We start from the raw sequence: 54,582 nt of genomic DNA, 5'->3' as shown, positions 1-54,582 counted from the left end.
GGCCGGTGGCCTGAGGCTAACGTGACTGATCAATATAAATCCAGGAGAAGGTTGGCATGACCGACGTAAGCCCGCTTTTCAATGACCATGCGGTGTACAAGACCCTGCTGGAATCGACCAAGGCAATTCCGTGGAAGATCGATTGGGCCACGATGAAGTTCGCCTATATCGGTCCCCAGATCGAGGCGTTGCTGGGCTGGACCGCCGACAGTTGGGTAAGCGTGGAAGACTGGGCCATGCGCATGCACCCCGAAGACCGCGAATATGTCGTGAACTTTTGCGTCACCCAATCCCAGAGCGGCGTGGATCATGAGGCGGACTATCGGGCGCTGACCAAAGACAACGGCTATGTCTGGATACGCGATGTGGTGCACGTGGTGCGTAACGATGAAGGCGACGTCGAAGCGCTGATCGGCTTCATGTTCGACATCACCGAGCGCAAGAAAACCGAGGAACAGCTGCTGAGCCTGCAAAAAGAGCTGGAGGTTCTGTCGTTCAAGGACGGCCTGACGAACATTGCCAACCGGCGCCGCTTCGACAGCAGTTTCGAGTTGGAGTGGGAGCGTGCGCGCAACGAACGCAAGCCCTTGTCCTTGTTGTTGTTCGACGTCGATTTCTTCAAGCAGTACAACGATCTGTACGGCCACACCCAGGGTGACAAATGCCTGGTGGACATCGCCCAGACGCTGAGTCTGGCGCTGGAAGGCCCGCGCGATCTTCTGGCTCGCTACGGCGGCGAAGAGTTTGTGGTGCTGTTGCCCGAAGCCGATGCTGAGTCGGCCCGGAAAGTCGCCGAACGCTGCCAGCGATTGCTCCAGAAAAAGGCGATCCTGCACGCGCTGTCGCCGCATGACAGGCGCGTCACGGTAAGCATCGGAGCGGGCACAGTGGTGCCGGGTGACCGGACGGAGCGCTCCGGGTTCATCAAGGCGGTGGATCGGCAGCTCTATGCGGCCAAGAACAACGGGCGACACCGCATCGAGCATGTGCAGTTGTCCGAGAGCGAGCGCCCCTAGGTTATAGGCCGCCCTTGGAAAGCAGGTAGAACAACAACCTTGATCTATCTCAAAAGGCGAAAAAAACAGTCTTCTAGCATGATCTGAACGGTGCGCGTGGTCCCGGATGATGCACTGCGCGAAAGCGGGTTGCATAAATCGCGCCGGCAGGTCGGTTCAGGCGTCAATTTGAAAGCGAATTGTGCTGACGGAGATTGCTATGCGAGTCTGGTTTATTCCAATATTTTTCGCGGTGGCGCTAAGCGGCTGCGCGTCCACCGAATCGGTCAAGGCGTCCAAGGAAGAAGCGGTGCATCGAGTCTATGCGGCACCCTACGACTCGGTGTACGCCGCCACGCTAGCCGCCGCAAAGGCAAAGGAACTTGACCTGGTGGAAAGCGATCCGTCTGCCGGGCGCATCGTTGTCTCCCACGGCATCTCCTGGTGGAGCTGGGGCGAACGCATTGTGATATGGCTGCGTTCGCTGAACGAGTCGAACACGGATGTGGCCATTGTGAGCAAGCCCATCCTCGCGCCGTTCAACTATCCGCCGGACTGGACATCGAGTCTGTTCGAGCAGATCGCCGCCGAACTGAACGCTCCGGCCGCCCCGTAGGTTTGCGCAGCATCCAATCCTGGTCGGCGCGCCGCGGCCATGCAGGGTGCGCACGATCTCGCGCATGCCTTCAGCATCGGGACGAATGCACGATAATGCAACGATGCCAAGCACGTACCTACGATGGCAGCTCAACAACAAGCGCATATGACGACTCTCGACACGAACCAGATCGAAGACTGGCATGCCCATATTTATTTCGATGCGGCAAGCCGCGATGCCGCCTGGGCTTTCCGGCAGGAAATCGATCAACGTTTCGGCGCAGGCGTGCAGCTCGGCCGGTTTCATGAGCGCCCGGTCGGACCGCATCCGAAATGGTCGTATCAGATCGCGTTTACTGCCGACCGCTTTGCGGAATTGATCAGCTGGCTGTCGTTGAACCATGGCGCGCTCGACATATTCGTGCACCCCAATACGGGAAATTCCTTGCGTGATCATCGCGATTGCGCAATCTGGATCGGGCGATCTTACGAGTTGATCTTGTCTGCGCTCAATTGAATGATGACCCGCTACACCGTCGCTCCCCACGAAATAGAACTGGTGGCCGTGCGCGCCCAGGGCGCGGGTGGGCAAAATGTGAACAAGGTGTCGAGCGCCATTCATCTGCGCTTTGACATACGCGCTTCCGGGCTGCCGGACGAGCTCAAGGCGCGGCTGCTGGCGTTGCAGGATCGGCGGGTGACGCGCGAGGGCGTGATCATCATCAAGGCTCAGGAACACCGCACCCGGGAGCAGAACCGCGCCGCCGCCATAGAGCGTCTGGAGGCCTTGATCGCAAGTGTCGGCAAAACCCGCAAGGTGCGCGTGGCAACGCGCCCGACCCGATCGTCGCAGCGGCGCCGCCTCGAGAGCAAGGCGCAGCGCAGCGAGGTGAAGGCGGGGCGGGGCCGCGTGTCGGAATGAATGCGATGGCTGCCCTAGACGGCTTCCCGCTTTGCCGTGGACTTGCGGCGTCGTAATTCGATCACCTGTTCCGCGCCGACGGCGCGGGCGCGCAGTTGGCCGCAGCCGCCGTCCACGTCCTGTCCGGCGCTGTTCCTCACCTTGGTGAGCACGCCGCGGCGGTGCAGGGTGCGAACAATCTCGCGGATGCGCTCGGCATCGGGCCGCTGGTAGTCATCCCCCTCAAGACTATTGAAGGGGATGACGTTGAGCACGCCGAACTTGCCCTTGAGCAGGCGCACGACGCCGTCGAGTTCGTCGTCGCCGTCGTTGATGCCCTTGAGCAGCGTCCACTGGTACTGGATCGGGTAGTCGGTGCGGCGGGCGTAGTCTTCGCCCAGCGCTATCAGCTCTTCCGGCGCAATGCTGGGCGCGCGCGGCAGCAGGTGCGCGCGCAACTCGGCCTTGGTCGTGTGCAGCGACAATGCCAGCGCGGGTTTGACGCGCTGCTCCGGCAGGGCCTCGAACACACGCCGGTCGCCCACGGTGGAGAACACGAGATTCTTGTGGCCGATATTGCCCTCGGTGCCGAGCAGATCGATGGCTTCGAGCACGTTGTCCAGGTTGTGCGCCGGTTCGCCCATGCCCATGAAGACGACCTTCTTTACCGCGCGCAGGCGCCGAGCCAGCACCACCTGGGCGAGGATTTCCATGCTCGAGACCTGGCGGATCAGGCCGCTCTTGCCGGTCATGCAGAAACGGCAGCCGACCGCGCAGCCGACTTGGGTGGAGACGCACAGTCCGTCGCGCGGCAGCAGCACGCTTTCCACCATCTGCCCATCGGCGAGTTCGACGAGCAGCCGCGAGCCGTCGCTGCCAGCGTGTTCGGAACGGATGCGGGCCAGGCCGTCGAGCTCTGCCGTCAGAGCGGGCACGGCGTCGCGTAGCGCCAGCGGCAGGAAGTGCTCGGAACGTCGCCGCCGTGTGCCGCGGTCGAGCGCCTGCCCATCGAGCCAGACGCGCGCGACCCGGCCGCGATGGACGGGCAGGGCGCCCAGGGCGGCAAGGCGTTGGTCGAAGTCGGAATAGCGCATGGGGTGCGGATTTTACTGCGCCGCTCGAGCGTATCGGACAGATCGGCGGGCGTCGTTCAGGGATCGCCTCAAGCGCAACTCATCATATTTGCGCCAGACCGCCATCGACGAACAGCTCGGTGCCGTTGATATAGCTGGCGGAGTCGGAAGCCAGGAACGCGACGGCCTTGCCGACTTCTTCCGGTTCGCCCAAGCGACCCAATGGAACCTGGCCGGCCATGAAATCGTAGAAACCTTGGCGGGAATCGTCCGACACCAAGCCACCCAGGCCGGGCGTGCGGATCGGGCCGGGGCTGACGACGTTGACGCGGATGGCGCGGTCTTTCAGATCGAGCGCCCAGGAGCGGGCGAAATTGCGTACCGCGGCCTTGCTGGCGCTGTATACGCTGAAGCTGGCGGTGCCCCGGCTGCCGGCGGTGGAGCCGGAGAGCACGATCGAAGCGCCGTTGACCAGCAGCGGCAGGGCTTTTTGCACGGTGAACAGCACGCCGCGCACATTCGTGCCGAAGATACGGTCGAACTGTTCTTCGGTAATGGCGCCCAGGGGCAGCAGATCGCCGCCGCCGGCGTTGGTGAACAAGATGTCGAGCTTGCCGGCGCGCTTGGCAATCTGGGCGTAGACGGCGTCCAGATCTGTCAGCACGGAGGCGTCGGCACGGATGCCGCTGACGCTGCCACCGAGCGTTGCCACGGCAGCGTCGAGTTCAGCCTGGCGGCGGCCCGTAATGAATACCTGGGCGCCCTGCGCAGCCAGCTCCCGAGCGGTGGCCAGGCCTATGCCGGAGGTGCCGCCCGTGACCAGTGCGATCTTGCCGTTGAGTGGCTTTTCCATGATGTATTCCTTTGTCGATCAGTTCAGTTTGAGAAGGGAGCCGTGCCCGTTTACCGGCCGCCGTCTGGTTTTCAGCGGCCTGTCGTGCAAGGCATGGGTGAACTTTATCGATATCGGTTTTATAGAAAAATGGGGTAAAAAAGAAATGAATATCCATGTGTATGGATAATAAGCAGATTTTCTGGAGGTGCGGCAGGCGATGGATCAGCTATTGGCGATCAGGGGGTTCGCGCGCGTCGTGGAGGCGGGAAATTTCACGCGGGCGGCGGATTCGCTGGAGATGCCCAACACCAGCCTGAGCAAGCTGGTGCAGGATCTGGAGGCGCACCTGGGCGTGAGGCTGCTGCAGCGAACGACGCGCCGCGTTACCGTCACGCCGGAAGGGCAGGCGTATTACGAAAAGACGCTGCGCGTGCTGCGCGACCTGGAAGACATCGATACGTCTTTCAATGCGGCACGCAGTAAACCCAAGGGGCGCTTGCGCGTCGATGTCGGCGGATCGACGGCGCGCGATGTGTTGATCCCTGCGCTGCCGGATTTCATGGCGCGCTATCCCGACATCCGCATCGACCTGGGCGTGTCGGATCGATCCGTGGACCTGGTTGCCGACAATGTGGACTGCGTCATTCGCGGCGGGCGCCTGGAAAGCTCCTCGATGATCGGCCGCCATGTGGGAGACGCCAGCATGGTTACTTGCGCCTCGCCCGCTTACCTCAAGCGGCATGGCGTACCGGCCTATCCCGGCGAGATCAAGAATGGGCATAGACTGGTGGCCTATATCAGTACCCAGAATGGGCGCGCCGTGCCGCTACGCTTCATGGTTGACGGCGAAAGACTCGAGATCAGCGCGGAGCATCGCATCGGCATCAATGAAAGCAATAGCCATCTGGCTGCCGGCCTTGCCGGCCTGGGTATCATCCAGACCTTCGCCTATTGCACCCGACCGGCGTTGCTGGCGGGCGATCTGGTCGAAATTCTGAAGCCGTGGCGTCCGCCTTCTTATCCTTTCCATGTGATCTACCCGCACAATCGTCACGTGACCCACCGCTTGCGCGTTTTCATCGATTGGTTGGTTCAAGCGTTGCCGGGCCGCTTGGGCTGACGCGACCTGAATTCCCGGCGAGCCGTCAGTGCTGCGGCGTGTAACGCCGTGCCGGCGCCGGGTCTCTGAAGAAATCGGCGAGCGCGCTGGCTACGGCAAGCGGTTGCTCCTCTGCGAGAAAGTGGCCGCAGTGCGCGATCGTCCGGCCGAGCACGTCGGCGCAAGCGCCGCGCAACGGTGTCGCCATGTCGGGGATAGACCCCTGATCGGCGCCCAGCGCCAGCACGGGCATCGCCACGTGTCCCCGGTCTTTCAGCGCGCGGTTCTGCCGTGCGCTGACATGGGCGGCGCGGTAGTAAGCCAGGCCGGCGCGCAGGCCGCCGTCCTTCTTGAAAATGCGCAGGTACTCCTCCAGATCGGCGTCGGCGAACGCGTCGGGATTCGCAGTCTTGCGGCGCAGGAACCAATCGAGATACTCACGCTCCTTGCCGGCGATCAAGGTTTCCGGCAGGTCCGGCAGCACATGGAACGCGAAATGCCAGGTGCGCCATGCGCGCTCGGGGGCAATCGGCAGCGCATCGGGCAGCGTGACGCCGGGAATGCCGGCGTCCAGCAGTGCAAGCCGGCGGATTTCGTCGCCGAACAGCATGGCATAGGGGTAGGCGACCCAGGCGCCCACATCGTGCGCGGCCAGAAAATACCGGCTGACGCCGAGCTGCGCCAGCGCGTCATGAACGTGGTGCGCCAGAGTTTGCGTGTCGTAGCCGTCCAGCGGGCGATCGGAGTCTCCTTGTCCGGGAAGATCCAGCGCCACGATGCGATAGGACGCCGCAAGCAAGGACATGACCCTGCGCCAAGCGAACCAGCTTTGGGGAAAGCCCGCCAACAGAACCAGCGCATCGCCGTCGGGATTTCCACCCGCCACATAGTGCAGCCGCAGCCCGTTGACGGTTTCGAAGCGATGCTCGAATCCTTCCATCCCCGCGACGGGTCGGCTTGCCGGCGAGACGGCGATGCATGGGGCGCACGGATCCGGGAGGGGAGTCAGGGGCGTGGTCATGGTTGAAATTCCTCTAAGGCATGGCAAGGCGGGATGCCTCGCGCAAGGGAATCGCGCTTATTTGGAAATAAATATTTCCAAAATAATCGTGCGAAGTTCGGATCGGGATGCGGCAGCCCGGTGCTTTTAGTCCAGCAAGTGCAGGGCCTGGTCCGCCGCGGCCATCATGCGCGCCCGGGAACGTCCGGTTTTGCCCAGGATTCTGAAGCCCTGGATTACGCCCAGCAGGACGCCGGCGACGGCCGCCGGGTCCAGCGCCGCGGCGACCGAGCCGTCTGCCTGGCCGAGCTTGACCATGGCAAGCAGGGTGGTTTCGATCGTTTGCAGCGTCGCTACGACGCGCTGCGCGATCTCGGCGTCGAAGGTGCTCAGCTCGGTTGCACATCCGACGACAAGGCAACCGCGCCTGCCTTCGATGCCGTGCGCCGATTCCGCATAAAACCGCAGGACCGCGCGTATCTTGTCGCGCCCCGTCGGCTGCGCGTCGGTAAGACGCCGCAACGCGCTGTTGCGCATGTCGATATAGCGATCGAGCGCCGCGGCGAAGACCGCGCGTTTGTCGGCGAACGCTTTATAGATGCTGCCCGCTGAAAGACCCATTGCCGGCCCCAGATCGGCGAGCGCTGTTGCGTGATAGCCGCGTTCGCGGAAAATGCGCACCGCCCCGTCCAGCGCGGCATCCATGTCGAATTCGCGCGGGCGTCCCGGGGAGCGCGCCTGCCGGGTCGGCGAGTCGGGTCTGTTCATGCGATGCATTATAGGAAATAAAAATTTCCAAATAAAGCATATCGAGAAATCGCCCATGGGCTAGCGCGGCGCCCAGGCCTTGCAGGCGTCTTGATTCAGGTCAAGATCGGCCGCTCGATACGCGGATAGCGTAGGAAGCGAGGCGGTATTCGAGATCGCCTCTCACGGGTAACCGCTCGGAAAATGCGGCCTGACAATCGGGAGAACGACATGATGGGGTCAAACTACTTGAGTGATTTCGGCAACGGCATGATGAGCGGGGCCGGTATTTTGTTGCTGGTGGTGGGTCTGGCGACCGTGATCGCCCTGGCTGCCTTGCTGGCTCGGCGCGTGCCCAGGACGATATCCGCAAGGCGGGATCAGTGCAGGATGGCGTTGGAACTTCTCGACGAACGCTATGCGCGCGGCGAGATCGACGCGCGGGAATACAAGGCGCGGCTGACGGATCTGACGAGGTGAGCGGTCTGCCGCTCCCGCTCCCGCCGCGCAGCGGCAATCTCGGAACTGTCATCTAAAAGACAGCTCCGGTCGCGGCGGGCTCCTAGACTGGCGGGCAAGAAAACACAAAGCCGAGCCCAGGCAAGGAGACGACGATGCGGCCCGCCACGCCTTATCCGAACAAGGTCATGTCGATGCCAGACGCCCTGGCGCACCTGCGCTCGGGCATGCGGCTCATGCTGGGCGAATTCGTGGGCGCGGGCGAACCGGCCTGCGCCATCGAAGCGCTGCTGGCGAGCGACCTGCGCGACCTCACGCTGATCGCCAACACGCCGGGCCTGCGCGGCGGGTTTCTCAAGGCCAGGCTTTTTGCATCGGGCCAGATCGCGGAATTCATCGGCACGCATATCGGCACGACCGATGAATCGACGCAGGCCTATCTGGGCGAAACGGTGCGAATGGCCGAGTTCTTTCCCATGGGAACCTGGGCCGAGAAAGTGCGCGCGGGCGCAATGGGCCTGGGCGGCGTGCTCGTACCGGTCGGCATCGGCATACTCGATCAACCGGGCATGTTCCCCGCGCGCGGCGCGCCCAAAGAAAAACTCGTTCTGGACGGTCGCGAGTTCTTCATCGAACGGCCGCTGGCTGCCGATGTATCGATCATCAAGGGCTGGCGCGCCGATACCTTCGGCAACGTCGAGTTTCGCGGCACGGCATTGCAGAACCAGCGCGACCTGGCCATGGCGGGCCGTTACACCATTGTCGAAGTCAACGACATCGTCGAAGTCGGCGAAATCGCCCCGGAGCGCGTCGGCTGTCCGGGGGTGTTCGTCGATGCTGTCGTGCAGGGGTTGTCGCTCGACGAACAGCACGCGCTCTACAAAAAACACTGGGTCAGGCTCGGCCGCCTGCCGCAGGACTGCCTGGCCCCCGATCTGGCCGCAGCGTGAAGCATCCCAGGAGACCCGCATGTTCGCATCCGCATACCCGGAAAACCCCAAGCAGCGCATTGCCGCGCGTTGCGCGCAGGAACTGCGCGCCGGCGAGGTGGTCAACCTGGGCATCGGCATCCCGACGCTGACCGCCAACTACCTCGAACCCGATGCAGGCGTCATTTTTCATACCGAAAACGGCGCTTTCGGTTTCGGCGGCAGGCCGCCCGCGCATGCCATCGACAGCGATCTCACGAATGCGAGCTGCGAGCCGATCACGTTGCCGCCGGGCGCCGCCCTGATGGACCTGGCCACCTCGCTCGGCGCGATGCGCAACGGCTATATCGACGTGACCATACTCGGGGCGCTGCAGGTCGATGCCTTGGGAAACATTGCCAATTGGGCGTGCGAGCGCGAGGGCAAGTGGTGGCCCGGCATCGGCGGCGCGATGGATTTGTGCCACGGCACGAAAAAGGTCATTGCGGCACTGGCTCACGTCGACAAGCACGGCCGCTCCAAAATCATGCCGCGCTGCACGCTGCCGCTCACGGGACGCGGCTGCGTGAAGACGATCGTGACCGAGCATGCAGTGTTCGACGTGACCGAGGCGGGGCTGGTGCTGCGCGAAATTCTCTCTCGTGCGACACTGGACGAGGTCCGCGCAATGACGGGCGCGCCGTTCGAAGTCTTGCCGGCACTGCGCACGGTCTCGGCATGACGCGCCGTATCGGTCCGCAGAATCGACGAACAAGGACTCTTGCGATGAATGCACCCAGATCCGCCGAGTGGTTCTTCGATTTCGTCTCGCCCTTCGCGTATCTGCAGCTCGAGCAGTTCGGCGCCTTGCCTCCCGCACTCGACGTGACGCCGCGGCCCGTGGTGCTGGGTGCGCTTCTGGCCCACGCGGGCCAGAAGGGGCCGGCCGAGATCGCGGCCAAGCGCGTATTCACGTACCGGCACGTGCTGTTTCGCGCGCAGACGCTGGGCATCGCGCTGCGCATGCCGCCGGCGCATCCTTTCAACCCGATCAGGCCGCTGCGGCTGGCCATTGCCCTGGGCGGCTCGCTCGATGTGGTACGGCGGATTTTTCGCCATATATGGCGCGACGGCAACGATGTCGCCTCGCCCGAGGGATTCGCCGCGTTGTGCGACGCCATGGGCTACGCCGACGGCCCAAAGGGCGTAGAGGCGCAGTCTGTGAAAGATGCGCTGCGTCGCCATACCGAGCATGCCATCGAACTGGGCGTATTCGGCGTGCCGACGTTCAACCTCGGCGGCGAGCTCTTCTGGGGCGAAGACGCCACCGGCTTGTTCCTGCACTGCCTCGAATCGGGCGATTGGCTGGATGACCCCGAGGTGCGTCGCGTGAGCCGTCTGCCCGTGGGTGTGCAGCGTGCCTGACGTTGCGCCGGGAAAGCGGGCCATTCTCGATACCGAACCCGACGCCTCGCGTCCCGGCGTGAGCCGGGCCCGCCTCGCACATATCGCCGCGTGGTCGCTCGCGCTGCCCGAGGACGAGGCGGCGCGCGCCGCCGCCGGCATCGTCGAGCGTACCTATCCGCGCGGCGCCTGCATCTGCCCCAAGAACACCGTGCTCGAAAGCTGGACGGGCGTGGTGACCGGGCTCATCAAAGTCGGCACCGTCTCGCGCGAAGGGCGCAGCGTGACCTTCACGGGCGTGCCGGCGGGCGGCTGGTTCGGCGAGGGAACCGTGCTCAAGAACGAGGCGCGCCGTTACGACATCGTTGCGCTGCGCAGCACGCGCATGGCGTTCATGGATCGCCCGACTTTCATGTGGCTGGCGGAAAACAGCGTCGCCTTCAACGGCTTTCTCGTGCGCCAGTTGAACGAACGTCTCGGGCATTTCATGGCGCTGCTCGAATACGACCGCCTGCTGGACGCGACGCCCAGGCTTGCGCGCTGCATTGCTTCGCTCTTCAATCCCGTGCTGTATCCCGGCGCGGGCGACTACCTGGAAATCAATCAGGAAGAGCTGGGCCTGCTCTCGGGTATGACACGCCAGGTGGCGAATCAATCGTTGAAGGCACTGCAGAAAGACGGCGTGGTGCGGCTCGAGTACGGCGGTATTACCGTGATCGACCTGGATCGGTTGCGCAACTACGGCAATTGAAGGGCGGCACTGGACGATCGGCCGCTCAGGCCGCCCCTTTCAGCGCAGATCGGTTAGCGGAACACCACCGTCTTGCTGCCGTTGAGCAAAATGCGATGCTCGACATGCCAGCGCACGGCCCGCGACAGCACCAGCGATTCCACATCGCTGCCCACCCGCGTGAATTCCTGCGCCGTCATGCCGTGATCGACGCGTTCGATGTCCTGCTCGATGATCGGACCTTCGTCCAGGTCGGCCGTGACGTAGTGTGCGGTGGCGCCGATGATCTTCACGCCGCGGGCATGCGCCTGGTGATAGGGTCGGGCGCCTTTGAAGCTGGGCAGGAAGCTGTGGTGGATGTTGATGGCGCGTCCTTCGAGCGCGCGGCACATCGGGTCCGACAGGATCTGCATGTAGCGGGCCAGCACCACCAGGTCGATGCGTTCGCGTTCGACCAGCGCCAGCACCTGCTTTTCTTGTTCGAGCTTGGTGTCGGCGGCGACGGGCAGGTAGTGGAAGGGGATGCCGTAGGACGCCGCCAGGCCGGCGTAGTCTTCATGATTGGAGACGATGCTGGCGATCTCGGCATGCAGTTGGCCGCTGCTCACGCGAAACAGCAGGTCGTTCAGGCAGTGCCCCTGCTTGCTTACCATGATGAGCAGGCGCGGCTTGATGCGCGCGTCGTGGATGTGCCATTCCATGCCGTAGTCGGCAGCCAGGGCGCCGAGCCTGTCGCGCAGATCCTGCTGGGAGACCGAGGTGGGCAGGTCGAAGTGCACGCGCAGGAAGAACCGGCCGGTCTCGTCGTCGCCGAACTGCTGCGAGTCCAGGATGTTGCAGCCCAGCTCGAACAGCAGGCCGCTCACGCGGTAGACGATGCCCGTGCGGTCGGGGCAGGAGAGCGTCAGGATGAAGTCGTTGTGCTGCATGGCGTTCAGGCTTGCTTGGGAGTGAGGTCGAAGCCGCCGGCGTGAAAGACCAGCGGCGGCGCTTTGCTGTGGCCGCAGTGTTCCACTTCGCCGACCATGATGAAGTGGTCGCCTTCCGGGTAGCGGCTGCGGTTGCGGCATTCGAACCAGGCGGCGCTTTCTTCGGCCAGCATCAGCGTGCCGCCAGGCGCGCGCGCCAGATCGACACCGACGAAGCGCTGCGACGGCAGGCCGGTGGCGAAGTGGCGCGCCAGGGCGATCTGCCGGGCCGACAGCACGTGAATCACGTAGCGCTCGCACTGCTGCAGGGCGGGCAGCGACGAGGCGGACTGCGACAGGCTCCAGAGCACCAGCGGCGGGTTGAGCGAGACCGAATTGAAGGAGCTGACCGTCAGGCCCACCGGCGAACCGTCGGCGGCTTCGGCCGTGATGACCGTGACGCCGGTGGCGAAACGGCCGAGCGTGGCGCGGAACTGGGCCGCGTCGAAACTGGGTTGAGCGGGCATGAGGCGTCAGGGCGCGAGCCTGTCCATCCTCCAGCCTTGGCCGTCGGGCAGGTAGCGCAGGCGGTCGTGCAGACGGGAGGGTCGGCCCTGCCAGAATTCGAAGTAGTCGGGCACCAGACGATAGCCGCCCCAGTGCGGGGGGCGCGGCGGCTGGTCGCCGTAGCGGTCGCGGAATTCGCGCTCGCGGGCTTCCAGCGTTTCGCGCGTGGTGGGCCGGCTTTGCTCGGAGGCCCAGGCGCCGATGCGCGAACCGGGCGGGCGGCTGTGAAAATAGCGGTCGGACTCTTGCGCCGATACCCGCGCTATGCGGCCCTCGATGCGCACCTGGCGCTCTAGCGTCTGCCAGAAGAACAGCAGCGCCGCACGCGGATTGGCGGCCAGGTCTTCGCCTTTGCGCGATTCGTAATTGGTGAAGAACGTGAAGCCGTGTTCGTCGGCGCCCTTGATCAGCACGATGCGCGCCGACGGCCGGCCGTCGGCGCTGACGGTCGCCAGCGTCATGGCGTTGGGTTCGGGCACCTCGGCAGCCAAGGCCTGGTCGAACCAGCGCTGAAACTGCGCGAACGGGGAGGCAGCCGCTTCGGCTTCGAGCAGCACGCTTTTTTCGTAGCTTTGTCGCAGATCGGAAAGAGACATGGATGAGGCTTGCAAGGGCGCCATGGCCCCGATGTGGCGGGAGAGCCAGTTTACCGCTTGCGGCCTGCATCCCGCTGGCAATGCCTATTCTTCGGCCAGGGTCTCGCTCGCACGTTCGAGGCGGCAGGCGATGGTCTCCAGGCGCGCATCGTGGATGCCCGACGCGCGCAGGGCGCGCACGGTTTCCATGACATAGTCGGTGCAGGGGCCGTAGCAGCCGGCCGCGCGCCGCACGATGGTGATCAGTTCGTCGTCGGGCAGGGAGCGGATGTAGGCCGGGCTCTCCCGGTTCATGATGAACACCAGCGCTTTGACCGCGCCCTGCTCGGTCTCGCATTTGAGCCAGCGCGGCAAATAGGCGCCGGCGGACATCTCGCGTTCCCAGAGCTTGGGAAAGTAGGCGGGCACTTCGTCGCCGGCCAGCCGCAGCACCACGCCGCGGCAGGAGCCGCCGCGGTCCAGGCCGAACACCAGGCCGGGGCATTCCGGCGTGCCGCGGTTGACGCGCGACCACAGGCACAGGGCGCGGTGATGGCCGCGCAGCGTGGCCAGGCGTCGTTCCTGGTAGGAGAACTCGGGCCGCCAGATGAGCGAACCGTAGCCGTAGATCCAGACGTCTTCTCCGGGCTGCCAGTGACTGAGCGCGGCGTTCATGGCCGCCTGGCGTTCTTCGGGGGTCCAGGGTTTGAACGGGGGCAGGCGGGGCGAAGCGGAGGAGGGGGGCGAGCTCACGGCGGAACGGGGTAAATCAGGGGGGTGGCAGGTGGAAGCAACGCCTTCGGATTTTGTGCCTATCCGGGGCGTCTGTCGATGCGCCGCGGCAGGCCGGGACGTCGAATGTGTCGCGCCCGCAACGGCCGTGGGAAAATAGCGCCGCCATGAATGAAGAAATGTCTGTTTCCTGCGATATCGACGCCGATCGGCGCTTCGGCGGCCTGGCCCGTCTATACGGCCCCCGGGCGCCCGAGCGGCTGCGGGCCGCGCGGGTGGCCGTGGCCGGTCTGGGCGGGGTGGGGTCGTGGACGGCCGAGGCGCTGGCGCGCTGCGGCGTCGGCGCCCTGACGCTCGTCGATCTGGACCACATTGCCGAATCCAACGTCAACCGCCAGATCCATGCGCTTACGCCCACCCTGGGCCAGGCCAAGATCGAAGCCATGGCCGAGCGCATCCGCGGCATCAACCCCGATTGCGCCGTGACCCGGGTCGACGACTTCGTCGAGCCGGGCAACGTGGCCGAGGTGTTCGCGGGCGAGCTGGACGCCCTCATCGACTGCACCGACCAGGCAGCGGCCAAGATCGCCATGATCCTGTTTGCCCGCGAACGCGGGCTGCCCTTGGTGTTGTGCGGCGGGGCGGGCGGCAAGACGGATCCGCTGGCTCTGCGCGCCGGCGACCTGTCCGAAGCGGCGAACGACGCCCTGCTTGCCAAGCTGCGCAATACCTTGCGGCGCGAGCACGGCTTTGCGCGCGGCTCGGACAGGAACGGCAAGGCCTTGAAGCGCGTGCCCAAGATGGGCGTGCGGGCGCTGTGGTTCGACCAGCAGGCCATATTGCCGGACGCCTGGACGCAGGATGCCTCCGGGCTGCCGGGCGCCGCGCCGCAGGGGCTTTCCTGCGCGGGATACGGGTCAGTGGTGATGGTGACCGCGGCCATGGGCTTGGCCGCGGCCAACGAGGCATTGCGCCGGATACTGGGCTCGTAGCCGGCGGCTCGAGGCGTCGTCGGGTCCGTTACCAGCGCCGGCCGCCGTATCGGCGCCATTGCTCCTGCTGCTGGGGCGTCAGGGCATCCGAGATCTGCTTTTGCGCTTCAAGCCGGTTGCGCAGCATCTGCAGCCGGATATCCGACATCGCTTTGGCGGTCTTCATCTGCGCCTCGATATCGAGGGATTGCCGACCGAGGCTGTCGCGCTCCGCAAGCATCGCATCGTGCATCGCGGTCATCAGCGCCCATTGCTTCTTCTCGCTCGCGTCCCGGATCGTCTCGATTTTTTTGATCTGGGCTTCGCTCAGGTCGAGCGAGGCGAGCGCCCGGCTTCCGGGGCCGAAATACCCGCCCATCATCCACGGTCCCATTCCCCAGCCGCCGTAGGTCTCGTCGTCGTCCATCATCCACGGCCCCATGCCGTAGCCGCCGCCTCGGCCGCCCATCATGCCGGCGCCCATGTGGTAGCCCGGTCCGTAGGCTCCAGAAGAGGGCGTGCCGGCGTCATTGGCCGGCTGCGCCGGCGCCGTGGCCGACGCGAGCGCGAACATGGGAGCGGCAATCCAAGCCAGCAAGATTCGTTTGTTCATGATCTCTCCATTGCATACAAGACGAACGTCATCGCTTGTTCTGAAGAGACAGTAATTCCTGCGGCCTGACGGTTTTTGACCTACATCATGCGGGAGCCACTTTCGTCGCGGGTCCGGGGCCGCCGATCATGCTTGCGGCGCGAAAGCCTCGAAATGAAAATGATCGGCAGGGCGATTCTGGCGTTGCCACGCCTGGCCAAGAAAAGCCAGGAATCCCGAAGGGCCGCAGGCATAGGCGCGAACGTCCGGCGCCAGGCCGGCCAGAACGGTTTCCAGCGGGCGAGCGTTCGGGTCGGTGTTTTCGTCGTCGCAGTGCAGGCGGATTTTTTCCGACAGCGTCGGCGCCGACAGTTCGTCGAGAAACGCCGCCCTGGATCGGGTACGGGCGAAATAGTGCAGCTCGAACGAGACGCGGCGTGCCTGCAGGGTATAGGCCATGGCGAGCAGGGGCGTGACGCCCACGCCGCCCGCCAGCAGTACACAATGACCGTCCGTGTCGTTCAGGGGAAAGTCGTTGCGCGGCGGGCTGATCTTCAGGATGTCGCCTGCCTGCACGCGCTCATGCATGCAGCGCGATCCCCCGCGCCCCGAGATGTCTTTCAAGACCGCAATGCGATAACTGTCGCGTCGAGACGGGTCGCCGCATAGAGAGTAGTTGCGCCGCAGCCCGTTGGGCAGGTGCACGGTGATGTGGGCTCCCGCATCGTAGGCCGGCAGGGCGAGATCGTCCCGCGCAGGCAGCAGTTCGAAGGCTTCGATGCCTTCGGCTGCCGGCCAGCGGCGGGCAACCCGCATGTCCAGGGTTTTCATGCCTCGACGCCCACGAACACGTGGCCGTCCTCGATCTTGACGGGGTAGGTGGCGATGTCCTGGGTGATGGGCAGGCACAGGCCTTTGCCGGTGCGTATGTCGAAGCGGCCCTGGTGCAGCGGGCATTCGATCTCGTAGCCCATGAGAAAGCCGTTGCACAGACTGGCCGCGCCGTGCGTGCAGGTGCGGTCGGTGGCGAAGATTTCGCCTTCCACTTTGTAGAGCGCGATGGCGCGCATGCCGGCTTCGGCCGGCGTCACGTCGTCGTCGACCACATCGTCGTGGGCCAGGGTCTTGATCCATTGCATGATGGCGTTTCCTCAGATGGGGTAGATGAGCGAATTGGGGATGAGTTCGCTGTCGAAGATGCATAGCCGCGACTCGAACATCAGCCCCTGTTCGGTGTCGCGGATCACGTCGAGGTAGCGGCCGACGTTGAACACCGTCGACGGTTGGCCCGGCTTGGTGCGGAACACGGCGTAGTTCGCCTCGGCCTCGATGCGGCCGTCTCGCGCCGACAGGATGCGCGGCGCGCCGACCACGTGGCGCGGGTAGTAGGGGTCGTGGAAGATGGTCTCGGTGGTGCCGTAGATGCGGTCGCGGAGCATGCCGCGCGATTCGAACGAGAGCGTGGCCAGGGGATAGCCGCGCTCGTGGTTCTCGCGCGGCATGATCTTGTAGGTGCAGTCTTCCAGGAAGAAATCGGGCCATTTTTCCCACTCGGCCGAATCCAGCGCGGCGGCGTAGTCGGCGTACAGGCGAGTCACGCGCAGGTACAGGTCGAAATCCATGTTCAGGCCTCCATCACTTTGCGCCAGTATTCGTACATGCCGCGTATCAGGGTCTCGGTGACCATGTGGTCGGTGTTCTCGACCGTCTTGCCGCCCAGTTCGGCGACGGCGCGGTGCCAGGGCTTCTGCTCGAAGCCGCGCTGCGAGAACTCGATGACTTCGCCGTCGTCGGCGGACACGAAGCCGGCCGGGCCGAACAGATTGGCCTGGCGCAGGCGGCGCTGGGTCATTTCGGGGGTGTCTTCGGCGAAGCCGAAGTGCGTCCAGACGAAGTCGAAGGCGTCGTGGCCCACCGGCTGGATATGCCGGGTGGACAGCGAGTTGACCTGCTGCTGGATGATGACGCTGGGAAAGAGCGTCATCAGCACCGCCGTCGGTCCCTTCCACCAGGGCTCGGTGACGATGTCCAGAAAGCGCGGGTCGTGCAGCTGCATCTGGTCCTTGAAGCTGGTCACGCCGCTGGTGACGACGCCCTTGCCGCCCTGGCCGCGCGTCGAGATCATCGCGGCGTGGCGGTGGTGCGCGTCCATCTTCAGCTCGGACTTGTTGTCGGCGCGCCAGAGCCCGAAGGTGACGAACCAGGTGTGCAGCAGGCCCGGGTGGTAGGGGTCTTTGATGTTCTCCTGCATCAACTTCCAGTTGCCGGGGATGCGCTGGCGGCTGTAGCCGTGGATGACCAGCTCGCGGCCGTCGAAGACGCGGTCGAAGTAGTGCAGGATGTCCGGGCCCAGGTAGTCTTCCAGCGGTTCGACGCCATGGTCGAAGCAGGCGAAGACCACGCCGTTGCGCACCGACACCTTGAGCTGGGTGAGATTGTGCTCGTCCGTTTTGAAATCGGGCGGCATGCCGCCGTTGATCTTGCCGTCCTGCTTGACGCCGCGGCGAAAGGGCACGCCCATCAGGTTGCCCTTCAGGTCGTAGTTCCACTGGTGATAGGGGCAGACCAGCTCCGCGCGGTTGCCGTGAGGCTCGCGGCAGAACTGCATGCCGCGGTGCGCGCAGACGTTCTCGACGACGTTGATCCCGCCGTCGCTGTCGCGCGTCATGATGACCGAGCGTTCGCCCACCACAGTGCGTTTGAAATCGCCCGAGTTGGGGATCTCGGCCGTCAGGCCCACATAGCACCAGTGCGGGCCGTAGAAGATGCGTTCGAGTTCGCGCTGGTGCAGCGCCGCGCCGGTATAGGCGGCGAAGGGGATGCGGTTCGTGCCGCTTTCCGGCCAGACGGGCAGGATCGTGTCGGTCATGGTTGTCTCCATCTTGTCGTGGATATGCGGGCCGACCTTGGTGGGCGGTCCGCCTGCCTGCATGCATGGGCGAGGCGATGGCGGCATCATGGAACAAGCGCTAAATTAAATAAATAGAAATTCATAAATAAAAAATATCACCAATGTGAATATTGCGGAGGAGACGGAACGTGAATCTTCAAGACCTGGACTTGAACCTGCTGGTCGTCTTCGACGCGCTGCACCGGCATGGCAGGGTCTCTCTGGCGGCGCAGAGCCTGGGCATATCCCAGCCTGGCGTGAGCAATGCCCTGCGGCGCCTGCGCGGGCTGTTGGGCGACGAGTTGTTCCTGCGCACCTCGGGCGGCATGGTGCCCACGCCCTACGCGCAGTCGCTGGCCCAACCCATATCCGACGCGCTGGCCGCTCTGCATGCCACGCTCAATGCGCATGCCGCTTTCGATCCGCAGCGCAGCGAGCGCAATTTCGTCGTGGGCGTGAACGACGTGGGCCAGCTCTATTTTTTGCCGCGCCTCATGCGCCTGCTTGGCAGTGATGCGCCGGGCGTCACGGTGCGCGCCGAGCTGATGGGCAGCCTGGACGTGAAAGCGGAAATGGAGCGCGGCCGCATGGATCTGGCGCTGGGCTTTCTGCCCGAACTCAAGAGCGGCTTTTTCCAGCGCCGGCTGTTTCGCCAGCCCTATGTCTGCCTGTTCCGCAGTGATCATCCTCTGGCGCGCACGGGCGTGTCGCTCAAGCAATTCCAGGCGGCCGAACATGCGGCCGTGGTGTCGTCGGGCACGGGGCACGGCATCGTCGACGAGATCATCAATCGCCAGGGCCTGCGGCGCCGCGTCAAGATCACGGCGCCGCACTTCATGGCGCTGGCCCCGCTGCTGCAGGCGACCAGCATGATCGCGGTCGTGCCGCGGCGTTTTGCCGATCTGGTCTGCGAGCCCTACGGGCTGGCCACCGCGGCCTGCCCGGTGAAAATTCCGGAGTCGGTCATCAATGTGTTCTGGCATGCCCGCAGCCACCGCGAGGCGGCCAATCAGTGGCTGCGGCAGCGGGTCGTGGCGGAATTCGCCGATTAATGCCGCGCGGGCGCCGAGAGCAGCCCATCCCGCCCGGCTGTCGTCCCGAAAAAGAAGCGGGCAGACCCGGCCCGGCCCGGGGTCGTACACTACGTCGGCCGCCGCGTATCGTTCGCGGCGCGGTTCAATCGACCAGGAGACTCATCCATGCAAAGAAGACATGTGCTCGCACTCGCGCTGGCCGCCGCTACGGCGTGTTCGTTCAACGCCCAGGCCGCCGAATGGCCGACCGGCAAGCCGATCACCATCGTCGTGCCTTTCGCCCCGGGCGGCGCCAACGACCTGATCGCGCGCCTGTACGCCAAGGAAATCGGCCAGGAACTCAAGACCAACGTCATCGTCGAGAACCGCCCCGGCGCCGGCGCCGTGGTGGGCACCGCTTACGTGGCCCGCTCCAAGCCGGACGGCTATACCTACCTGGCTGCTTCCAACGGCACGGTCACCAACACGCTGATCCGTTCCGACCAGCCCTACAAGGACAGCGACATCGAACCCGTGGCCATGCTGGCCATCGTGCCCTCGATCATCGTCACCAATCCGTCCAATCCTGCCAACAACCTCAAAGAAGTCGTCGAAAACGCCAAGAAGTCGGGCCGCACGATCAACTTCTCGACGGCAGGCATGGGCAGCACGCCCGACTTCGTCGGCGCCATGGTCAAGCTGGAAACCGGCATGAAGATGGAAACCATCCCCTACAAGAGCGGCGCCGAGAACGTGGCCGCCGTCGTGGGCGGGCAGACCGACATGACCTCCGAGGCCAGCATGGTCACGCTGCCGCTGGTCAAGGCGGGCAAGCTCAAGGCCCTGGCCACCACCTGGGACCATCTCGATTCCGCGCCGGACATCAAGACCACGGCGGAACTGGGCTTCCCCAATATCCGCATCGGTCACTGGGAAGGTCTCTACGTGCGCGCCGGCACCCCGGCCGCCATCATGGACAAGATGAACGCCGCCGTGCTCAAGGCTTCGCAGTCGCCCACGATCCTGGATGCGCTCAAGGCCTATAGCGTCACGCCGGGCACCATGACCCGCCCCGTCTTCATCAAGTTCACGCAGGACGAGCGCGCCCGCCTGGGCAAGGTGGTCAAGGCCGCCAAGATGCAACCCGACTGAAGCGGGTTTGCGCAGCGGCCGGTCCGTGCGGGCCGGCCGCTTCAGCGCATCGGCGCCTGAACGGCCTCGAGCTCCTCATCGCTGGATGGCGAGCTTGAGGCCCAGGCCCAGGAAGACTGCGGCGAATCCGCCGCGCATCCACGTCAGGACGGCGGGCCGGGACAGCACCCGGTTGCGCAGGGTCGCGGCGCATACGCCGTAGACTGCGAATACGCCGAAAGTCATGGCCATGAAAGCGGCGGACTGTTCGAGCATGAGCCGCGCCGGGTGGACCTCGGTCTTGCCGATGAACTGCGGCAAAAAGGCCAGGAAGAAGATCGAAAGCTTGGGGTTGAATGCGTTCACCAGCGCGGCGTGCCGGATGATTTCCCACGCCGAGCGGGGTTCTGCGTCGGCCTGCACGTTCAGCGCGCCTCGGTCTTTCAATGCCATCCATGCCATGTAGAGCAGATAGGCGGCGCCGACATATCTGAGCGTCTGAAAGGCAATGCTGCTGGCGTGCAGCAGTGCGGCCAGCCCGGTGATCGCCGCCAGCATGTGGGGCAGGATACCCAGGGTGCAGCCCAAGGCTGCGACGAGGGACGCGCGCCGTCCGTGCGCCAGGCCTGTGGCCAGGGTTATCAGAACGCCCGCGCCCGGCGCGATGACGACGATCAGGGACGTGATCAGGAATTGAAGGCTCATGGCGGACACGGTTCCAAGAAGGGGAGCGGTCATCATCCCGCCGGACGTCAATGCCGTCTTGAACGAAATTGCAGGTTCGGGATTCAGGCCAGGGCCTTGGCGTAGGCGCCGGGCGCCATGCCGAAGCTGCGCACGAAAAGCCGTGTCATGTGGCTTTGATCGGCAAAGCCGCTTTGCAATGCGGCGTCGGACAGCGTGGCCCCCTTGCCGATGAGTTCGCGCGCGCGATGCAGACGGCGCTGCAGGATGTAGGCATGCGGCGTGAGACCCGTGGCACGCGCGAAGCCGCGCAGGAACTGGTAGCGGCCCAGGTCGGCGCTGCGCGCCAGGTCGGACAGCGTCAGAGGCGAGGAAGGGCAATCGTCGATCAGGGTGCGGGCCAGCGCGATCCCGTCGGGTATGGCGCCTGGCCGGTCGGCCTTGGGTTGCAGGAGCCGGCCGAGGACGAGTGCGAGCGCCTCTTCCAGCGCCAAGTCGTGCCGGTGTGCCGAGTCCGCGGTCATCAGCGGGAACAGGCGCCCGAACAGCGTCGCCAGCCGCCCGTCGCGGATCACGGGATGCCCGAACTCGACGGCGCGGGTCGCTCGCCCTTCGGAGATGTCCGCCACAGCCGAGGCGATGATGCTCGGATCGAGATAGAGCATGCGCCAGCCGCGGCCCCGCGCGCCCAGGGGGTCGCCATCGTGGCCTTAGCCGGGGTTGACGGTGATGATGTCGCCCGGGCCGGCTTCTACCGGCCCACGGCCGCTGGCCGATTTCTGTGCGCCGCGATGGATCAGGCCCACGCCGAACTGCTCGTGCGTATGCCGGCCGAAGGCGAAGGCCGTATCGGCCTCGATGGCTTCGACGCCGCGCATACGGCTGGGCAGGAGAGTGAGCTGATGGGCGCGCATGCGACGGGTTCCTCAGCGCGCTCCCGCCAGAAACTCGCGCAGTATCTGGCCTGTATGCGAGTTCCTGGCCTTCATCACGCTCTCCGGTGCGCCCTGCGCCACCAGACGGCCGCCGCCGTCGCCGCCCTCGGGTCCCATGTCGATAAGCCAGTCGGCTTCGGCGATGACGTCCAGGTTGTGCTCGATGACCACCACTGTGTTGCCCGCTTCCACCAGGCGGTGCAGCACGTGGATGAGCTTTTCCACGTCGGCCATGGACAGGCCCACGGTGGGCTCGTCCAGCACGTAGAGCGTGTGCGGCATGCGCGAGGCGCGGCCGGTCTTGAAGACGCCTTCGGTCATGCGGGCCTTGGCCAGCTCGGTGACCAGCTTGATGCGCTGCGCCTCGCCGCCCGACAGAGTAGGCGAGGGCTGGCCCAGCGTGAGATAGCCCAGCCCCACGTCCTGCATCAACTGCAGGGGGCGCTGGATCCTGGGGTGCGCCGAGAAATACGCGATGGCGTCGTCCACTTCCATGCCGAGCACGTCGCCTGCGCTCTTCTCGCGCAATTGCACGCCCAGCGTATCGCTGTTGAAGCGCGCGCCGTTGCAGCCGTCGCAAGGCACTTTCACGTCGGGCAGGAAGCTCATCTCGATGGTGCGCATGCCCTGGCCTTCGCACACGGGGCAGCGGCCTTCGCCGGTATTGAAGGAGAAGCGCGCCGCGGTCCAGCCGCGCATGCGGGCCTCGCGCGCATCGGCGTAGAGCTTGCGCACGTCGTCCCAGAATCCGACGTAGGTGGCGGGGCAGGAGCGCGGCGTCTTGCCGATGGGGGTCTGGTCGACTTCGAGCACGCGATCCAGTTGCTCCCAGCCCTCGATGGCCTCGCAGCCGCTCCAGACAGGCACCGGGCTGGAGGACCTGGGAGCCCCGTTCCGTTGCGCGACGGCGCGGGTGAGATTGTCCAGCAGGACCTCGCGCGCCAGGGTCGACTTGCCCGAGCCCGATACGCCGGTGACCACGGTAAGGCGGCCCACGGGAATGCCGGCGTTCACGCTGCGCAGATTGTGCAGGCGCGCGCCGCGCACCTGGATCATGGGCGTGTCTTTCTCGACGGCGCGGCGGCCGTTGAGCGGATGCTGCAGGGGCCGGGCCAGGTAGCGGCCGGTGATCGATTCGGGCGCGTTCATGATGTCTTGCGCCGAGCCCTGGGCCACCACGCGCCCGCCGCGCACGCCGGCGCCGGGGCCGATGTCGATGAGGTGCGAGGCGCGACGTATGGTGTCGTCGTCGTGCTCGACCACCACCAGCGTATTGCCGTTGCCCTCCAGGCGCCCCAGAGCGTCGAGCAGGATGCGGTTGTCGCGCGGGTGCAGGCCGATGGTGGGCTCGTCCAGCACGTAGCAGACGCCCTGCAGATTGGAACCGAGCTGCGCGGCCAGGCGGATGCGCTGCGCCTCGCCGCCGGACAGCGTAGGCGCGGCGCGGTCCAGCGCCAGATAGCCCAGGCCGACTTCCTGCATGAAGGTCAGGCGGCCGCGGATCTCGGCCAGGATGTCGCGCGCGATTTCGCCTTCGCGGCCGCGCGCCACCAGGCCGGTGAAGAAGGTGTGCGCGTCGCTCACGGGCAGCGACGCCAGTTCGGCGATGGAGCGGTCGCGCCACTTCACGGCCAGCGCAGTGGCGTTGAGCCGCAGGCCGTGGCAGGTGTTGCAGGTCTTGGCTTCGCCTTCGTACCAGGCGTTCCAGGCGGTTTCTTCGCCGGTCTGTTCCTCGTCGAAGCCTTGCAGCTGCAGGCCGGTGCCGAAGCAGGCCGCGCACCAGCCGTGCTTGGAGTTGTATGAGAACAGGCGCGGATCGGGCTCGGGGAAGCTCTTGCCGCACGTGGGGCAGGCGCGCTTGGTGGAGAAGTGCGTCTGCTGCAGATCGGATGCCAGCGACTGGTGCAGCTTGTCCACCGGCCACACTACCGACATCACGCCCTGGCCGTTCTCCAGGGCGCTCTTGACCGCGGCGCGCAGTTCGGCCTCGTTGGCCGGGTCCACCACCACGTCGGCCACGGGCAGCTCGATGGTGTGTTCTTTGTAGCGGTCCAGGCGCGGCCAGGGCGAGACGGGAATGAACTCGCCGTCGACGCGCAGATGCGTGTGGCCCTTGGACCCGGCCCACTTGGCCAGATCGGTGTAATAGCCCTTGCGCGCGGTGACCAGCGGCGCGAGCAGGCCGATGTGCACGCCCTTGTGCTCGCGCAGCAGGCGCGCCACGATCTGGTCGGCCGTCTGCGGTTCGACCGGCACGTGGTCGTCGGGGCAGTACTGCGTGCCCAGTTTCACGTACAGCAGGCGCAGGAAGTGATGGATCTCGGTCATGGTCGCCACGGTGGACTTGCGTCCGCCGCGGCTGGTGCGCTGCTCGATAGCCACTGTTGGCGGAATGCCGAAGATGGCGTCCACATCGGGCTTGCCGGCCGGCTGCACGATGGCGCGGGCGTAGGCGTTGAGCGATTCCAGATAGCGCCGCTGGCCTTCGTTGAAGAGGATGTCGAAGGCCAGGGTGGATTTGCCCGAGCCCGATACGCCGGTGATGACCGTGAACTTGTCGCGCGGGATTTCCACGCTGACGTTCTTGAGATTGTGCTCGCGGGCGTTGAGGATCTCGATGGCCTGGGCGTTGCTCTTGCGCTTGCGGCGCATGAGCGATTGCAGGGGCGTGCCCGCACCGGAGGTTTCTTCGCCGTAGGCGACGGCGGGCTCGGCGAGCGCGCGCGCCGCGGCGGGTTCGGCGGCCAGGGCTTCGGCCGGCAAAATCGCGCCTTCGTAGTCGCGCAAGGCCTGGCCCGTGTGCGAACGCGCGTTGTCCATGAGGTCTTGCGGCGTACCCACGCCCAACACCTCGCCGCCCGCGTCGCCGCCTTCCGGGCCCAGGTCGATGAGCCAGTCGGCCGCGCGGATCACGTCGAGGTTGTGCTCGATGACCAGCAGCGTGTGGCCGGCGGCGAGCAGCTTGCGGAAGGCGCGCATCAGGCGCGCCACGTCGTCGAAGTGCAGGCCGGTGGTGGGTTCGTCGAAGAGGAACAGGCTGCCCTTCTTGGCGACCTGGGCGCTGGAGATGCCGCTGCGCGCGGCCTCGGCCAGATGCCCGGCGAGCTTGAGGCGCTGCGCCTCGCCGCCCGACAGCGTGGGCACGGGCTGGCCCAGGCGCACGTATTCCAGGCCCACGTCGGCCAGCGGCGCCAGGCCGGTCTGCACGTCGCGCAGACCCTTGAAGAATTCGAGCGCCTCGCTCACCGTCATATCGAGCACCTGGTCGATCGAGGCGCTGCGGCCCAGGTGCTCGACGCGCACTTCGAGCACTTCGGGGCGGAAGCGCTTGCCGTCGCAATCGGGGCAGCGCAGGTAGACGTCGGACAGGAACTGCATCTCGACGTGCTCGAAGCCCGTGCCGCCGCAGGTGGGGCAGCGGCCGTCGCCGCTGTTGAAGCTGAAGGTGCCGGGCGTGTAGGCGCGCTCGCGCGCCAGCGGCGCCTGCGCGTAAAGCTTGCGGATGGCGTCGAAGGCGCCCACGTAGCTGGCCGGATTGGAGCGGGCCGTCTTGCCGATGGGCGTCTGGTCGACCATGACCACGTCGGCCAGCTGCTCGGCGCCGAGCAGCCTGTCGTATTCGCCGGGCGCCTCGGTGGGTTTGCCCTGGTACTTGAGCAGCGCCGGGTAGAGCACGTCCTGCACCAGCGTGGATTTGCCCGAACCCGACACGCCGGTGACGCATACCAGCCGGCCCAGGGGCAGCTCGACCGAGACGTTGCGCAGGTTGTGCGCGCGCGCGCCTTCGAGGATGAGGCGCGGCGTGTTGGTCGCGACCTGCATGGGGCGCGGGGCCTCGACGCGCTTGCGCCCGCCCAGGTAGTCGCCGGTGAGCGTGGGCGCAGTGCGCAGTTGCTCGGGGCCGCCATCGAACACGATATGGCCGCCGCGCTCGCCCGGGCCGGGGCCGATGTCGATGATGCGGTCGGCCGCCACCATGACCTGCGGATCGTGCTCGACCACCACCAGCGTGTTGCCGGCGTCGCGCAGGCGATGCATGACTTCGACCACGCGGTGCATGTCGCGCGGATGCAGGCCGATGGAGGGTTCGTCCAGCACGAAGAGGGTATTGACCAGCGAAGTGCCCAGCGCCGTTGTCAGGTTGATGCGCTGCACCTCGCCGCCCGACAGGGTGCGGCTTTGCCGATCGAGCGTGAGATAGCCCAGGCCCACGTCGCAGAGGAACTTCAGTCGCGCGCGCACCTCGGTGAGCAGCAGGTCGGAAGCCGCGTCGAGCGCGCCTTCGAAACGCAGGTCGTCGAAGAAGCGCTTCACCCGCTCGATCGGCAGCAGCATCATGTCGTGCACCGACAGGCCGGGCATGACGTCGAGCTGTTCGCGCGTCCATTGCGCGCCAGCGGGCATGAAGCGGCGGTAGCGGCCTTCGTCCCGCCCGCCGCCGGGCCGCCCCAAGTCCGCGGCGTGGGGGTAAACATCCTGCAACACGGCATCTGCATCGGCCTGGCTGCCCAGGCGCCACAGCAGCGCGTCCTGTTTGAGCCGCGCGCCTTTGCACACGGGGCAGGGCGTGTAGCTGCGGTACTTGGACAACAGCACGCGCACATGCATCTTGTAGGCCTTGGTCTCGAGCCAGTCGAAGAAGCGGTTCACGCCATACCACTGCGTTTTCCAGGCCTGGTTGCCGCCCTTCCAGTCGGGCGTGCCGCGCAGGACCCACGCGCGTTGCTCTTCGGTGAGTGCCTTCCAGGGCACCGACAGGGGGATGCCGGCCTTGGGCGCGTATTTTTCGAGCTCGGCCTGGCACTCTTTGAACGACGGCGTTTGCCAGGGCTTGATCGCGCCTTCGAGCAGCGTCTTGTTCTCGTCGGGGATGACCAGGCCCAGGTCGATGCCGATCACGCGGCCGAAGCCGCGGCAGGCGTCGCAGGCGCCCAGCGGCGAGTTGAAGGAGAAGCTGCTGGGCAGCGGATCGCTGTATTCGATGTCGCAGTCGGCGCAGTGCAGGCGGTCGCTGTATTTCCAGATGGCGGCGTTGTTGCCTTCGTCGTCCAGCGCATAAACCGACAGATGGCCCGCACCCATGCGCAGGGCGGTGTCCAGGGCCTCCATGACGCGTTCGCGCTCGGCGCCCGCGTAGCGGAAGCGGTCTTGCACCACATGCAGGATGCGCTGCATGTCGACGGCGGGGGCGGCAGCCTTGCCTTTGCTCTTGCCGGAGGATTTCTTCGCCGCCTTGCCGCCGTGCGATGCGGCCTCGGCACGCGGCGCTTCTTCGGCATGCACGCGCGTATAGCCCTGTTGATCGAGAAAACCGCGTACCTCGTCTTCGGTGTAGTTGGCCGGCACGCCCAGCGGGAAGGTGACGACCAGGCGCGGGTCGCCGGCGGCCTGTGCCCGTTGAGCCAGCGAATCGCGGATGGTGTCGGGCGTGTCGCGCCGCACGGGCCGGCCGCAGCCGCGGCAATGCAGGACGGCCCCGCGCGCATACAGCAGCTTGAGGTGGTCGTTGAGCTCGGTCATGGTGCCGACCGTGCTGCGCGAGCTGCGCACCGGATTGGTCTGGTCGATGGCGATGGCGGGCAGAATGCCCTCGATACGCTCGACCTGGGGCTTGTCCATGCGGTCGAGGAACTGGCGCGCGTAGGGCGAGAAGGTCTCGACGTAGCGGCGCTGGCCTTCGGCGTAGAGGGTGTCGAAGGCCAGCGAGCTCTTGCCCGAGCCGGAGACGCCGGTGACGACGACCAGTTCGCCGGTGGCGATGGTCAGGTCCAGGTTCTTGAGGTTGTTCTGGCGGGCGCCAACGATGCGGATTTCGGAGCTCATGGGAAGATCGTAACGGGTACGCGTATTTGGGTACGGGTCGGCGGTCGGATATCTGTATATATAAACAGTATCTCAGATTTATGACGGATGCCAGGAAGAAGGCCGGGTCGGGTATCGTGGCTGGGCGTGGAGCAAGGGGGTAAAAATTGAATAACAGTAAAAACCAGGAAGGAGGCAAACAATGCTCGCAACGATGATGAACGTGCCGCTGCTGCTGTCGTCGGTACTGCGGCACGCCGAAGCCTGCCATGGCGACGGCGAGATCGTGTCCGCGACCGTCGAGGGGGGGCTGCACCGCTACACCTATGCCGAGCTCGCCGCGCGCAGCCGCAAGCTTGCCAACGCGCTGTCGCGGCTGGGCCTCAAAGCCGGCGACCGGGTCGGCACCCTGGCGTGGAACGGCTACCGGCACCTGGAGCTCTATTTCGGCGTGGGAGGCTCCGGCCTGGTCTGCCACACGATCAATCCCCGTCTTTTCCGCGAACAAATCGCCTATATCGTCAAGCATGCCGGCGACAGCGTGCTGTGCTTCGACCTGCCTTTTCTGCCGCTGGTGGAGGCCATGGCCGCAGAGCTCAAGAGCCTGAAGGCCGTCGTGGCCATGACGGACGAAGCCCACATGCCCAGGTCGCAGGCGCTGCCCGGGCTGCTGTGCTACGAGACGCTGATCGCGGGGGAATCGGACGCTTTCGACTGGCCGGTCCTGGATGAGAACACGGCCTCGGGGCTTTGCTATACCTCGGGCACCACGGGCGAACCCAAGGGCGTGCTCTACAGCCATCGGTCCAGCGTGCTGCATGCCATGGCCATCGCGCTGCCCGATGTGTTCGACCTCTCCAGCAAAGCCGTGGTCTGTCCTATCGTGCCCATGTTCCACGTCAATGCCTGGGGCCTGCCGTTCAGCGTTCCGATGGTGGGCGCCAAGCTCGTGTTGCCCGGCCCGCATCTCGACGGCGCCAGTCTGCATACCCTGTTCGAGAGCGAGGGCGTCACGTTCACCGCCGGGGTGCCTACGGTATGGCTGGGGCTGCTCGACTGGATGGATGCCCACGCGTGCAAGTTTTCCGCGCTCAAGCGCGTGGCCATCGGCGGCTCGGCGGCACCGCCGGCCATGTTCAAGCGCTTTCATGCCCAGGGCGTCGATGTGCTGCATGCCTGGGGCATGACGGAGACGAGCCCGGTGGGGCTGGCGGCGACGCTGAAGGGCAAGCAGCAGGCGCTGCCGCCGGACGAGCAGCTTGGGCTGCTGTGCAAGCAGGGGCGCCCCGTGTTCGGCATGGAGTTTCGCATCGTCGACCATGAGGGCAAGGAAGTGCCGCACGACGGCAAGAGCTTCGGCGCGATGCTCGTGCGCGGGCCGTGGGTGGCGCAAGGCTACTTCAACGCGCCGGAGCATGCCGCTCATGCGGATTTCCCCGGCTGGTTCAATACCGACGACGTGGTCACGATGGACGCGGATGGTTTCGTCAAGATCGTCGATCGCACCAAGGACATGGTGAAGTCCGGCGGCGAATGGATTTCGTCGATCGAACTCGAGAACATCGCCATGGCTCATCCCGCCGTCAAGGAGGCGGCCATCGTGGCCCGCGCCGACGAGCGCTGGGGCGAGCGGCCGGTGCTGGTGGCGGTGTTGAAACCCGACGCGACTCTCACGCGCGAAGACATGCGCGCGCATTACGAGAGCCGGACCTCGAAGTGGTGCGTACCGGACGATCTCGTGATCGTCGACGAACTGCCGCACACGGCCACAGGAAAACTCTCGAAGAAGACCATCCGCCAATTGATCGAGACCGGGTCATGAACGCGGCGTCCGCATGCCGAGGCCGGCTATTTGCCGATCAAGTCTAATTTGGGCTAAAATCTTAGATTGCCCATTTTGCCGTTGGCGGCTGTTTTGCCTGCGGTTTGTTTCAACGCATCAACTCAAACCTCAAGTTTCAGGAGTCAGCCATGGCCGAACGTAAGCGCGTGCGCCGCAATACCCTGGAGCGCCGTTGCCTTGGCAAGGCGTTCAAGCGTCTTTTCGTGAAATCGCCCAAGGGCGTTTTCAAGATGCTGGAGAAGGTCAAGCGCGTGTAATCGCGGTTTGATCATCCCAACAAAAAGCCCCGCTGCTTGTCAGCGGGGCTTTTTGTTTGCGCCGCCATCAGGCGGTAGCCCGGTTTTAAAGTCTTTGGGCCAAACCGGCGGCATCGACTGGCGCCATAGCGATTCGAGCTGCGCCATGCGTTCGGCTTTTCGCCGGATCCCAACGAAAAGTTAGGCATTCCACCAGTGGTTGAGCCCTGTATAGACGCCGGCCGAGGCCAAGACGATCAGCACGATACCGGCGATGGCGACAATCAATCCCGACCAGAGCGCGGCTCCATCTCTCTCCATCATGCCCAGCGAGAAGAGCGAGATGGCCATGGCCGGGACCACATGACCCAGCGGAATGGGCAGTGTGATGATGATGGCGAGAATGAGGCACACGCATCCCACAGGAACTTTCGTCCACTCGGCCGCCATCCACCTGCGTCGCGGTCGAACAACCTTCTCGAGGCGGCGCAATACGAGCGCGACGCCGGCGAGCAAGCTCTTGACGGTGGCGGCTGCGATGGGACGTCGAGTCAGCCTTGCTGGCAGCCAAGCGTGATTTCTTCCCAGGACAACTTGCGCGGAGACCAGCGTCATGCAGGCGCCGAACGGCGCGGACAAGCCCGGAAGCGGAATGGGTAGCGCCATGGGTAAGGCCAGAAGCAAAAGAACGGCCCAGATCGAACGATCTTCCAGCAATTCAAGAACGTCCCCTACGGTCAGGTCTTGACCGATGACCGCGGTTGACCTCGCTTCCAGCAAAGTCGATAGCGGCGGCGTCTTCGGCGGCTCGGACTGTGGATTCATATGTTCCGATAAGCGTGTGCACGTTTGCGTCACGGGGCGCCATGTCCGGTTTGTCGGGTTTCGAGGTGGCGAGATGTCAGGCTATGGGCAGTGAACAGGTTATCGGTTGACCAGAATCAATCTACCGGAATTGAACGTCGTGTTTTTGCGCTGGAACTGATCCAATCCCGCGCGTTACTCATCGAGGTTCCCCGCTCAAGGGGTGACAGATGACGACAAACAGGAGCGGCCCGACATGGATCTCGTACCGATACCCCAGCGCCCGATCGTGCAGGACGACCTGCAGCGGGAAGACTCGACCCGGGCCACCCAGGGCACCGGCGGCGGCGAGGCGATCGACGAAGGGTGGGTCATCGTCGATCTTTTCGCGCCCGAATCGACGCAGCGCGGCGATGAGCTCAGCGTCGACGACTTCGACCTCATGAGATCGCCCGACAGCCTCCAGGGCGCCCTCACCAACGCCCGACTGTCCGAGTCGGACAGCGATCTCGACGACTTCGAGAAAATCGATTCGAACATCGAAGACGACTGGGTCGATGCCGGGGGCGGCACACAGGAGCCTGCCCCCTTGCGGGTGAAAATCCAGGCGGAAGACAAAGCCCTCACCGATGCGCTGCGCCTGTGCGCGATCCGCGATCTGGATTCGAACCCCAGGAGCTTTCTCGCGCTGGTCGCGGAAAAAACCAACCCGGAGCGCAATTGGTTCAGCTTTCGCAACCTGCTGTCGATCATCGGCGACCTTTTCAGCGGCAAGAAACCCGAGCTCGTGCTCAACCGCAACTGCGTCCATTGTGCCGTGGCGCTGGAGGCGACCCTGTCGCAGTTCGATCCCGAAGGGGCAGCACGCAAATGGACGGTCGAAGGCAAAACCTCGTCGTCGCGGGTGTTCCAGGTCGCGGAGCGCGAACGAGGCGAATTCGTTTCCCTGGCCGATCAATACGAGGCCAGGCTTTTGAACGCGGGCGACGATTTTCTGCGCGACCTGAAAGAGGCCATACCCGAAGGCAAGCGCGGGTGCATCAGCCTGCCCGTCAAGGGGTATGGCTTTTCGCACGCCATGAATGTGGTCCATGCGACAGGCGGCCTTTATCTGGTGTGCGGACAGCAGGGGCTGGTCTACGATCTCGGCAATGCCGAAGACCTCGACAAGGTGCGCGAGCGCTACCTGATCGATGGGGGCGACGATGTCAACGGGCAAAACCGCATCGTGTGCCAGACCGGCAACGCCCCGAGCAATATGCACCTGCTGCCCAAGCTCGATCTGGACGACTGGGAGTTGGTCTAGCGGCACCGGCGCCGCGTTGACAGATAAACTGTCACGCACCACCCAATTCGCCTTATCGCCATGTCATCCTCCTCGAGCCGTTCATCCGCGCCGGTCGTCGTCTGGTTCCGGGACGATCAGCGCCTGACCGACAACCCTGCACTCGAGCACGCCGTCGGCACGGGACATCCCCTTGTGTGCGTGTATGTTCACGATCCGCAGCCGCGGACGACCCGCCCGCCGGGGGCCGCCGTGCGCTGGTGGCTGCACGAATCGCTGCGCGAACTCGACGCGGCGCTGACCGCAATGGGCGGCGGATTGGTCCTGTTGCAGGGACCCGAGCAGCAGGCGATCGAAGCGTTCGCCGCGTCCATCGGCGCGGCCGCGGTGTGCTGGAATCGCCGCTATTCGCCGGCGCAGCGCGAGACCGATGCGGCCATCAAGGCGGCGTTGAAAGACCGTGGGATCGCGGTTCCGACCTTCAACGGGCACCTGCTGCGCGAGCCCTGGACGGTCGCCACGCGCGAGGGGCAGCCGTTTCAAGTGTTCGGCGCCTACTGGCGCGCCGCGCGGCGCGACTATTCGCCCGAGCCGCCCAGACCCGCCCCCGAACATATCGACTTCTTCCCGCTTCCCGACGCCGCAAGGGCGCTCGCGACCGATCTGCCCGCGCTGGCGCTTCAGCCTCGCACGCCCGACTGGGCCGGCGGGCTGCGCGCAAGCTGGCAATGCGGCGAGCAAGCGGGGCTGCGCCGGTTGCAGGCGTTTCTGTCGCAAACGCTGGCCGGTTACGCGGGCGGACGGGACATGCCGGCACAGCGCGCGACCAGCCGGCTGTCGCCGTATTTGCGCTTCGGCAATCTTTCGGTGCGGCAGGTGTGGTACGCGGCGCTGTCGGCGGCCCAGGCGGGGCGCGGCGACCCGAGCGCGGCCCGCATTGCGGGCGCCGATCTGGACAAATTTCTCGACGAGCTGGGCTGGCGCGAATTCTCGTATTACCTGCTCTATCACTTTGCGCCGCTGCATCAGGTCAACTTCAAACGGCAGTTCGATGCGATGCCGTGGCGCGCCGATCCCCAGGCGCTCGATGCCTGGCGGCGCGGCCGCACCGGCTACCCGCTGGTCGACGCGGGCATGCGCGAGCTATGGCATACCGGCTGGATGCACAATCGGGTACGAATGGCGGCGGCGTCGTTTCTGATCAAGCATCTGCTCATCGACTGGCGCGTGGGCGAGGCCTGGTTCTGGGACACGCTGGTGGACGCGGACGAGGCCAGCAATCCGGCGAGCTGGCAATGGGTTGCCGGCAGCGGCGCGGATGCGGCGCCGTATTTTCGTATCTTCAATCCGGTGCTGCAGGGCCAGAAGTTCGATCCGCAGGGCGATTATGTGCGGCGCTGGGTGCCCGAGCTCGCGCGCCTGCCCGATGCGGCGATACACGCCCCTTGGCTCGCGCGGCCAGCGCAGCTCGCGGCCGCGTCGTTTCAGCCGGGCAACGACTATCCGCTGCCGGTGGTGGATCACCAGGACGCGCGCGCACGCGCGCTTGCCGCCATGGATGGCCTGCGCGGGCGTGCCGCGGCCGTGTGAGTCCGGTCGCGCCTAGGTTCGGTCGATTCGTTGCTGCGCGGCGCGGCGGGCGGCGATCGCCGCGCCCTGCTCGCCCAGGTCCCACCACAGGCCGGCCATGATGCCCAGCGACTCGCGCATCACCGGCGCCAGCACGTGCTCGTTCGGCGCGTGCTGATTGCAGGCAGGATAGGAGTGCGGCAGCCAGAGTGTCGGCAGGCCGAGCGTATCGGCAAAGACGTCGTTGGGCACGGTGCCGCCCAGGTTGGGCAGTAGCGCCGGCTTCTTGCCTGTCGTGGCGCGCATGGAATCGAGCGCCCATTGCACCCAGGGGTCTTCGAGATCGAGGCGCGTGGCGGGCGTGCCGCGCGAGACCTTGACCTTCACTTCGGTGAAGCCGTGCTCCGCGAAGTGGCGGTCCAGGTGGGCCTGCATGTTCTCCCAATCGGTGCCGACGACGAAGCGCAATTGGCACACTGCCTTCGCGGTGGGCGGGATGGCGTTGACGGGCGCGTCGGGGTTGCCGGATTTCATCGCCAGCACTTCGAGCGTGTTCCAGCCGATCACGCGTTCGGTCGGCGTGAGCCCCGGTTCGCCCCAGTGCGGGTCGATGTCGGGCGAGCTCTCGTCGCGGCCCAGTTCGATGTCGGAAAGCGCTTCGCGCACGGCGGCGGAAATCGGCGGCGGACGCAGGCCCTCGACCGCGATGCGCCCGTTGCGATCGACGAGACTGGCGATGGCGTGCGCCAGCACGATCGCCGGGTTGCTCAGCACGCCGCCCCAATTGCCCGAATGATGCCCGCCTTCGCGCAGATTCAGCGTCAGCTCGAACGGGATGGCGCCGCGCGAGCCGAGAAACAGCGTGGGGCGCTCCGCCGAGACGCGCGGCCCGTCAGAGGCGATGAACACGTCGGCCGAGAGAGCTTCTTTGTGCGCGGCGCAGGTCTCGTCCAGGCCCGGCGAGCCGATCTCCTCGCCGGTCTCGAAGATCACCTTCACGTTGTAGCCGAGCTTGCCGCCGCGCGCCTTCAGCACCGCCGCCAGCGCCGCGAAATTGACCGAGTGCTGGCCTTTGTTGTCCGCCGACCCGCGGCCGTACCAGCGTTCGCCGTCGACGACCATCTCCCAGGGCTTGAGCCCTGCGCGCCATTGTTCGTCGTAGCCGCGCACGACGTCGCCGTGGCCATAGGTCAGCACCGTCGGCAGGTCGTCGGACTCGTGGCGTTCGGCGATAAGAAAGGGGGGGCCGCCCGCAGCCGGGTTGTCGACAATACGCGCCGCGAAACCCAGGCGCGCGAGCGCGTCGCTGACTTCTTCCGTGAGGTAGGCGGCCAGGGCAGGATTCGGCCCGTTCTGGCTCTCGGTATGAAAGGCGACGCGGCGGCTCAGGTCCGTGTAGAACTCGCCCGAATCGAAGGCATCAAATGCGAGCGCAATGGCGCGTTCGCGCGGGGTCGAGGGTTCTTTCACGAGGGCTCCGGTGAGGGGTGGTGGGTTGTTCGACGGGTTCGCGCAGATCGCGGGCCGCGCGGGGCGCCGCCTGCAGGCAGTCTGGCTGCGCCCGGGCGGCGATTTACTATAGCCGGTATCCCCGGCACGAGAGGCTCGGCCTACAAACAGCTTTCATTTCGGTCTTTATTTTGCGGGATCTGATGCCTGTCGAGCGATATTTGCCGATAATTCGAGGAGAAATCCGTCATTCGGTGGCGGCGAATGTGGGAATCCGCCAGAGCAGATCAATGTCAATTGATTCCGAGGGTGGGATAAACATATGGACCAACCGGTTTGCCGCCCGTCCAACGAAGCAGAACGCCTGCTGCGCCTGCATGCATTGGAAATTCTCGACACCGATCCGGAGCCCATCTTCGATGCGCTGGCACGCACCGCGTTGCAGGTCTGCCAGACACCGATCGCGTTGATCACGTTGGTCGATGCCGATCGGCAATGGTTCAAATCGAATATCGGCCTGGACCGCGTACGGGAGATCCCCCGCAATATCGGATTTTGTTCTCATACGATTCTGCAGCGGGATCTGATGGAGATCGCCGACACGCAGCAGGATGCGCGTTTCCTCGACGATCCGCTGGTGACCGGCGCACCCCATGTCCGTTTTTATGCGGGTGCGCCCATTGTGATGTCCGGCGGAGAAACCATCGGCTCGCTCTGCGTCATCGGGCAGGATCCGAAAATTCTCTGTCCCATTCAGCGCGCCACGCTGTTCAACCTGGCGGCCGTGGCCGCCACGACGCTGGAGATGCGTCAGCGCGCGCTCGAGATGGACCGCCTCAATGCCGAGTCGCTTGCGCATGTGCAGGAAATCCAAAACAAGAATGCGCTGTATCACGCCATCGTCGAAGATCAAAGCGATCTGATTTCGCTGGCCAAGCCAAGCGGGGAGCTGACTTTCGTCAATCGGGCCTATGCCGAACATTTCGGCCTTAAGCCGCACGAGATGATCGGCCGCAATCTGCTCGAGTACGTCGCCGCCGAGGACCGCGAGGCGGTGGCCGCGCACCTGCGGGATGTCTGCCGCCGACCCGGCATCGGCTACAGCGAAAACCTGATGCACTCCTCTTCCGGCGTCGAGCACCGGGTTGCCTGGACGAATCTGGCCATCGGCGACGAACACGGCAAAGTCATCACGCTGCATTCGGTCGGTCGCGACATTACCGAACGCAAGCGCGCCGAAATCGCGCTCCAGGCCAGCCGGGAGCATTTTCGGGCGGTCTACGAGTCGACGCCGGCGATGTTGCATTCGATCGACGCGACAGGCCGCCTTCTGTTCGTCAGCGATGTCTGGCTCAAGAAAATGGGCTATGCGCGGGATGAGGTGATCGGCCGATTCTCGAGCAGCTTTCTCACGCCGTCGTCGAGGGAATACGCGATGTCGGTCGTGTTGCCGGCCTTCTTCGAGAGCGGTCGCTGCGATGCCGTCAAATATCAGATGGTGCGCAAGGACGGCAGCATCATGGATGTGCAGTTATCGGCCGTGCTCGAGCGGGACGAGCACGGTCAGCCGCTGCATTCGCTGGCCGTGCTCCAGGACGTGACCGAAGAGAACATGATTTCGGCGACTTTGCAGGCCAATGAAGAACGTCTGGCGCTGGCGACCAGCGTCAACCAGATCGGCATCTGGGAAATCGATCTGCAATCCGGGCGTCTGACCTGGAACGACACCATGTTCAAGATTTTTGGGGGGTCGCGCAGCGATTTTCGCGGCATTTTGGCGGACTGGGAGGACAAGCTGCATCCGCAGGATCGGGAGCCCATGAAACGGATTCTGCGGAATGCCATCGCCAAGCAGGAGCCGATCGATTGCGATTTTCGGATCGTCCGCGAAAGCGGCGAGATCCGTCATATCAATTCCCGGGCGATCGTGATCGCCGATGCGCAGAAGCGGCCGGTGCGCGTGCTGGGCACCAATTACGATATATCGGAACGCAAGGAAATCGAGCAGGCTTTGGCGAAAAGCGAGCGGCGCCTGCGTTTGATCGCCAACAAGCTGCCTGTGCTGATCTCGCACATGGATACCCAGTTCCGCTATACATTCATCAACAACAAATATCGGCAATGGTTCGGTTTCGAAGACTCCGACGTGATCGGCAAGACCGTTGTCGAGGTATTCGGCCCGTCCTTGTTCGCCCAGATCGAGCATCATCTTCTCAAGGCATTGTCCGGCGGCGACGTGTCGTATGAGCTTGCCGCCACGATTATGGGTTCTCCGCGGAATCTTTCGGTGCACCATATTCCCGACCGCAACAACGACGGCGTCACGTTCGGCTTGTTCACCATGGTCCTGGACGTGACTGAACAGAAGCAGGCGCAAGCGCAATTGGAGGATAGCGAACGTCAACTGCGTGCGGTGACCGACAATCTTCCGGTGCTTATCGCTTACGTCGATACGCAAGAACGCCTGCGCTTCGTCAATCGAACATTCGAAGACTGGCTGGACCTGGGCCGGCAGCAGGCGATCGGAAAGCCGCTACCAGAAGTGATCGGCCCGCAGCCCTATGAAGAGCTGCGGTTGCCGCTGCAGCGCGCGCTGCGCGGCGAACGCATCGATTTCGACATCGAGTCGAAGATCAACGGAGTGCTGCGCCATCTGCACAACACCTACGTGCCCGACACGCGTGCCGACGGAACTACCCAAGGCATTTTCGCGCTCGGTACCGATGTCACCCTGCTGAAGCAGGTCGAACAAGAGATGCGCAATCTGGCCCGCGTCGACCCGCTCACCGGCCTGCCCAACCGCAGGCAATTCGACGAAAAGCTGGGCCAGGCGCTGGCGCGCAGCCGCGCCGCCGGGCACGAGCTGGCATTGATGTTCCTCGATATCGATCACTTCAAATCCATCAATGATGCCTACGGGCACGGCACCGGCGACCTGGTTCTGTGCGAGTTCGCCAAGCGCATCCGCGCCGGCGTGCGCGCTTCGGATACCGTTGCCCGTCTTGCCGGCGACGAATTCGTGATCATCGTGGAGGATTGCCTCGCGCCCGATGACGTCGAGATCATGGCCAAGAAGCTGATCGAGCAGGTGCGCGCTCCGATGGATGCCGACGGCATCAATATCCGGATGTCCACCAGCGTGGGTATCGCGCTCCATCAGACGGGAAATATTGCACCGTCCGATCTGCTCGCGCATGCCGATCGTGCCTTGTATCGGGCCAAGGCGGCGGGGCGAAACGGGTTCGCAACGTACCGCGGCGTCGAGTTCGACGGCGTGTGAGTTCTTCGGGTGGGTTGGCGTTACGCAATGTGCCGGGCAGTCGCGTCGATGCTCAGGCCGTCGCCCGCGCTTTGTGCCGCAGCACGACATGCATGGCTTTCTGCGACGCCACGGATTCGGCGCATTCGTATCCCAGCGCCCGCAGGTCCAGCCCTTCGAAAAGCGATTCTCCCCTGCCGAGCAACACCGGCGAGATGGCAATGTGCAGTTCGTCGATGAGGCCTTCGCGCAGATACTGCCGGATCGTGCCTGGTCCGCCGCCGATCCGCACGTCCATGCCTGCGGCGGCTTCGCGCGCGCGGTCGAGCGCTTCGCGCATGCCGCCGGTGACGAAGTGTAACGTCGTGCCGCCGTTCATTTCGATAGCGGGGCGCGCATGATGGGTCAGGACGAAGACGGGAACGTGATACGGCGGATTGTCGCCCCACCAGCCTTGCCAGTTCATGTCCGGCCAGGCCCCGCGCACGGGGCCGAACATGTTCCTGCCAAGTATCCAGGCCCCGACATTCTGAAAACCGCGGGCCGCGAAATCATCGTCGACCCCGGTCGTGCCGCCGTCTTTGCCAAATAACGCGCGTTGAAAGGTGCGGGTAGGGACCAGCCATTGATGCAGTTCCGTAGCGCCGACGCCGAGCGGATTCTCGAGGCTCTGATCTGGGCCTGCTCCGTATCCGTCGAGTGAAATGGTGAAGCCGTTGACGCGAACGCGTGTCATGGTTGCCTCCGGTTTGGATGCCTACCGTAGCAGAGCGGCGCATGGATGGAAAAAGTCTTTCGTAAGCGAATTCGACCGCGATGACTAGGCCTGGCTGTCCGCCGCGACCTGCGCCAGCTTTTCGCGCAGCCAGACGCTGCCCGGATCCGCCTGGTTGCGCGGATGCCACGCGGTGAAGAACGAGAATCCGCGCGCCTCGAACGGCAGCTCGAACACATCCAGCACGTCGCGATAGCGCGCCACGAGCCGCGACGGCAGCGTCGAGACGTAATCCGTGCGCGCTAGCAGTTCGGGCACGAGCGTGAAGTGCTGGACCGAAAGGGCGACGCGGCGCGCGCGTCCGAGCGACTGCAGATGTTCGTCCATGAAGCCGAAGAAGCTGCCGCCGCTGGTCGAGACAAGCACGTGCCCGAGCGCGCAGTAGCTGTCCAGATCCATCGGTGCGAGCCCGCGCGGATGCCCTTTGCGCTGCACGAAGACGAAGCGCTCGTCGTAAAGCTTGCGCGCTTTTGCCCATGCCGGAACCATGCGCTCCGAGCCGATCAATAAATCGATCTCGCCGCGCTCGAAGCGATCGAGACTTGTCGACTGCTCCGCGGCAACGAAGGCGAGCTGCACGCCGGGCCCTGCATGTTCGGCCCAGGACTGCATGAGCTGAAAACCCAGCACGGCGATCGCCTGGTCACTGGCGGCAAGGGTGAAGCGGCGCGTGTCGGTGCGCGGATCGAAGGTCGGCTGCCGGCGCACGACGGCTTCGAGCTGCTTGAGCACGTCGCGCAGCGGCGACATCAGCGCCATGGCACGCGCGCTGCGGGTCATGCCGCGGCCGCTGGGCGACGGGATCAGGAGCGGATCGCCGAAGATCAGGCGCAAGCGCGCGAGCTGTGTCGATAGCGCCGGTTGTGTCAGGTGCAGCCGCTCGGCCGCGCGTGTCACGTTGGCTTCTTCCAGCAGCGCGTCGAGCGACACGAGCAGGTTCAGATCGATGCCTCTCATATCAATCATGTTGATACGTCCAATTCTATTAATTAATTTCAAGAATACGTTGGGCATCTCTACAGTTCAACCATCCGATGTCCCTTTTGGAGAAAGACAATGAAAGCCTGGATGCTCGACCAACCCGGTAAACCCCTGGCTCTGCGCGACGAGCCGACCCCGCAGCCGCGGCGCGGCGCCGTGCTGGTGAAAATGGAGGCTGTGCCGCTGCTGAGCTACACGCGCGCCTATATCGAAGGCAAGCTGCCGTATGCCTTTCCGCCCGGCCCCTTCTCGCCGGGGACGAACGGCGTCGGCCGCATCGAGGCCGTCGGGGAGGGCGTGTTCGGCCTGCGACCCGGGCAGCGGGTGGCGGTGCATCCCTACTGGATGGCCGACGAGGCGGTGGTCGAACCCGAGCAGATCCTGATCGGTCTGACCGGCATCAGCGCCGCCAGCGCGCCGATGCTGGCCGATTTCCCGCACGGCACGCTACGCGAGTTCGCGGAGTTTCCCGCCTCGACCGTGCTGGCGCTCGACGGTCTGGACGAGGTGCCGTCGGCGCGCCTGGCGGCGCTCGCCAAATTTTCGGTGCCGTTCGGCGGCTTGCGCCGCGGCCGGCTGGCGGCGGGAGAGACGGTGATCGTGAACGGCGCGACGGGCTACTTCGGCTCGGCTGCCGTGATGGCGGCGCTGGCGCTCGGGGCCCGCCGCGTCGTCGCGCTAGGTCGCCGCGCCGAGCCGCTCGCCAGGCTCGTCGAACTGGGCCGCGGCCGCGTCGCACCGGTCGTGCTGACGGGCGACGGCGCGCGCGATGTCGCCGCGATCCGGGCGGCGGCCGGCGGCGGCGCCGATCTGGCCTTCGACATGGTCGGTCAGGCACAGGAGCCGAATGCGACTCTCGCGGCGCTGCGCAGCCTGCGCCGCAACGGGCGGCTCGTGCTGATGGGCAGCATGAACGTCGACTTGCCGATTCCCTACGGCGAGATGCTGCTCAACAACTGGGAGCTGATCGGCAACTTCATGTATACGCGCGCCGATTACTTGGCGCTCGTCTCGCTGGCGGCGTCGGGGTTGTTGCCGCTCGATGCGGTCGAACTCTCGACCTACTCGTTCGCGGAACTCGAAGTGGCAATCGATCGCGCAGGGGCGGCCCAGGGGCTGCAGTGCACGGTCGCCAGCGCGCAAGGGGATCGGGCCTGGGGTTGAGCCGGGCGCCGCGCGGTGAGCGCGCTCAGGACCGCTCGAACGATTTGAGGAATTTTTCGATCCGGCGGTCGGGGACGATCCACATCGCGGCCACCAGGGCATACAGAAAATAGGAGACCGCCGGCTCGAAAAAGGCCAGCGCGATGCCGGCAAGATAGAGCAGGGGTGAAACCTTGCTCTTGCAATCGGCGCCCAGGGCCTGTTTCATCACCGACGCCTTGCCCTGGGCGCGCATGATCGTGATTTGAAAAACGTTCCAGGCGAGCGCGGTGGTGAGCAGGGACACCCCGTACAGGGCCGTGGGCAGCGGCGCGAAGCCGTGCTCCCCGGCCCATGCCGTCGTGAACGGCACCAGCGACAGAAAGAACAGCAAGCCGAGATTGGCCCAGAGTATGCCGCCGGTGACGTCGCGGATCAGGTGGGCGAAGTGATGGTGGTTGTTCCAGTAGATGCCGACGTAGATATAGCTGAGCACGTAAGACAGGAAGACCGGCCACAAGCCGAGCAAGGCTTGAATCGTTACCTCGTGCGGAGGGTGCATTTCGAGCACCATGATGGTGATGATCACCGCCACGACGCCGTCGGTGAATGCTTGCAGCCTTTCGGATTTCATTTCTCGTGTTCCTGGAAAACGTCGCTGGCGTTCTTTGCTTATTTGCGGGCAAATTTACTATAGCCAGCTGGCATTTAGCGGATTGCGGCCGACAGCAGCGACTCGCGTTGTGCCGCACCTTGCGCGCAATCGCCGCGTCTTTTGGGGAGCGTTCCGGGCCGGTCAGAGAACGAGGTGGCCGAGCTGCCATAGCCCGAGCCCGGCCAGCAGCGCGGCCGAGCACAGGTTGACGGCGCGTTGCCAGCGTTCGTCGAAGCGGTTGCGCAGCCAGCCCACGCCGGTGGACAGGATCAGCCACCACAGCGCCGAACCTGTCAGCACACCGGCCACCATCACCCAGGGCGAGGCCGACGGCGTGCGGCCTGCCAGCGCGGCGAACACCGCCATGAACGACAGGATGGTCGTCGGATTCGATATCGTCAGCACGAAGGTGCCGGCTACGTAGCGCAGCAGCGTGCCGGCGGGTGGCGGCGCATTCGCGCGGCGCACCGCCGGCTTGGTCGCGATGCGCCAGGCCAGCCACAGCAGAAAACCGCCGCCGAACAGGCCCAGCCACAGTCTCAGGCTAAGCAGCCAGGCGATCAGTCCGCTTACGCCGAACGCGCCGATGGCGCCGTATATCGCGTCGGCCAACGCCGCGCCCAGCCCGGTTGCCAGTCCCGCGGGGCGGCCGTGGTCCAGCGTGCGCTGAATGGCGAGCAAGCCGATCTGCCCGACGGGCGCGGCGATCGACAGCCCGATCAGCAGCGATTGGCAAAACAGCAGGGGCGCAGAGGGTGAGAAGGTCGGGTTCATGCCGAGAATTATCCAATGGCAGGCACCGCTTGCACATGGCAAAAGACCAAGAGAAAATCGATTTCGTCATCGATTTTTCAGGCAAAACCTCTTTATGGCCGAATCACTGCAACTCGATGCCAAAGCCTGGGCGCTGCTGATGGCGTTGCAGGAAGATGGCCGCGCGCCGCTCAAGACATTGGCCCTCGCCGCCGGCTTGTCGGTGCCCGCCACGGTGGAACGGCTCAAGCGCCTGAAGGATGCCGGCGTGGTGCGCGCCGTGGGCGCCGAGCTGGATCCGGAGCAAGCCGGTTATTCCGTGCGCGCCATCGTCGGCATCACCGTGGTGCAGCCCGGCAAAAAGGCTTTTCTCGACAAGCTGCGGCGTGCGCCCGAAGTGCTGGAATGCCATCACGTGGCCGGCGCCGATTCCTATATCGTGACCGTGGTGTCTCCCAGCCTCGAACAACTGGAGCGCTTCCTGGGTTCCATCAATCGTTACGGCGAAACGCGCACCTCGATCGTCTTCTCCACGCCCATCCCGCGCCGCGGCCTGGTGCCGCCTGGGGCGTCGCGTTGACCGATTTCTTTTACGGCCGGTCTGTGTCGGCGCACCGTTGCACGAACCCGGGTTCGTGCGCGAGCACGCCGTGAGTGTCACGCCACCACGTTGCGAACGAAGCGCACGATGGTCCTGCCCACATTCTGATATCGATAGGGTTGCGCGCTGCTGTAAATCGCAAAGCCGCCCGCCTCGACGATCCTTTCGCCTTCTTCCAGCGCGATCTTCAGGCGGCCTTCGATGACGTACACCATTTCGTGCCAACCCTCCGGGTCGGGCTCGGCGTCGTAGCTTTCCTCGACGGCAAGCGACCATATCCACAATTGCGCATCGTGACTGGCCGGAACACTGCCCAGCAAGGTGGCGTGGCTTTCGGGCTTTTTCCCACGCCACGCCAGGGCCTCGATCTGTTGGGGCGACCGGGCGGGATCGCTGACCACGTCGACGAACGACACGCCCAGCGCGGCCGCCAGGCGATCAAGGGTGGACAGGCTGATATTGGTGCCGCCGCTTTCGATATGAACCAGCATGCGCCGGCTCAATCCGGCGGCATCGGCCAAGGCCGCTTGGCTTAGCGCCGCTGTCTGGCGCAAGCGCCGGACATTGGATGCAACGTGCGCCAGTACGTCTTCTCTCATCGCTTGGGGCAATATATTGCGCAATCTGTGATATGTGCAATATATTGCACCATAGTTTCCACCTTGCGTCACGCTGTGTTCATGAATGACTCACGCCGTTTGTCGGCCGCCGTTGCACTGTCCCGCCAGGAACTGGCCCTTGTCGTCATCACGATGGTCTGGGGCGCCACGTTTCTGGCCGTTCACCTGGTCATGCGCTATTCCGGTCCGCTGTTCTTCGTCGGGATCCGTTTCCTCTTCGCGGGACTGTTGGTGGCCTTGATGTCCCGCAGGCGGTTGAAGGGTCTGACGCGACATGAGCTAAAGGCCGGATCAGCGATCGGAATCGCGATGGTCGCCGGCTATGGGCTTCAAACGTATGGGCTTCAAACCATACTCAGCAGCCAATCCGCATTCATCACGGCGATGTATGTGCCGATGGTGCCGCTCTTGCAATGGATCGTGCTGCGGCGACCGCCTCACGTCATGAGCTGGCTGGGCATCGCCTTCGCGTTTGCAGGCCTGCTTCTGTTGTCGGGGCCGCAGGCCGGGACGATTTCCCTGAGTGCCGGCGAGATCGCCACCGTGGTCGGGGCGCTGGCGATAGCCGCGGAAATCATCCTCATCGGTCGATTCGCCGCATCGGTCGACAGCCGTCGCGTCACGGTCGTGCAACTGCTTGTGGCCGGCGTGTTGTCGCTGCTGCTCATGCCGGTCGCCGGCGAGGCTGCTCCCGCGTTTTCCTGGGTATGGCTGTGCGGCGCCTTGGGCATGGGGCTCGCCAGCTCAGTCATTCAATTGACGATGAACTGGGCGCAAAAATCGGTGTCTCCGACGCGCGCCACGGTCATCTATGCCGGCGAGCCGGTATGGGCCGGCCTGGCTGGGCGCCTCGCCTGCGAACGACTCCCGGCACTCGCTTTGTTGGGAGGCGTTTTCATCGTCATCGGCGTGCTCGTCAGTGAACTTCGGCCGTCAACCAGACCTCTGAAGTTATCGCCCACCGTCAACGAATGATCAATACACTACCCGACGTTGCAGAAAGATCGCGTTCCAGCCAGGTCTTCAGACGGCGCGACGCATCTTGACCCCATTCCTTCGCCACACTTGAACGCCATCCCGGCCGCCCATGACTCTCGCTGAAATCTGCATTCTCATTGCTTGCCTGCTTCCCATCGTCTGCGCGGGTATTGCCAAGTCTCAGGGCTTCGGCAAGGCGCGCCGAGACGGCGGCTTCGACAATCACGATCCGCGAGCATGGCTCGCCGGTCTTCAGGGTTGGCAGGCGCGCGCTCACGCGGCCCAACTCAATAGCTTCGAGGCGTTGCCGCTCTTCATTGCCGGCGTCTTGGTGGCTCAGCATCATCACGCCGTTCAGCAGACCGTGAATGCGCTCGCGGCGGCCTTCATCGTGCTGCGCATCGGCTTTATCTGGGCGTACCTTACGGATCGGGCCAGCCTCAGGTCAGCCCTCTGGACTCTCGGCCTGATTTGCTGCGTCGGGCAATTCTTCGTGTAAAAACGGCTGTCTGTGCGCGGCCCTTTTAGCGTTAACAGGCCCTAGTTGTCGAAAGACTTATGCATGCCGTCGCGCGACTGCATTCCTAGCTTTCCTTCGGCACCCATGGCATCTTGCCAGGCAATCATGGCGTTTGCCACGGCATCTTTCTCGCCATGAAACGCAAGTACCGTCTCGCCGCATGAAGGGCAGACGCCGCCGAATGCGGCGTGAATGCCGGGCATGCCTCGGGTATCGATCAGGCCAAAGTCGGTGAACGACGTCTTGCACGCTCCGCACACCATCTTCGACGGGCGCAACGCATCAACTTTTTCTCTGGCTTGCGTGACGCGCTGATCGTGCGTGCCTCGATTCTTTGCTTGGCCCATTTTTTTCTCCGGCTTTAGTGAGCGAGTTTTGCGGACCGTTGAATAAGCATGAGTCCGCCATTGCGCGCGGCCCGCGAGGTGTCGGCCGCATTTTTTAAAGCGGCCGCTTCGAGCGACAGAAAAACCTATTGGTCGGTCTTCGCCCGCCCCACGGGAAACCAGCGCGGCAACATCGTGACCAGCACGTCGTCTTTGAGGACGATATGGTGAAAAAGCGCGGCGAGTGCGTGCAGCCCGGCAAGCCACATGATGGTGTCGCCCAGCCACGAGTGCAGAATCGCAAGAATGAACCCCGCACCGTGCGACGCGCCGAACCAGGGCTGGACATCGGCCCCGCCCAGAAGCGTCAGCGGGTGCCCTTCAAGCCATGCGCCTGCAATGGCGGTCAGCGGCAGGGCCAGCAGCAACAGATACAGCGCCCATTGCACCAGCCTGGACATCAGGATCATCAAGGGGGAGGCCGGCGGCTCTTCGGGGTGGGCGGCGACGGCCTTCCATAGCAGGCGGATGACGGTAAGCGCGAACACGCACAGGCCCAGCGTTTCGTGCAATCGGCGGTCGAATTCGTGCACGGCGGAGTAGACGCGCTGTTCGGGTCCGCCGGGGCCGTACAAGAACGCAATCAGCACGACGATCGCCGTGCACCAGTGCAGAAGTTGGGAGATGGAACCGTAGCGGTCGACGGGGCTTTTCACCATGGCGTTTCCGATGTGCGGCGAGTGATACAGGCAAGGCTGCGCATATCGCGGCGGGTTGCCGGATATCGGCGCGATTGCAGCCAAGCGTAGCACAGCGATTTCCACCTCGGTGGTCGGGTGGCTGACCGACTCGCAGGCTTGGTGTCTGGAAATTACAGGCACATTCCCAGTTGTTTCGCCCGGTTCATTTTGCGCACGGTGGCGTCGAACAGCTTGATGGCGAAGGAGTCGTCCCGGATCAGGCCGGCGGCGAGCCCGGAGCAGCGGCTCTTGATGCTGTCGGCCAGCGTGATGTTGGAGCCCGGCAGGCAGCCCGCGTGGTATTGGATTTCGGCCGCGCGCTGCACCGTCCATAGCAGCATGAAGGCGTTGGGGATGTCTTTCTCGCACACGGCGATGCCGTGGTTGCGCAGCGCCAGCACGTGCTTGTCGCCCAGACTGGCGATCATGCGTTCTTTCTCGTCGGCGAACAGGGTGATGCCTTCGAAGTCGTGATAGCCCACACGGCCGAAGAGCTGCGCGCCGTAGAAGTCGTCGTGATGAAAGCCGTCCTGCTTGAGCGTGATGGCCGACACGGGGCTGGTGTGCGTGTGGACGATGCAATGGACGTCGGGCCGCGCGCCGTGGATGGCGCTGTGCAGGGCGAATCCGGCCGGGTTGGCGGGGTAGGGCGAGGGCTCGACGAGGTTACCGTCCAGGTCGACCTTGAGCAGGTTCTCGGGCGTGACTTCGTAGTAGTTCAGGCCGAAGGGATTGACCAGGTAGTGGTGCGCCGGGCCGGGCAGGCGGGCCGAGATGTGGTTGAAGATCATCTCGGTCCAGCCCAGAAAGTCGACCAGGTGGTAGAAATCGGCCAGTTGCACGCGCAGCTGCCATTCCTCGTCGGAGAAATGGGCTGGCTTGAGTTGGGTGGCGTTGTCGGCGTGCATGGCGATCTCCTGGGTGGGGCGTTTCTCGAGGGGGCGGTTTCGGGGGGAATGGGTCTTGCAGGCCCGGGTCAATAGCCCGAGCGGCGCTCGTCGCGAAAGCGCGTGATCGACAGTACCGCGCGGGTAACGGGCATGGGTATATCGTAGCGCTGCGCCAGCTCCAGCACTGCGTCGCCGATGGCGGCCAGCTCCAGCGGCCGGCCGGCTTGAAAGTCTTGCAGCATCGAGGTGCGGAACGAGCCCAGCTTGGCTGCCCGGTCGAGCATGGCGAGCCGGGTCTCGGTCAGGCGCGCGCCATAGGCTTCGGCCACGGCGATGGTTTCGTCGATGATGTCGCCGGCGACCGCACGTAACGGGCCCGGGCTGTAGATCTGCCCCAGCGTGGCGCCGCCCGCGGCCACGGAGACGGGGTTGGAGCTGAGGTTGGCGGCGACCTTGGACCAGACGTTGTCGCGGATGCGGTCGCTGGCCTGGGCCGCGATGCCCGCCGCGTTCAAGGCGTCGCACAGCCGCTGTACGCGCGCGGTCGATGGGCCGCCGGGTTCGCCGAGGATGAGTTTGTGCGGGCTGTTGGAAACTACCGCGCCCGGCCCGGTGGTTTCTGCCGTCATGTAGACCACGCACCCCACGAGCCGCGCCAGCGGCGTCACGGCCAGCAGCGCGCCGCCCGGATCGACGGCCTCGACGTGCCTGCCTTCGTACGGGCCGCCTTCGGCGTGGAAGTACCACCAGGGTATGCCGTTGATGGTGGGCACGATGACGGTGTCGGGGCCGATCATCGGCGCGCACTGCGCCAGTACGCCGGCCAGCTGGTGCGTCTTGGTACAGAGAAAGAGCACGTCCTGCGTGCCGAATTCGGCTTGGTCGCTGGCCGGCACGCGCACGTGCGTTTCGCCGGAAAGATCGCGCAGAATCAGGCCTTTGTCGCGCAGCACGGCCAGCGTGGCGCCGCGGGCCAGCACGCTGACGTCCCGGCCCGCACGGGCCAGGCGCGCGGCCAGCACGCCGCCGATGGCGCCGGCGCCGGCTATGCACAGACGCATGTCGGCTCCGGTTGGGCGCGGCCGAGGAATCGGTGCGCGCGTACGGAAGGCTTCATTCCCGATGGCCTCCCATGCCCAGGTAGACCTCGATCACGCGCGGGTCCCGGGCCAGCTCGCGGGCCGGGCCTTCGAGCGTGACGGCGCCGGTCTCGAGCACATAGGCGTAGTCGGCTACCTGCAGCGCCGCTCGCGCGTTTTGTTCGACCAGCAGGATGGACACGCCCAGCGTGCGCAGCTCGGACACGATGCGCAGCACTTCGCGCACGATGCGCGGGGCCAGGCCCAGGCTGGGTTCGTCGAGCATCAGCAGCCTGGGCTTGGCCATGAGCGCGCGGCCCACGGCCAGCATCTGGCGCTCGCCGCCAGACAGCGTGCCGGACAGCTGCCCGCGGCGCTCTTTCAGGCGCGGGAAGAGGTCGTAGACTTCTCGCAGCGACTCGGACTGGTCGCGCTTGCCCGTGCGGTAGCGGTGGAAGCCGCCGAGAATCAGGTTGTCTTCCACGCTCATCTCGGCGAAGAGTTCGCGCTTTTCAGGGACCAGGCCCATGCCGGCGGCGACCATTTCCTCGATGTCGGCGTGCGCGCGGACTTTGCCGCCGAAATGTACGGCGCCGCCCGAGGGCAGCAGCCCCATGATGGCCGAGAGCAGCGTCGTCTTGCCTGCGCCGTTGGGGCCGATGACGGTCACGATCTGGCCTTCGGCCACGTCCAGGTTGACGTCGGCGACCGCGGTGACCTTGCCGTAGGCGACCTGCAGGTCGCGAACTTCCAATAACTTAGTCATATCGCCCCCTCGGCGCTGCGCGCTGTCTCCCCAAGGGGGGTGTGTTCTCGGGGCGGTTCGACCGCCGCATCGTCGTCGATCCCGCCCAGGTAAGCTTCAAGCACGACCGGGTCGTTCTGGATGTCGGCCGGCAGGCCTTCGGCGATTTTCTGGCCGAAATCCATCACCACCACGCGGTCGACGAGGTTCATGACGAAGTCCATGTCGTGCTCGACCAGCAGTACGGCCATGCCTTCGGAACGCAGGCGCGACAGCAGCTGGGCCAGCTCCTGCTTTTCTTGATGGCGCAGGCCGGCGGCCGGTTCGTCGAGCAGCAGCAGATACGGGTCGGCGGCCAGGGCGCGCGCGACTTCGAGTATGCGCTGCTGCCCCAGGGCCAGCGAGCCGGCGGGCGCGTGCATGTGCTGGCCCAGGCCCACCCGTTCGATCTGGCGTGCCGCTTCGGCCAGCAGGCGCGCCTCTTCGGCGCGGTCGCGGCGCCAGGCCGAGCGCAGCACGCCGCTCGTGCCGCGCAGGTGTGCGCCGATCGCCACGTTCTCCAGTACTGTCATGCGGCCCAGCAGGCGCACATGCTGGAAGGTGCGCGATAGGCCCAGTTTGGCGATGGCGCGCGCGCCGATGCCGGTGATGTTCCGGCCGCGCAGGGTGACGGTGCCCGAGGTGGGGGTATCGACACCGGAGATCTGGTTGAACATGGTGCTCTTGCCGGCGCCGTTGGGGCCGATCAGGGCCAGGATCTCGCCGGCGCGGATCTCCAGCGACATCCGGTTGTTGGCCACCAGCCCGCCGAAACGGCGCGTGATCTCGTGCGCCTGCAGCACCACGTCGCCGCGTTCGGGCATGGGCTGTCGGGGCAGGGGCTCGGCCTTGGCGTCGATCTGGCGCTGCGCCGCGCGGATCGGCACCAGGCGCGACAGCGTGGGCCACAGACCGATGCGGGCGCGGTGCAGCAGCAGCACCATGCCGAAGCCGAACACGATGGTCTCGAAGTTGCCGGTGTGTCCCAGCAAGCGCGGCAGCAGATCCTGCAGCCATTGGTTGAGCACGGTGAAGATGCCGGCGCCGATCACCGCGCCCCATACATAGCCCACGCCGCCGATCACCGCCATGAAGAGGTAGTCGATGCCCTGTTCGATGCTGAAGGGGTTGGGGTTGATGAAACGCTGGAAATGCGCGTACAGCCAGCCCGCGGCGCAGGCCTGGAGCGCGGCGATGATGAAGATGATCATGCGGGCCTGGGCCGTGTCCACGTCCATGGATTCGGCCATGACCCGGCCGCCGCGCAAAGCGCGAATGGCGCGGCCCATGCGCGAATCGAGCAGGTTGTTCGTGGTCCAGATGCCCAGGAGCAGGAAGACCAGGATCAGGTAGTAGATCTGGCCGCCGTGCATGAGCGGCACGCCCAGGAGCGAAACCGGCGGTATGTTGGTCAGGCCGCTGTAGCCGCCCAGTCCGTCGACGGTGCTGAAGGCATAGAACAGGCTCAGGCCCCAGGCCAGCGTGCCCAGGGGCAGGAAGTGTCCGGACAGTCTCAGCGTGATGAGGCCCAGGATGTAGGCCGCAGCCGCCGTGATCAGCATCCCGGCCGCCAGCCCCGTCCAGGGCGTGGCCAGCCATGCGAGGCCATGAGGCAGGCTGGCTGCGTTCAGGCAGAGCACGGCCGTGATGTAGGCGCCCATGCCGACGAAGGCCGCCTGGCCGAAAGAGATCAGCCCGCCGACGCCGGTGAGCAGAACCAGGCCGATGGCGGTGAGCGCGTACAGTCCGATGTAGTCGAGCAGGGTGACGGTGAAAGGCGGCAGGACGAGCGGGGCCAGCGCCAGCAGGACGACCAGGATCGCGACGAGATGGCGAGGCTTCATTCCCCGTCCTCCTCTTCCTCGACGTGCCGGCTCTTGAACGAGCGCCACAGCAGGACGGGGATGATCAAGGTGAACACGATGATTTCCTTGTACGAGCTGGCGTAGAACGAGGAGAACGATTCGATCAGGCCCACCAGAACCGAGCCGACCGCCGCGACCGGATAGCTGACCAGCCCGCCGATGATGGAGCCGACGAAGCCCTTCAAGCCGAGCAAAAAGCCCGAGTCGAAGTAAAGCGTGGTCATGGGTGCGATGAGCAGGCCCGAGACGGCGCCGATCAGGGCCGCGAAGAAGAAGGTGATCTTGCCGGCGAACGTGGGCGAGATCCCCATGAGCCGGGCGCCGACGCGGTTGTAGGCCACGGCGCGCAGCGCCTTGCCGTACATGGTGCGGCCGAAGAAGAAGTAGAGCGCGACGATCAGCAGGACGGACACGAGCACCACGCAGGCGGCCTGGCCGTTGATGCGCAGACTGCCCAGAGCCAGCGTAGCGTCGATGAAGGGAGTGGTGCGGCCGCCGTCGGCGCCGAAAGCCAACAGCCCCAGACCTTGCAGGGCCAGGTGCAGGGCGACGGAAACGATGAGCAGCACCAGCGACGAGGCCGTGGCGATGGGCTGATAGAACAGGCGGTAGATTTGCGGCCCCATGGGCACGATCAGGGCCAGCGTGAGCAGAGCCTGGGCGAGCATGGGCAATTGGGCCAGCGGCAAGGCGCGCAGCAGCGCCGCCAGCGCGAAAGGATAGGCCAGCTTGCACAGGAACAGCGGCCCTGCGCGCACGCGGCCGGTTCGTTTGTACATGGCCCACAGATCGACCAGCGCTTCGCAGACGGCGAAGGCCATCAGCAGCCATACCAGCGCCGCCGGTTTGCCGGCCTGTATGGCCGCCATGGTCAGCGCGCTGAAGGCGGCGAATTCGCCTTGCGGGATGAACAGCACCCGCGTGACGGTGAACACCAGCATGATGGACAAGGCCAACAGCGCGTAGATCGCGCCGTTGGTCAAGCCATCCTGCCCGAGCAGCAGGACGATCTGTGCATTCATGCGAATGGGCTCAAATAGTCGGGTTTATTTGAGCAGCTTCCACTGGCCGTCCTTGACGATGATCAGCTCGCGGCCGCGTTCGTCGAAGCCGCTGTGGTCTTCGGGCGTCATGTTGTAGACGCCTTGCGTGCCGACCAGGTTCTTGGTTTGCTCCAGGGCGTCGCGCAGCGCGCTGCGGAACTCTTTGGTGCCCGGCTTGCCCGCCTTCTCGGCGATGGGGATGGCGCGTTCGAGCAGCAGGCCGGCGTCGTAGACGTTGGCGCCGAAGGTGGCGGGCGTCTGGCCGTTATAGAGCTTCTTGTAGGCGTCGATGTACTTTTCGGCCACGGCCTTGGACGGATTGCTGTCGGGAATCTCGGGCAGCACCAGCATCAGGCTCGCGGCCAGGATGGTGCCGTTGACTTCCTTGCCGCCCAGCTTCAGGAAGCTGGGCAGGGCGGCGCCGTGGGTCTGGTAGAACTGGCCCTTGTAGCCTTGGTCGACCAGGGTCTTTTCGGGCAGCACGCTGGCCGCGCCCGGCGCGGCCACCAGCACGGCCTGCGGATTGGCGGCAAGGATGCGCAGCGCCTGGCCGGTGACCGAGGTGTCGGCGCGCGAGAAGCGCTCCTGGGCGACGATCTTGATGCCGGCCTTGGCGGCCAGGCCGTTGACGACCTTGAACCAGTTTTCGCCGAACGGATCGGACAGACCGATGAGGCCCAGGGTCTTGATGCCGGTCTTGACCATGTGATCGACCAGCGCCGTGGCGATGATGTCGTCGTTCTGCGTGGTCTTGAACACCCACTTCTTCTGCGGCGTCATGGGCAGCACCACGTCCGCGCCGCCCACCGGCGCCAGCATGGGCACGCCGGCTTCGGCCACGAACTGAATCACGCCCATGGCGTTGGGCGTGCCCGTGGGGCCGATGATGGCGTCGACGTGATCTTCGGAGATCAGTTTTTTCACATCCGTGACCGATGCCGTGGTGTCGCTGCCGTCGTCGAACGCGATGTACTGCACCGTGAGGTCGCCGATCTTGGTCGGCAGGAGCGGCACGGTATTCTTTTGCGGAATGCCGACGAGGGCCGTGGGGCCGGTCGCCGAGGAGATCACCCCGATCTTGACCTGGGCCATGGCCGGCAGGCAGAAGAGAGCTGCGACGGCCGTGGCGGCCAGGGTCAGTTTCATGGACTTCATGACAAATCCTCCGGTCTTATCAGTATTGATGCTTCGGAAAGGGGTACTGCGATGAAAAACGTTCACGACTTGCCCGGCACCATGGCCAGCACGCGCAGCGGGCTGCCCGAGCCGTGCCGGATCTTGAGCGGCGCGGAGAAGATTACCGCACCGGTGGGTGGAAGCTGATCCAGGTTGGTCATGCATTGCAAGCCGTAGCGGCTATTGCCGTGCATGAAGTAGTGACAGGGAAAAGGCGGGTCGAAATGCATGGCCTGTCCGGCGTCGGTGCCGACCGATTCGGTGCCGAAGCCGTGCACGTCGCGTTCCTTGATGAGCCAGGGCACGACGTCGGCGTCGGGGCCGGGCGTGTGCTGGCCGTCGGGTTTCATGTTGAGGTAGTCGACCGCCTTGTCGCGCTTGGACCAATCGGTGCGCATGAACACCCACGCGCCTGCCGGGATACGGCCGTGCTGTGCTTCCCACTTCTCGACGTAGTCGATGGTGAGCAGGAAGTCGGGGTCTTTGGCGCTGGGCTCGGAGCAGTCGATCACGCAGGCGCTGGCGATGAAAGCCGAGAGCGGCACCGTGTCGACGGTATTGTCGGGCAAGTCCTTGCCCGACACCCAATGCACCGGCGCGTCGAAGTGCGTGCCGGTATGTTCCGAGCACGAGAAGTTGTTCCAGTACCAGGCCGGACCGCGCTCGTCGTAGCGCGAGATTTCTTCGATGCGGAAAGGCCATGCCTGGCCGAATTCCGGCGGCAGCACGATGGTGGGAAACTCCGGCGTCAGCGTTTCGGTGAGATCGACGATGCGGATCCCGCCGTTGGCCAGCGCGCCCATGAATTGGGTGAGGATGTGTGCGCTCATGCGTGTTCCTTCCTTGGGTAAGTGGCGGGCTCAGGCGCCCAGTTCGCGTTCGAGTCCCTTGGGGTTCTCGGCCAGGCGCTCGCGGAACTCCTTGGCCACGTCGCCTACGTAGACTTCTTCCAGGCCGTCCTTGAGCGCGCCGACGATGGCCTGGGCCACGGCCTTGGGCGCCACGCGCGGCGGCGGGGTCAGCTGCTCCCACTCGTGGTCGAGCGGGCCGGGAAAGACATTGAGCACGCGCACGCCCGAGGGCCGCATCTCGGCGCGCAGGCCCTGCGCCAGCGACAGCGCGGCCGCCTTGGTTGCCGACCAGACGGCCCGCGCGGGCAGGTTCATCTGCGCGTAGATCGACAGCACGTTGACCCAGGCTACGGCGTTGCGCGTGCCGTCGGCGGCGCGGGCGCACATGGCCGGGCCGAAGGCGTGGGCCAGGCGCATCATGCCCAGCACGTTGATGTCGAGCAGGTTGCGGGCGGTGTTGACGTCCTTGGCATACAGCAGGCCGCCTTCGCGTTCCATGTCGGCGGTGTTGACCAGGATCTCGACCTTGCCGCCGTATTCGCCGGCGGCGCGCTCGAGCGAGTCGGTGTCGGTGACGTCCAGCGGCACCACCTTGATGCGCGGATCGGCGGCCAGTTTTTCGAAGGCCGGATCTTTGCGCCAGAGCTGCGGGTCGCCCAGCAAGACTTCTGCGGCGCCGGCATCGAGCAGGGCTTGCGTCACGGCCATGCCCACGGCGGATTTTCCGTCGGTGACGAGCGCGCGGCGGAACTGCGGGTCGCAGGCGGTTTCGCGCAGGATCTTGTCGTCTTCCATATGCGGTGTGTTCT

At 65.1% G+C, this 54,582-nt stretch carries 54 protein-coding genes and 1 pseudogene; 22 read left to right on the top strand and 33 right to left on the bottom strand.

All coding sequences use genetic code 11. The features are described from left to right. The first annotated feature begins 56 nt into the window (after positions 1-56). From ACTHJ1_RS05850 to arfB, 4 genes are all read left to right on the top strand, one after another. Positions 57-1,016 carry a sensor domain-containing diguanylate cyclase gene (locus ACTHJ1_RS05850; protein WP_440189067.1) on the top strand — a complete coding sequence of 320 codons (960 nt, stop codon included), beginning with the start codon at positions 57-59 and terminating at the stop codon, positions 1,014-1,016. A gap of 199 nt (positions 1,017-1,215) precedes the next feature. After that, entirely contained in the window at positions 1,216-1,611 is a 396-nt protein-coding gene (locus tag ACTHJ1_RS05845) for a hypothetical protein (protein ID WP_440189064.1), read from the top strand. A 147-nt stretch (positions 1,612-1,758) separates the two neighbouring features. Further along, complete coding sequence (locus ACTHJ1_RS05840; protein WP_440189088.1) at positions 1,759-2,109, top strand: DOPA 4,5-dioxygenase family protein; 351 nt, start codon at positions 1,759-1,761, stop codon at positions 2,107-2,109. Next, positions 2,110-2,514: an alternative ribosome rescue aminoacyl-tRNA hydrolase ArfB gene (gene arfB, locus ACTHJ1_RS05835; RefSeq protein ID WP_440189061.1), complete on the top strand. Its 405-nt coding sequence runs from the start codon at positions 2,110-2,112 to the stop codon at positions 2,512-2,514. Positions 2,515-2,528: 14 nt separating this feature from the next. Here the strand turns inward: arfB and ACTHJ1_RS05830 are convergent, their stop codons facing one another. Together ACTHJ1_RS05830 and ACTHJ1_RS05825 are read right to left on the bottom strand one after the other, a co-directional pair. Then, positions 2,529-3,587 (bottom strand): RNA methyltransferase, encoded by a 1,059-nt coding sequence (locus tag ACTHJ1_RS05830; RefSeq protein ID WP_440189058.1) that lies wholly within the window; start codon positions 3,585-3,587, stop codon positions 2,529-2,531. Positions 3,588-3,669: 82 nt separating this feature from the next. Next, positions 3,670-4,419 carry an SDR family NAD(P)-dependent oxidoreductase gene (locus tag ACTHJ1_RS05825; RefSeq protein ID WP_440189055.1) on the bottom strand — a complete coding sequence of 250 codons (750 nt, stop codon included), beginning with the start codon at positions 4,417-4,419 and terminating at the stop codon, positions 3,670-3,672. Between the two features lie 199 nt (positions 4,420-4,618). Between ACTHJ1_RS05825 and ACTHJ1_RS05820 the strand changes: the two genes are divergently transcribed. After that, positions 4,619-5,521, top strand: coding sequence for a LysR family transcriptional regulator (locus tag ACTHJ1_RS05820; protein ID WP_440189052.1), 903 nt, complete (start codon positions 4,619-4,621; stop codon positions 5,519-5,521). A 25-nt stretch (positions 5,522-5,546) separates the two neighbouring features. Here ACTHJ1_RS05820 and ACTHJ1_RS05815 read toward each other — a convergent pair whose 3' ends face one another. Together ACTHJ1_RS05815 and ACTHJ1_RS05810 are read right to left on the bottom strand one after the other, a co-directional pair. Next, positions 5,547-6,521 (bottom strand): alpha/beta fold hydrolase, encoded by a 975-nt coding sequence (locus ACTHJ1_RS05815; protein WP_440189049.1) that lies wholly within the window; start codon positions 6,519-6,521, stop codon positions 5,547-5,549. Positions 6,522-6,647: 126 nt separating this feature from the next. Continuing rightward, a complete protein-coding gene (locus ACTHJ1_RS05810; RefSeq protein WP_440189085.1) occupies positions 6,648-7,205 on the bottom strand; it encodes a TetR/AcrR family transcriptional regulator in 558 nt (185 codons plus the stop codon). A gap of 273 nt (positions 7,206-7,478) precedes the next feature. Here ACTHJ1_RS05810 and ACTHJ1_RS05805 point away from each other — a divergent pair, with 273 nt between their 5' ends. The 5 genes from ACTHJ1_RS05805 (at position 7,479) to ACTHJ1_RS05785 (ending at position 10,769) form a co-directional block, all read left to right on the top strand. Next, entirely contained in the window at positions 7,479-7,727 is a 249-nt protein-coding gene (locus ACTHJ1_RS05805; protein ID WP_440189047.1) for an SHOCT domain-containing protein, read from the top strand. A 134-nt stretch (positions 7,728-7,861) separates the two neighbouring features. Beyond that, positions 7,862-8,656, top strand: a complete 795-nt coding sequence (locus tag ACTHJ1_RS05800; protein WP_440189044.1) for a CoA transferase subunit A — start codon at positions 7,862-7,864, stop codon at positions 8,654-8,656. Positions 8,657-8,675: 19 nt separating this feature from the next. Next, the gene (locus ACTHJ1_RS05795) at positions 8,676-9,356 is read left to right on the top strand and encodes a 3-oxoacid CoA-transferase subunit B (RefSeq protein WP_440189041.1); all 681 of its coding nucleotides are present in this window, start codon (positions 8,676-8,678) and stop codon (positions 9,354-9,356) included. A 44-nt stretch (positions 9,357-9,400) separates the two neighbouring features. Then, complete coding sequence (locus ACTHJ1_RS05790) at positions 9,401-10,039, top strand: 2-hydroxychromene-2-carboxylate isomerase (RefSeq protein ID WP_440189038.1); 639 nt, start codon at positions 9,401-9,403, stop codon at positions 10,037-10,039. A 58-nt stretch (positions 10,040-10,097) separates the two neighbouring features. Beyond that, a complete protein-coding gene (locus ACTHJ1_RS05785) occupies positions 10,098-10,769 on the top strand; it encodes a Crp/Fnr family transcriptional regulator (RefSeq protein ID WP_440189082.1) in 672 nt (223 codons plus the stop codon). Between the two features lie 53 nt (positions 10,770-10,822). Here the strand turns inward: ACTHJ1_RS05785 and purU are convergent, their stop codons facing one another. From purU to ACTHJ1_RS05765, 4 genes are all read right to left on the bottom strand, one after another. Continuing rightward, complete coding sequence (gene purU, locus ACTHJ1_RS05780) at positions 10,823-11,677, bottom strand: formyltetrahydrofolate deformylase (RefSeq protein WP_440189035.1); 855 nt, start codon at positions 11,675-11,677, stop codon at positions 10,823-10,825. A gap of 5 nt (positions 11,678-11,682) precedes the next feature. Next, positions 11,683-12,183, bottom strand: a complete 501-nt coding sequence (locus ACTHJ1_RS05775) for a flavin reductase family protein (RefSeq protein ID WP_440189032.1) — start codon at positions 12,181-12,183, stop codon at positions 11,683-11,685. Between the two features lie 6 nt (positions 12,184-12,189). Further along, on the bottom strand, positions 12,190-12,819 hold the full coding sequence (pdxH, locus tag ACTHJ1_RS05770; RefSeq protein ID WP_440189029.1) for a pyridoxamine 5'-phosphate oxidase: 630 nt from the start codon (positions 12,817-12,819) through the stop codon (positions 12,190-12,192). 84 nt (positions 12,820-12,903) lie between these two features. After that, positions 12,904-13,473 (bottom strand): gamma-glutamylcyclotransferase, encoded by a 570-nt coding sequence (locus ACTHJ1_RS05765; protein ID WP_440189079.1) that lies wholly within the window; start codon positions 13,471-13,473, stop codon positions 12,904-12,906. 224 nt (positions 13,474-13,697) lie between these two features. On the opposite strand from ACTHJ1_RS05765, the gene ACTHJ1_RS05760 reads away from it, so the two are divergent. Beyond that, complete coding sequence (locus tag ACTHJ1_RS05760; protein WP_440189026.1) at positions 13,698-14,522, top strand: tRNA threonylcarbamoyladenosine dehydratase; 825 nt, start codon at positions 13,698-13,700, stop codon at positions 14,520-14,522. Positions 14,523-14,550: 28 nt separating this feature from the next. Here the strand turns inward: ACTHJ1_RS05760 and ACTHJ1_RS05755 are convergent, their stop codons facing one another. The 5 genes from ACTHJ1_RS05755 to ACTHJ1_RS05735 all read right to left on the bottom strand — a co-directional run bounded on the left by ACTHJ1_RS05755 (position 14,551) and on the right by ACTHJ1_RS05735 (position 17,962). Continuing rightward, on the bottom strand, positions 14,551-15,075 hold the full coding sequence (locus ACTHJ1_RS05755; protein WP_440189023.1) for a Spy/CpxP family protein refolding chaperone: 525 nt from the start codon (positions 15,073-15,075) through the stop codon (positions 14,551-14,553). Between the two features lie 165 nt (positions 15,076-15,240). Beyond that, the gene (locus ACTHJ1_RS05750; protein ID WP_440189020.1) at positions 15,241-15,924 is read right to left on the bottom strand and encodes a ferredoxin reductase; all 684 of its coding nucleotides are present in this window, start codon (positions 15,922-15,924) and stop codon (positions 15,241-15,243) included. Beyond that, complete coding sequence (locus ACTHJ1_RS05745) at positions 15,921-16,232, bottom strand: non-heme iron oxygenase ferredoxin subunit (protein WP_440189017.1); 312 nt, start codon at positions 16,230-16,232, stop codon at positions 15,921-15,923. Before ACTHJ1_RS05745 ends, ACTHJ1_RS05750 begins: the two co-directional genes overlap by 4 nt. A gap of 12 nt (positions 16,233-16,244) precedes the next feature. Then, positions 16,245-16,715: an aromatic-ring-hydroxylating dioxygenase subunit beta gene (locus tag ACTHJ1_RS05740; protein WP_440189014.1), complete on the bottom strand. Its 471-nt coding sequence runs from the start codon at positions 16,713-16,715 to the stop codon at positions 16,245-16,247. Positions 16,716-16,717: 2 nt separating this feature from the next. Next, positions 16,718-17,962, bottom strand: coding sequence for an aromatic ring-hydroxylating dioxygenase subunit alpha (locus tag ACTHJ1_RS05735; RefSeq protein WP_440189011.1), 1,245 nt, complete (start codon positions 17,960-17,962; stop codon positions 16,718-16,720). Positions 17,963-18,132: 170 nt separating this feature from the next. Between ACTHJ1_RS05735 and ACTHJ1_RS05730 the strand changes: the two genes are divergently transcribed. Both ACTHJ1_RS05730 and ACTHJ1_RS05725 read left to right on the top strand, forming a co-directional pair. Further along, on the top strand, positions 18,133-19,035 hold the full coding sequence (locus ACTHJ1_RS05730) for a LysR family transcriptional regulator (protein WP_440189008.1): 903 nt from the start codon (positions 18,133-18,135) through the stop codon (positions 19,033-19,035). Between the two features lie 147 nt (positions 19,036-19,182). Then, positions 19,183-20,148: a tripartite tricarboxylate transporter substrate binding protein gene (locus tag ACTHJ1_RS05725; protein WP_440189005.1), complete on the top strand. Its 966-nt coding sequence runs from the start codon at positions 19,183-19,185 to the stop codon at positions 20,146-20,148. A gap of 75 nt (positions 20,149-20,223) precedes the next feature. Here the strand turns inward: ACTHJ1_RS05725 and ACTHJ1_RS05720 are convergent, their stop codons facing one another. The 3 genes and pseudogenes from ACTHJ1_RS05720 to ACTHJ1_RS05710 form a co-directional block, all read right to left on the bottom strand. Continuing rightward, on the bottom strand, positions 20,224-20,832 hold the full coding sequence (locus ACTHJ1_RS05720; RefSeq protein WP_440189002.1) for a LysE family translocator: 609 nt from the start codon (positions 20,830-20,832) through the stop codon (positions 20,224-20,226). A gap of 83 nt (positions 20,833-20,915) precedes the next feature. Beyond that, positions 20,916-21,725, bottom strand: a pseudogene (locus ACTHJ1_RS05715) (AraC family ligand binding domain-containing protein). 12 nt (positions 21,726-21,737) lie between these two features. Then, positions 21,738-27,569 carry an excinuclease ABC subunit UvrA gene (locus ACTHJ1_RS05710; protein WP_440188999.1) on the bottom strand — a complete coding sequence of 1,944 codons (5,832 nt, stop codon included), beginning with the start codon at positions 27,567-27,569 and terminating at the stop codon, positions 21,738-21,740. Between the two features lie 181 nt (positions 27,570-27,750). On the opposite strand from ACTHJ1_RS05710, the gene ACTHJ1_RS05705 reads away from it, so the two are divergent. Both ACTHJ1_RS05705 and ACTHJ1_RS05700 read left to right on the top strand, forming a co-directional pair. Beyond that, positions 27,751-29,370, top strand: a complete 1,620-nt coding sequence (locus tag ACTHJ1_RS05705) for a long-chain-fatty-acid--CoA ligase (RefSeq protein ID WP_440188996.1) — start codon at positions 27,751-27,753, stop codon at positions 29,368-29,370. Positions 29,371-29,519: 149 nt separating this feature from the next. Continuing rightward, entirely contained in the window at positions 29,520-29,648 is a 129-nt protein-coding gene (locus tag ACTHJ1_RS05700; protein WP_019936597.1) for a hypothetical protein, read from the top strand. 180 nt (positions 29,649-29,828) lie between these two features. Here the strand turns inward: ACTHJ1_RS05700 and ACTHJ1_RS05695 are convergent, their stop codons facing one another. Continuing rightward, complete coding sequence (locus tag ACTHJ1_RS05695) at positions 29,829-30,452, bottom strand: exopolysaccharide biosynthesis protein (RefSeq protein ID WP_440188992.1); 624 nt, start codon at positions 30,450-30,452, stop codon at positions 29,829-29,831. 235 nt (positions 30,453-30,687) lie between these two features. On the opposite strand from ACTHJ1_RS05695, the gene ACTHJ1_RS05690 reads away from it, so the two are divergent. Further along, the gene (locus tag ACTHJ1_RS05690; RefSeq protein WP_440188989.1) at positions 30,688-31,737 is read left to right on the top strand and encodes a toxin glutamine deamidase domain-containing protein; all 1,050 of its coding nucleotides are present in this window, start codon (positions 30,688-30,690) and stop codon (positions 31,735-31,737) included. A gap of 60 nt (positions 31,738-31,797) precedes the next feature. Beyond that, a complete protein-coding gene (locus tag ACTHJ1_RS05685; RefSeq protein ID WP_440188986.1) occupies positions 31,798-33,306 on the top strand; it encodes a cryptochrome/photolyase family protein in 1,509 nt (502 codons plus the stop codon). Between the two features lie 12 nt (positions 33,307-33,318). Here the strand turns inward: ACTHJ1_RS05685 and ACTHJ1_RS05680 are convergent, their stop codons facing one another. Next, on the bottom strand, positions 33,319-34,755 hold the full coding sequence (locus ACTHJ1_RS05680) for a M20 family metallopeptidase (protein WP_440188984.1): 1,437 nt from the start codon (positions 34,753-34,755) through the stop codon (positions 33,319-33,321). A 301-nt stretch (positions 34,756-35,056) separates the two neighbouring features. Here ACTHJ1_RS05680 and ACTHJ1_RS05675 point away from each other — a divergent pair, with 301 nt between their 5' ends. Further along, positions 35,057-38,014: a PAS domain S-box protein gene (locus tag ACTHJ1_RS05675; protein ID WP_440188981.1), complete on the top strand. Its 2,958-nt coding sequence runs from the start codon at positions 35,057-35,059 to the stop codon at positions 38,012-38,014. A gap of 52 nt (positions 38,015-38,066) precedes the next feature. Here ACTHJ1_RS05675 and ACTHJ1_RS05670 read toward each other — a convergent pair whose 3' ends face one another. Together ACTHJ1_RS05670 and ACTHJ1_RS05665 are read right to left on the bottom strand one after the other, a co-directional pair. Continuing rightward, positions 38,067-38,729 carry a dihydrofolate reductase family protein gene (locus ACTHJ1_RS05670; RefSeq protein ID WP_440188978.1) on the bottom strand — a complete coding sequence of 221 codons (663 nt, stop codon included), beginning with the start codon at positions 38,727-38,729 and terminating at the stop codon, positions 38,067-38,069. Positions 38,730-38,813: 84 nt separating this feature from the next. Continuing rightward, on the bottom strand, positions 38,814-39,734 hold the full coding sequence (locus ACTHJ1_RS05665) for a LysR family transcriptional regulator (protein WP_440188975.1): 921 nt from the start codon (positions 39,732-39,734) through the stop codon (positions 38,814-38,816). Between the two features lie 90 nt (positions 39,735-39,824). Here ACTHJ1_RS05665 and ACTHJ1_RS05660 point away from each other — a divergent pair, with 90 nt between their 5' ends. Further along, positions 39,825-40,913 (top strand): zinc-binding dehydrogenase, encoded by a 1,089-nt coding sequence (locus ACTHJ1_RS05660; RefSeq protein ID WP_440188972.1) that lies wholly within the window; start codon positions 39,825-39,827, stop codon positions 40,911-40,913. 25 nt (positions 40,914-40,938) lie between these two features. Here the strand turns inward: ACTHJ1_RS05660 and ACTHJ1_RS05655 are convergent, their stop codons facing one another. Together ACTHJ1_RS05655 and ACTHJ1_RS05650 are read right to left on the bottom strand one after the other, a co-directional pair. Then, the gene (locus ACTHJ1_RS05655; RefSeq protein WP_440188969.1) at positions 40,939-41,526 is read right to left on the bottom strand and encodes a TMEM175 family protein; all 588 of its coding nucleotides are present in this window, start codon (positions 41,524-41,526) and stop codon (positions 40,939-40,941) included. A 162-nt stretch (positions 41,527-41,688) separates the two neighbouring features. Continuing rightward, positions 41,689-42,321, bottom strand: coding sequence for a LysE/ArgO family amino acid transporter (locus ACTHJ1_RS05650; protein WP_440188966.1), 633 nt, complete (start codon positions 42,319-42,321; stop codon positions 41,689-41,691). A 94-nt stretch (positions 42,322-42,415) separates the two neighbouring features. Between ACTHJ1_RS05650 and ACTHJ1_RS05645 the strand changes: the two genes are divergently transcribed. Then, complete coding sequence (locus ACTHJ1_RS05645) at positions 42,416-42,880, top strand: Lrp/AsnC family transcriptional regulator (protein WP_440188963.1); 465 nt, start codon at positions 42,416-42,418, stop codon at positions 42,878-42,880. Between the two features lie 77 nt (positions 42,881-42,957). On the opposite strand, the gene ACTHJ1_RS05640 is transcribed toward ACTHJ1_RS05645, so the two are convergent. Then, on the bottom strand, positions 42,958-43,500 hold the full coding sequence (locus tag ACTHJ1_RS05640) for a helix-turn-helix domain-containing protein (RefSeq protein ID WP_440188960.1): 543 nt from the start codon (positions 43,498-43,500) through the stop codon (positions 42,958-42,960). 81 nt (positions 43,501-43,581) lie between these two features. Here ACTHJ1_RS05640 and ACTHJ1_RS05635 point away from each other — a divergent pair, with 81 nt between their 5' ends. Beyond that, the gene (locus tag ACTHJ1_RS05635) at positions 43,582-44,496 is read left to right on the top strand and encodes a DMT family transporter (protein ID WP_440189076.1); all 915 of its coding nucleotides are present in this window, start codon (positions 43,582-43,584) and stop codon (positions 44,494-44,496) included. Positions 44,497-44,608: 112 nt separating this feature from the next. After that, positions 44,609-44,998, top strand: coding sequence for an MAPEG family protein (locus ACTHJ1_RS05630; RefSeq protein WP_440188957.1), 390 nt, complete (start codon positions 44,609-44,611; stop codon positions 44,996-44,998). Between the two features lie 41 nt (positions 44,999-45,039). Here the strand turns inward: ACTHJ1_RS05630 and ACTHJ1_RS05625 are convergent, their stop codons facing one another. From ACTHJ1_RS05625 to ACTHJ1_RS05580, 10 genes are all read right to left on the bottom strand, one after another. Next, complete coding sequence (locus ACTHJ1_RS05625) at positions 45,040-45,366, bottom strand: hypothetical protein (protein WP_440188954.1); 327 nt, start codon at positions 45,364-45,366, stop codon at positions 45,040-45,042. Positions 45,367-45,491: 125 nt separating this feature from the next. Beyond that, positions 45,492-46,064, bottom strand: coding sequence for a cytochrome b (locus tag ACTHJ1_RS05620; RefSeq protein ID WP_440188951.1), 573 nt, complete (start codon positions 46,062-46,064; stop codon positions 45,492-45,494). A 152-nt stretch (positions 46,065-46,216) separates the two neighbouring features. Continuing rightward, positions 46,217-46,993 carry a class II aldolase/adducin family protein gene (locus ACTHJ1_RS05615; RefSeq protein WP_440188946.1) on the bottom strand — a complete coding sequence of 259 codons (777 nt, stop codon included), beginning with the start codon at positions 46,991-46,993 and terminating at the stop codon, positions 46,217-46,219. 68 nt (positions 46,994-47,061) lie between these two features. Continuing rightward, positions 47,062-48,036, bottom strand: coding sequence for a ketopantoate reductase family protein (locus ACTHJ1_RS05610; RefSeq protein ID WP_440188943.1), 975 nt, complete (start codon positions 48,034-48,036; stop codon positions 47,062-47,064). A 52-nt stretch (positions 48,037-48,088) separates the two neighbouring features. Continuing rightward, positions 48,089-48,820 carry an ABC transporter ATP-binding protein gene (locus ACTHJ1_RS05605; protein WP_440188940.1) on the bottom strand — a complete coding sequence of 244 codons (732 nt, stop codon included), beginning with the start codon at positions 48,818-48,820 and terminating at the stop codon, positions 48,089-48,091. Next, positions 48,817-50,682 (bottom strand): branched-chain amino acid ABC transporter ATP-binding protein/permease, encoded by a 1,866-nt coding sequence (locus ACTHJ1_RS05600; RefSeq protein WP_440188937.1) that lies wholly within the window; start codon positions 50,680-50,682, stop codon positions 48,817-48,819. Before ACTHJ1_RS05600 ends, ACTHJ1_RS05605 begins: the two co-directional genes overlap by 4 nt. Further along, positions 50,679-51,725 (bottom strand): branched-chain amino acid ABC transporter permease, encoded by a 1,047-nt coding sequence (locus ACTHJ1_RS05595; protein ID WP_440188934.1) that lies wholly within the window; start codon positions 51,723-51,725, stop codon positions 50,679-50,681. Before ACTHJ1_RS05595 ends, ACTHJ1_RS05600 begins: the two co-directional genes overlap by 4 nt. 24 nt (positions 51,726-51,749) lie before the next feature. Continuing rightward, complete coding sequence (locus tag ACTHJ1_RS05590; protein WP_440188932.1) at positions 51,750-52,901, bottom strand: ABC transporter substrate-binding protein; 1,152 nt, start codon at positions 52,899-52,901, stop codon at positions 51,750-51,752. Between the two features lie 62 nt (positions 52,902-52,963). Continuing rightward, positions 52,964-53,752 (bottom strand): cyclase family protein, encoded by a 789-nt coding sequence (locus ACTHJ1_RS05585; protein ID WP_440188929.1) that lies wholly within the window; start codon positions 53,750-53,752, stop codon positions 52,964-52,966. Between the two features lie 30 nt (positions 53,753-53,782). Next, the coding region (locus ACTHJ1_RS05580; protein WP_440188926.1) for an SDR family NAD(P)-dependent oxidoreductase at positions 53,783-54,582 on the bottom strand (800 nt) is incomplete at its 5' end.

Origin of the sequence: Bordetella sp. (assembly GCF_051960075.1) — a bacterium.
Lineage (GTDB): Bacteria > Pseudomonadota > Gammaproteobacteria > Burkholderiales > Burkholderiaceae_B > Bordetella.
This window is presented reverse-complemented; position numbering and strand designations above follow the sequence as displayed.

Bases quoted from the DNA above. Each gene is read 5' to 3' on its own strand.
- ACTHJ1_RS05755 (WP_440189023.1), bottom strand. From the start codon at position 15,075: ATGTTCGCGCTCGCGTCGGCCACGGCGCCGGCGCAGCCGGCCAATGAC.
- ACTHJ1_RS05795 (WP_440189041.1), top strand. From the start codon at position 8,676: ATGTTCGCATCCGCATACCCGGAAAACCCCAAGCAGCGCATTGCCGCG.
- ACTHJ1_RS05760 (WP_440189026.1), top strand. From the start codon at position 13,698: ATGAATGAAGAAATGTCTGTTTCCTGCGATATCGACGCCGATCGGCGC.
- ACTHJ1_RS05775 (WP_440189032.1), bottom strand. From the start codon at position 12,183: ATGCCCGCTCAACCCAGTTTCGACGCGGCCCAGTTCCGCGCCACGCTC.
- ACTHJ1_RS05845 (WP_440189064.1), top strand. From the start codon at position 1,216: ATGCGAGTCTGGTTTATTCCAATATTTTTCGCGGTGGCGCTAAGCGGC.
- ACTHJ1_RS05595 (WP_440188934.1), bottom strand. From the start codon at position 51,725: ATGAATGCACAGATCGTCCTGCTGCTCGGGCAGGATGGCTTGACCAAC.
- ACTHJ1_RS05850 (WP_440189067.1), top strand. From the start codon at position 57: ATGACCGACGTAAGCCCGCTTTTCAATGACCATGCGGTGTACAAGACC.
- ACTHJ1_RS05810 (WP_440189085.1), bottom strand. From the start codon at position 7,205: ATGGATGCCGCGCTGGACGGGGCGGTGCGCATTTTCCGCGAACGCGGC.
- pdxH (WP_440189029.1), bottom strand. From the start codon at position 12,819: ATGTCTCTTTCCGATCTGCGACAAAGCTACGAAAAAAGCGTGCTGCTC.
- ACTHJ1_RS05635 (WP_440189076.1), top strand. From the start codon at position 43,582: ATGAATGACTCACGCCGTTTGTCGGCCGCCGTTGCACTGTCCCGCCAG.
- ACTHJ1_RS05705 (WP_440188996.1), top strand. From the start codon at position 27,751: ATGCTCGCAACGATGATGAACGTGCCGCTGCTGCTGTCGTCGGTACTG.
- ACTHJ1_RS05660 (WP_440188972.1), top strand. From the start codon at position 39,825: ATGAAAGCCTGGATGCTCGACCAACCCGGTAAACCCCTGGCTCTGCGC.
- ACTHJ1_RS05830 (WP_440189058.1), bottom strand. From the start codon at position 3,587: ATGCGCTATTCCGACTTCGACCAACGCCTTGCCGCCCTGGGCGCCCTG.
- ACTHJ1_RS05825 (WP_440189055.1), bottom strand. From the start codon at position 4,419: ATGGAAAAGCCACTCAACGGCAAGATCGCACTGGTCACGGGCGGCACC.
- ACTHJ1_RS05695 (WP_440188992.1), bottom strand. From the start codon at position 30,452: ATGAATCCACAGTCCGAGCCGCCGAAGACGCCGCCGCTATCGACTTTG.
- ACTHJ1_RS05745 (WP_440189017.1), bottom strand. From the start codon at position 16,232: ATGCAATGGATCAAGACCCTGGCCCACGACGATGTGGTCGACGACGAC.
- ACTHJ1_RS05610 (WP_440188943.1), bottom strand. From the start codon at position 48,036: ATGCGTCTGTGCATAGCCGGCGCCGGCGCCATCGGCGGCGTGCTGGCC.
- arfB (WP_440189061.1), top strand. From the start codon at position 2,110: ATGATGACCCGCTACACCGTCGCTCCCCACGAAATAGAACTGGTGGCC.
- purU (WP_440189035.1), bottom strand. From the start codon at position 11,677: ATGCAGCACAACGACTTCATCCTGACGCTCTCCTGCCCCGACCGCACG.
- ACTHJ1_RS05685 (WP_440188986.1), top strand. From the start codon at position 31,798: ATGTCATCCTCCTCGAGCCGTTCATCCGCGCCGGTCGTCGTCTGGTTC.
- ACTHJ1_RS05690 (WP_440188989.1), top strand. From the start codon at position 30,688: ATGGATCTCGTACCGATACCCCAGCGCCCGATCGTGCAGGACGACCTG.
- ACTHJ1_RS05655 (WP_440188969.1), bottom strand. From the start codon at position 41,526: ATGAAATCCGAAAGGCTGCAAGCATTCACCGACGGCGTCGTGGCGGTG.
- ACTHJ1_RS05700 (WP_019936597.1), top strand. From the start codon at position 29,520: ATGGCCGAACGTAAGCGCGTGCGCCGCAATACCCTGGAGCGCCGTTGC.
- ACTHJ1_RS05735 (WP_440189011.1), bottom strand. From the start codon at position 17,962: ATGACCGACACGATCCTGCCCGTCTGGCCGGAAAGCGGCACGAACCGC.
- ACTHJ1_RS05640 (WP_440188960.1), bottom strand. From the start codon at position 43,500: ATGAGAGAAGACGTACTGGCGCACGTTGCATCCAATGTCCGGCGCTTG.
- ACTHJ1_RS05645 (WP_440188963.1), top strand. From the start codon at position 42,416: ATGGCCGAATCACTGCAACTCGATGCCAAAGCCTGGGCGCTGCTGATG.
- ACTHJ1_RS05820 (WP_440189052.1), top strand. From the start codon at position 4,619: ATGGATCAGCTATTGGCGATCAGGGGGTTCGCGCGCGTCGTGGAGGCG.
- ACTHJ1_RS05650 (WP_440188966.1), bottom strand. From the start codon at position 42,321: ATGAACCCGACCTTCTCACCCTCTGCGCCCCTGCTGTTTTGCCAATCG.
- ACTHJ1_RS05615 (WP_440188946.1), bottom strand. From the start codon at position 46,993: ATGCACGCCGACAACGCCACCCAACTCAAGCCAGCCCATTTCTCCGAC.
- ACTHJ1_RS05840 (WP_440189088.1), top strand. From the start codon at position 1,759: ATGACGACTCTCGACACGAACCAGATCGAAGACTGGCATGCCCATATT.
- ACTHJ1_RS05600 (WP_440188937.1), bottom strand. From the start codon at position 50,682: ATGAAGCCTCGCCATCTCGTCGCGATCCTGGTCGTCCTGCTGGCGCTG.
- ACTHJ1_RS05740 (WP_440189014.1), bottom strand. From the start codon at position 16,715: ATGGATTTCGACCTGTACCTGCGCGTGACTCGCCTGTACGCCGACTAC.
- ACTHJ1_RS05790 (WP_440189038.1), top strand. From the start codon at position 9,401: ATGAATGCACCCAGATCCGCCGAGTGGTTCTTCGATTTCGTCTCGCCC.
- ACTHJ1_RS05670 (WP_440188978.1), bottom strand. From the start codon at position 38,729: ATGACACGCGTTCGCGTCAACGGCTTCACCATTTCACTCGACGGATAC.
- ACTHJ1_RS05725 (WP_440189005.1), top strand. From the start codon at position 19,183: ATGCAAAGAAGACATGTGCTCGCACTCGCGCTGGCCGCCGCTACGGCG.
- ACTHJ1_RS05630 (WP_440188957.1), top strand. From the start codon at position 44,609: ATGACTCTCGCTGAAATCTGCATTCTCATTGCTTGCCTGCTTCCCATC.
- ACTHJ1_RS05750 (WP_440189020.1), bottom strand. From the start codon at position 15,924: ATGAAAACCCTGGACATGCGGGTTGCCCGCCGCTGGCCGGCAGCCGAA.
- ACTHJ1_RS05815 (WP_440189049.1), bottom strand. From the start codon at position 6,521: ATGACCACGCCCCTGACTCCCCTCCCGGATCCGTGCGCCCCATGCATC.
- ACTHJ1_RS05620 (WP_440188951.1), bottom strand. From the start codon at position 46,064: ATGGTGAAAAGCCCCGTCGACCGCTACGGTTCCATCTCCCAACTTCTG.
- ACTHJ1_RS05605 (WP_440188940.1), bottom strand. From the start codon at position 48,820: ATGACTAAGTTATTGGAAGTTCGCGACCTGCAGGTCGCCTACGGCAAG.
- ACTHJ1_RS05765 (WP_440189079.1), bottom strand. From the start codon at position 13,473: ATGAACGCCGCGCTCAGTCACTGGCAGCCCGGAGAAGACGTCTGGATC.
- ACTHJ1_RS05590 (WP_440188932.1), bottom strand. From the start codon at position 52,901: ATGAAGTCCATGAAACTGACCCTGGCCGCCACGGCCGTCGCAGCTCTC.
- ACTHJ1_RS05805 (WP_440189047.1), top strand. From the start codon at position 7,479: ATGATGGGGTCAAACTACTTGAGTGATTTCGGCAACGGCATGATGAGC.
- ACTHJ1_RS05720 (WP_440189002.1), bottom strand. From the start codon at position 20,832: ATGAGCCTTCAATTCCTGATCACGTCCCTGATCGTCGTCATCGCGCCG.
- ACTHJ1_RS05710 (WP_440188999.1), bottom strand. From the start codon at position 27,569: ATGAGCTCCGAAATCCGCATCGTTGGCGCCCGCCAGAACAACCTCAAG.
- ACTHJ1_RS05675 (WP_440188981.1), top strand. From the start codon at position 35,057: ATGGACCAACCGGTTTGCCGCCCGTCCAACGAAGCAGAACGCCTGCTG.
- ACTHJ1_RS05665 (WP_440188975.1), bottom strand. From the start codon at position 39,734: ATGATTGATATGAGAGGCATCGATCTGAACCTGCTCGTGTCGCTCGAC.
- ACTHJ1_RS05625 (WP_440188954.1), bottom strand. From the start codon at position 45,366: ATGGGCCAAGCAAAGAATCGAGGCACGCACGATCAGCGCGTCACGCAA.
- ACTHJ1_RS05585 (WP_440188929.1), bottom strand. From the start codon at position 53,752: ATGAGCGCACACATCCTCACCCAATTCATGGGCGCGCTGGCCAACGGC.
- ACTHJ1_RS05800 (WP_440189044.1), top strand. From the start codon at position 7,862: ATGCGGCCCGCCACGCCTTATCCGAACAAGGTCATGTCGATGCCAGAC.